This is a genomic window from Pseudomonas sp. VE 267-6A (genome assembly GCF_024126555.1).
GTDB classification, from domain to species: domain Bacteria; phylum Pseudomonadota; class Gammaproteobacteria; order Pseudomonadales; family Pseudomonadaceae; genus Aquipseudomonas; species Aquipseudomonas palmensis.
Genome location: NZ_JAMYBY010000003.1, coordinates 170,529 through 228,199, shown reverse-complemented (window position 1 = coordinate 228,199; position 57,671 = coordinate 170,529). Strand labels below are relative to the sequence as shown.

Here is a 57,671-nt window from a genome sequence, read left to right as displayed (position 1 = left end):
CGTCGGGCTGCCGGCTCAGGGTCAGAACGGCCTGGTTCATCCCGTCACCTGGGCAGCAGGTTGATGACGCAGGTCGAGAACCGCATCGATCGGGTTGTCGGTGAAGTAGCCGAGTTCGACCAGGTAGCCGGCGCCGCGCTTGAGGCCGGCCACGCCTACCGGGCTGATGACCGGGTTGGGCGCCTGGCGTGCCAGGGCCACCTTGAGCACCTCGTTGGATACCCCGTAGATCGGCTGCAATTGCTGGATGGCGTTGTCGAAGTCGGCTTTCATCGCAGTGGCCGATGCCTGCAGCAGTTCCAGGTAGCGTTTGAGCAGCGGCCCCTGTTCCTGGCTGGTACGCACCTGCGTGGTGATCACGCAGTCGGCGGCCTCCGGGCCCCACACCGCGTTGGAGTCGCTCAGGTAGCGTGCGCCGGTGGTGCTGACCACGTTCTGGGCATAGGGCTGTGCCAGGGTGCACACGTCGAGGCGGCCGTTGGCGATGGCTTCGCCCATCCCGGCCATGCTCGGGAAGAAGGTCATCTGATAGTCGTTGTAGGATTTGCCGTGGCGCGCCATCGAGCCGTAGCCCACCAGTTCCAGGGTATCCAGGCGCAGGGTGCCGACGCGCAGCCCGCTGCCTGCGGCGGCGATGAATTCATCCAGGCTGGCCACCGAGCCGTTGCGCGCCACCAGTTCGATGCCGCCTTGCCCCGAGCCACCGATGATGCGCAGCTCCTGGGTGCCCTTGGCGTAGGCGGCTGCGGTCATGGTCCAGGGCCCGTGCATCAGTTCCAGCCGACCTGCCAACAAGGCCTGCAGGGCATCGCTTGGGCTGTTGAATTGCGTCAGCTCCACCTGCAGGCCGGCCGCCGCAAAATCACCGCGTAGCTTTGCCAGCAGCAGGTGCGACACGCAGCCGGCGGGCATGTGCCCCACACGCAGCAGCGGCCCACCGGTGGCGGCTTCGACCTTGCTGGCCGCTGCCAGCAGCGCGGTGCCGGCGGCGCTCAGCGCCAGCATGCCGCAGCCACAGGCGCACATGAACGAGCGGCGGCTCAGGTTGGACTGGAGTGCGGGCGTCGCTTGCGCGCCACTGGTGGAGAACAATCGCTGGAAAAAATCTCTCATCACACGCATCCCAAAACAGGTAGACCGATCGTTCTCGGCAGGCGCGTGAAGTATGTGAGATCTGCGATATAAGCAGAACTAATATTTTAAGCTTAGCTTATGCCTCTTTAGCATATAGGCGCCGAGGCCTGCACCGGCAGCGGTGCAGGGGGCGGGCTAGGCGGCTTTCGCTTCGCGCAGCAGGGTCAGCAGGATCGAGCGCGCAACCTGTGCGCTTCTGGCGTTGCGCGAAACCATCGCGGTGGCGATGGCACCGTCGATCAGCAGCGAGATCTGCTGCGCGACCCAGGCCGGTTCCGGCAGCCCGCAGGCCGCGGCCAGTTGCTCGATGCGGTCATGCACCCGATCGAAGTGTGCCTGGGCCAGGTCACGTACCCAGCTGGAAGACTTGTCGTGTTCGGCGACGGCGTTGGTGAACAGGCAGCCGAAGAAGCGCCCGCTGGCGAACCATTCCTCGAGCAGGTCGAACAGAAAGATCAGGCGTTGCTCCGGGTCGTCGGTACGCTGAGGCAGTGCCTGGTCAAACCAGCCAAACCACATCGCTGCCTCGCGATCGAACACGGCACGCAGCAGGTTCTCCTTGGAGCCATAGGTCTCGTACAGCGTGCGCCGCGCGACCTTGGCATCGCTGAGCAGGCGCGAAACGCCCGTTGCATGAATGCCTTCACGGCAGAACAGCCGTCGCGCGCTTTCCAGCAGGCGCTCGGCGGCAACGGTCGGGGGTGTGCTTTCCATCAAAATCGGTTCCGGCTGAATCAGTTTGGTGCAGAGTGCAACTTAATGGGTGGGGTGTCATCAGGGAAAGTGCTGGAGGTTGGGTTTTCGCGGGCAGGGGGAGGGGGCAGGTGCGTAGTTTGCCCTGGGCATCATCAGGTCAGATGCACACCTGGCGGGCGGATTGCCCCTTGCACGAACTGCGCTCGCCCTAAATAATGCGATCAATTACCATTTGCATATTTAGTGGCCACCTTATGTCCGCACTCGAGCCTTTGGCACTTCACCAGCTTTATTCCGAACACAACGGTTGGCTGAAAGGCTGGTTGCGCATGCGCCTGGGCAATTCGGCCGATGCGGCGGATCTGGCCCAGGACACCTTCGTGCGGGTCATGACGGCACGCAACGCCGCGCCGATCCGAGAGCCGCGGGGCTACCTGACTGCAATTGCGCGCTCGCTGTTGATCGACAAGTCGAGGCGACGGGCGATCGAGCAGGCGTATCTGGTGGCCCTGGCGCAGAAGCCCGAACCGGTCGAGGTATCACCTGAGGTGCGCTTGTCCATTCTCGAGATGCTGGTGGCGGTCGACAGCCTGCTGGACGGGCTGGGCAAGCGTACCCGGGAGATCTTTCTGTCGGTGCAGCTGGAGGGGCAGACCTATGTGGCGGTGGCCGAACGCCTCGGGGTCTCGGTCACCACGGTGAAGAACCATCTGGTGCGAGCCATGACCGAGTGCCTGCTGCTGGCGGACAACTGATGAGCGCGGCGCTCGATCGTCGGACCCTCGAAGCTGCTGCGACCTGGTACGTGCAGCTCAACGATGCAGGGGTGGACGAGGCCTGCACCCGGGCCTGGCAGCAATGGTTGGGGGCAGATCCTTCGCACGCCGAGGCATGGGCGCGGGTCGAGGCGTTCCAGCGGCAATGGGCAACGGTACCCGCACATGCCGCCCGGTCAGGGCTGGATGCGGCCCAGGCGCAACGCCGCGAGGTATTGAAGATCCTCGGCGTGTTGCTGGCCGTCGGGGGCAGCAGCTGGATGATCGGCAAACCGCTGGCGAACCATGGCCTGTTCGCTCAGCAGAGCACGGGCGCGCGCGAGCGTCGCTCGCTGCGGCTGGACGACGGATCGCAGCTGGAACTCAACGCCAACACCGCGCTGGATGCGAGCTTCGACGGGCAACTTCGGCTTATCCGTCTTTACCGCGGGGAGATCCTCGTGCAAACCGCCAAGGATCCTGGGCAGCGGCCGTTTATCGTCGAGACCCAGGACGGGCGCATCCATGCGCTCGGGACGCGCTTCAGCGTGCGCCAGATGACGGACCGGACCCGCGTGGGTGTGCTGCAGTCGGCGGTCGAGCTCCGTCCTCGCCGTCACCCGGAGCGGGCAGTGCGTCTGGAGGCCGGTCAGCAGGCGGCGTTCGATCCTGACCGCGCCGATCCTGCCGGTGTCTTGGCACAGGGTTCGACCGCGTGGGTGCAGGGCATGCTGAGCGTCAACGAGTGGCGCCTCGGGGAGTTCATCGACGAGCTGGGGCGCTATCGCCCGGGCGTGCTGCGCTGCGCCGGGGCGGTTCGCGACCTGAGCATTTCCGGAGCGTTCCGTATCGACGATACAGATGCGGTCCTGGAAAACCTGACCCGGACCTTGCCGGTGAAGCTGCGTTACCTGACCCGCTACTGGGTCAGTGTCGAAGCCGTCTGAACCGTCACTGACAGAAAATACGCGGAGCACCTTGCTGATTATGATTCTCATCCGTCAATGACAGGAGCCGCGATGACAGCGGATTTCTGCCAAGACAACAGAAGGATCATTTCATGCCCCAGCTTTGCTTCTCCCCCTCGATCTCATTGCCCCGCGCAGTGCGCCTGGCGATGTTCAGCCTGACGATGGCGAGTGTGCCGGGGGTGGTGCTGATGCCTGCTGCGGCTCACGCCCAGAGCCGTATCGCCTACCACATCGGCGCAGGCCCGCTGGGTAGCGCGCTGACCCAGTTCGGCGTGCAGGCGGGTGTGACGATTTCCTTCGATCCACGGCAGATCCACGCGCTGACCACCCCGGGCCTTGATGGTGCCTATGGGGTCGATGAGGGGCTGGCGTTGCTGCTGTCCAATAGCGGCTTGCGCGCTCAGCGCCAGGCCAATGGTGGGTATCTGCTGGTCCAGGACGGTTCCTCGGACGCGGTCGTGCTCGGCGCCACCACCGTCAACGGGCAGGGCCTGGGCGCCACGACCGAGGGCACCGGTTCGTACACCACGGGTTCGACCAACACGGCGACCAAGCTCGCCCTGAGCCTGCGGGAAACACCGCAGTCGGTGACGGTGATCACCCGCAAGAGGATGGACGACCAGAACATCCAGAGCCTGGACGACATCGCGCGCACGGCGACCGGTATCACCCTCACCAAGATCGGCACTGATCGCTCCACCTATTACTCGCGCGGCTTCGAGATCAGCGACCTGCAATATGACGGCATTCCGACCAACATCTCGGAAAACTACTCCATGGACGTCATGTCCACCTCGAACATGGCCATCTATGACCGCGTCGAGGTCGTACGCGGTGCCAACGGCCTGATGCAGGGCACGGGCAACCCGTCGGCGGCGATCAACCTGGTACGCAAACGGCCGACCCAGGACTTTCGTCTGGGCGCGGAGCTGGGGGCAGGCTCCTGGGACAACTACCGTGGCCAGGTGGATGTTTCCGGGCCACTGACCCCTACGGGCAATGTTCGCGGCCGTGCAGTGGCCTACTACAACAACGCCAACAGCTACCGCGACGGCTCCGAGCGTGACAACCAGTTGCTGTACCTGGTGGGGGAGGCGGATCTGAACGATTCCACCGTACTGACGGTGGGCGCCACTCTCCAGAAAGACAACCAGAACGGCTATGACTGGGGCGGCTTGAACACTCGTCGTGACGGCTCCTTCTATCCGCTTTCGCGTTCCACCAACCTCAACGGCAAGTGGGCCCATCTGGATCGCAACAACTACACGCTGTTCAGCGACCTCACGCACACCTTCGACAACGAGTGGAAGTTGACCCTGGCCATGAATGCGATCTGGTCGAACGCCGACTTTCTCTCCGCGTACCCGAACCGGGTAGCGGGCGACAACTATCGCATGACCGTCTCCCAGGCCGATTACGAAGACACCCAGTTCGCCCTGGACCTCTATGCTACCGGGCCCTTCGAGCTGTTCGGGCGCAAGCATCAGTTGATGCTCGGGGCCAACACGCGCAAGGACGAGTTCGACGCGGTGATCAAGAGCGCCACCAACAACCCGACGATCGACATCACCGACTTCGACTACAGTGCCCTGCCCAGCCCGATCCTCAATGCTATAGGCGCAGACTACAACTACACCCGCAAGGAGCGCGGCCTGTATGGTGCCTCGCGCTTCAGCCTGACCGATGACCTGAGCCTGATCGTCGGTACGCGGGTGAGCTGGTCGGACTACAAGGTGGCCAGCCCCTATACCAATGACCAATACCGGGAGAATGGCCGGCTGGTGCCCTATGCCGGGCTGGTGCTGGACCTGGACAAGCACCACACCTGGTATGCCAGCTACACCGAGATCTACAAGACACAGAGTTACTACGGTGTCGGCAATACCTTGCTTGACCCGATCGAAGGCGAGAATTACGAAACCGGCATTAAGGGTGAATACTTCGATGGTCGGCTGAACACCTCGCTGGCAATCTTCCAGACCAGCTTGGAGAACATGCCCGAGGCGTTGCCGGTGTCGCCCACCTGTGGTGTGACGGGGACGAGCAAGTGCTATGAAACAGGCGCAAAAGTGCGTAACCGTGGCTTCGAACTGGAGGTGTCCGGCGAGCCGTTGGAGAACTGGAATGTCAGCGCTGGCTATACCTATAGCGATCCCGAATATGTGGCGGGCGCCAGCAAGGGTTCGGACTACTACCGCAAGATCCCGCGCCGCCTGCTCAAGGTGGCAACCGACTACCGCTTGCCCGGTGTCCTCGACCAATGGCGTGTGGGCGGCGATGTCTATGCACAGAGCCGCACTGCCGCCGACGTGACCGGGTACGACATCAAGCAGGGTGGCTACACCTTGCTCAACCTGCATGCGCACTATCAGATCAACCAACAGTTCAGCGTGCAGTACAACCTCAACAACGTTCTGGACAAGGTCTACTACCAGTCCTTGCCCACTTCCAACAACTTCGGCGGCCTGTACTACGGTGATCCGCGCAATTTTGCGGTGACGCTGCGCTACCAATACTGATGCAAGGCCTGGGCGTGGCTTTTCGGGGAAGCCCGGTGGCGTGCCATGCCCAGGCGGCCTTTAACCGTCCCCCATGCAAGGTTTGGGAATGGCTTCAGGGGTTGGGACGGGTTTTTCTGGGCATTAAAAAGCCGGCTTGTGGCCGGTATTCTTATTAAATATGCTTTTGATTTTAAAGTAATTTATTTCTGCTTGCTGTTGAGACCCACACTTTGACCCACACTGATGCGGGTCGCTGCCCTAGTGGGCTCAGATGTTCCTATGGCTTATCATTTTACACTTCGCTTCGACTGCCCTGATTGCCTCTTGGATCTCGCGCATTGGCTTCTCGGCATTCCTGTTAGCTTCAGACTCCTTCTCAGAGAAAAACTCGGGTGCCTGTTCGTTAAATCCGGGTCTTCGCTCAGGTGTCTTATGGTTTTTATAATATGTTATAACGTAGCGTTAATTGTGTTCCAAAAAATCTTTCCCTTGGAATGGGTTGTCTTGGAATTAGTTTTTTAACTAATTTTGATGCGATAGCCCGATGTATGGTGAGGCGAGTTATTTTCTTGAACAAATTCCTGCTCGCAAAATAGCGGTAGCTCCTTGATTGTAATGATTTGGCCATTTTTTAGTTCAGGCTCTCCGGTGCTAAGAAGGATTGATTCTCTGAACCTGAAGTGACTTCTCTCCCTTTTGACGTGCCCCAGCTTGATAAGTAGATCTATTGCTGAATATAGTCGCTCAGAATTAGCGCGACCTCTTAGTACGCTTGGCCCAGACTGTTTAACTTGGGATAGTGTGAAAATAGTTTCCACGCCGATTATCAGATCACCTGGTTGTACTGGTCTAGCTTTGATTCGGTAAGGGTCCGATTTTCGATTGGTTTCAGTTTCGGGGTCTGGTGAGTGAATGTCGAGCTTGTAAGCGGTTTTAAGCAAGAAGTGCGCAAGGAGGTTTGTGTCTGTGACGATTTGCGGTTCGTTGGCTAGGTGCTCAATGAAGTGCTTTGAACAGTTTTGGGTAAAAGACCAGCAAAACTTTAATGTGAAGATATCTATTTCTATATCGCTATTGTTTTTTCGTTCGAAAGTATGCATTGTGGCTGCTAGTCGGCTAGTGTTTTCTAGTAGCTTTGAGGCGTGATCTTTGAGGTAATAATATAATCCGTTTTCCTGCATCTGCTTTTCAAGGTATTGGTTGCACATAAACCAGAAGTCTTTTGCCTGTTCTGAGAATTGTAGTACTTGTCTTTCTGATGATGATTCTGAAGTCAAAAGTTCTTGGATGCGGGTATTGAAGGCTTTCTTACGAGATAGCTTGGATAGTTTTTGGTTTGTTCGGTGCCCAGCCATTGTGCGAGGCTTTACGACTAAGAATCGAGCTAAAAATCCAGTTCCTCTAGCCTCTTCGCCGCGCTTGCTCATGAATCGATTAATTACATTCGGCTGAGCCATTAATGAAAGAGTAAGGCGAGCATTCTGTAGGACAAAACTATCCCTTGATATTCGGTCAACCTTCACGCTGCCGCCGTCCCACAGCGTGTTGAGTTTGTCCAGTTCTCCTAAGGCTTTCCCGCTAAAAATACTGCTTGCTTCGCTCGTTAATAAACAGCCATGTGGAATATTCTCGTAGAGCATCTGTACGAGAGCCTGTGGGGTTGTGTCTTCGTACAAAAACTTTCCAGATCGAACTGGTTGTGGTTCAGCTCTGAGGTGCTCAGCTACTGCCTCTAAAGCTGCATGTGTAGCAGCCTCATCCCCTTGGGTCGCGCATTTGTTAAATGCACGCTCTAGGTGCTTTTTTTGTGTGATCCACAGCTGATGATCAACTTTTTGCTGAAGTAAGGCGGCTTCATTTGTGCGATGTGCGACATCATTTAGATTGGTGATGGCCTCAAAAAAATAGTTCTGTGTAACTGTTTTTCGCTCCCCAGACTCCGCAATGGTTAGGAGCATCAATGAGGTTGGCACTCTATGTCCGGTTGGCATTTCTACGTCAACGAGGCCTTGGCAGGCCGTGGCAATGGCACCTAGGGCGCACATCATCGCCATTTCACGAGAGACTTGATGCTCTCGCGCTGATTCCCCCACTGCGGCCTCAAAGAGGCTGTGCTCGCTAAAGTGGGGCCAACCTTGTTCGTCCATTGATGGGTCAGGGCTAGTCCAGGGTTGGTTTTTTTCAATTTCCTCAATCATCTTAAAACCTGCTATTTCTGCTATTAATCGCAAAAATAGCAGGTTTTTCTAATTACAAGCTGTGGATATTTTCAGAGCCACGAGTCTGTGAGCGGCATGCACCTGGTTCAGGAGAGGCGTATTGCGGTCTTTTTTTACCGTCTCAGCACATCTTCTGAGCCATACAGAGGAGCCTGCTCATGCGAATCATCCGTCTGAAAGAAGTCATCGACTCGACCGGCCTGTCTCGGTCGACCCTGTACAAGTACATCTCGGAAGGCACCTTCCCGAAACCGGTATCGCTGGGCGACCGCTGCGTCGGCTGGGTCGATAGCGAGGTGCACGATTGGATCCTGGCTCGGATCGAGGAGCGTGACCAAGCCGAGGGTGCCGCTACGCGCCCGATTGGCCATCTGAGTATGGCCAGCTAGAACCGCCACCTGCGCCATGAGCGGCTTCGGCTGGTCATGGCGTTTATGCCGACTCGAACATCTTTGGGCTCTCAGCTAACTCTCCCAAAGCTCAATGCGGCAAATCTCTCGACAGGCTTGGCAATGTTGCTCCCCATTGCCCAGCCTGCTCGGGAGGGTCGGCTCTGGTCAGGGCTGCATCTATAGCTATTAACTACCAACTCTTACTAACCATCACTACCCATCACCACTGACTACACCAGAGGGAAAGAAGACCAGTAAAAAGAAACAGACCACGTACCTGGTATGCACCAACAACCAACCAGGTACTCAGCCATGAACAACCGCAAGCACAACACCCACCTCTCACAGTCCGACATAGCCCTGAAGATCGAATCACTCGTCCAGGCTATCGAGCGCAGCGATACACCCGCATTCCGGATTACGCACAAACGGTCAGGCTATGAGCAGGTCGAGCAGACCAGACTCTCCCGGTACTTCACCAACGTCCAGCAGATGTACAACCTGTTCGATGACCGAGTGCCGTACGACTACAGCGAACACCTGTTAGCGTTCCGGGAGGCCTGTGACGACATTGGCCTTCAGCGTTCACCCAATGGCCCTGTCTGCATGAGTGAGACGGGGACGTACTGGCTCAGTCATGAACAGAGCATGAACGTCCTGACCGAACGGATCCGTGAGTTGACCCGTCAGCGGTGGTACCAGCGCAAAGCTGGGGATCGAGCCTATGAGGCACGCAAGCAATCGAAGGAGATCACAGCCTACTCGGATGCAGTGATGAGCCTTTACTCACGCACTACGGTCATCAGACTGGACCTCTACTACCGACCTGAAGCTAAGGCCAGGCAGCGCGTCGAGCAGGTATTCGATCACCTGGATGATCTGATCGACCAACACAGCCGTCATCGGATTTTCGAGCACCTGATTGGTTACACCTATTCAGTCGAGCAGGGGGATTGCAAGGAGGGGCGTGGGTACCACATCCATGCGGCCTACTACTTCAATGGCAACCAGGTGTGCCGTGATGTCTGGAAGGCGATTGAGATCAGTGAGCTATGGGAGGAGGTCACGCGTGGTCAGGGCTATGCCCATAGCTGCAACCACGACAAGGAGGGGTATGGTGACAAGCTAGGCATCGGCCAGATCCATAGGGACGATCAGTCGAAGCGGCCTAATACGCACAAGGCGATGAAGTACCTGGTCAAAGATGATCAGCACCTGCGCGTGAAGCCTGCAGGGGCGCGTTGCCTGCGTAAGGGCACTCTGAACCGTGCTCGTCGCGGATAAGTGAATGGCAAGGCTACTTGGCCTTTGCGACCATTAACTCAGACCAGCGAGTGGTGTAGGCGGGGGAGAGCAAATCTTTGCGCATAGCTCACTCGGCTGGCTTGGCAATGCGTACCGGCTGCAGCGTTCCACGTCCCTAGCGATTGTTGATCGCGTCCAAGGTGCTCATCAGTCGCTCGGCTTTCACGGGCTGTCCAGGGGCGAACAGATCCGGGGTGTACTCATTCTTGCGACACAGATCCAACAGCATCACCTGAGCCTTGGCGTAGCACCATCCTGCGCCAGTTCGCGGGTTTGAGCCTGGAGCGCATCCCCGACGAAACCACCATCCTCAACTTCCGTCGTCTGCTGGAGAAACACGAGCTGGCTGCTGGCATCCTGGCGGTGATCAATGGCTATCTGGGTGATCGAGGCCTGTCGTTGCGCCAAGGCACCATCGTCGATGCCACGCTGATCAATGCGCCGAGTTCGACCAAGAACAAGGACGGCAAACGCGACCCAGAGATGCACCAGGCCAAGAAGGGTAACCAGTACTACTTCGGCATGAAGGCGCACATCGGTGTCGATGATGAGTCAGGTCTGGTGCGTGGCGTGGTGGGCACGGCGGCCAATGTGGCGGATATCACCCAGGTCGAAAAACTGCTGCACGGCGAGGAAAACATGGTCGGCGCCGACGCGGGTTACACCGGCGTCGAGAAACGTCCTGAACATCAAGGCCGTGAGGTCATCTGGCAGATCGCCGCCCGCCGCAGTACATACAAGAAGCTGGGTAAGCGCAGCCCTTTGTATAAAGCCAAGCGCAAGATCGAGAAGGCCAAGGCCCAGGTGCGTGCCAAGGTCGAGCACCCGTTCCGGGTGATCAAACGGCAGTTCGGTTATGTGAAGACGCGCTTCCGTGGCCTAGCGAAGAACACGGCGCAGCTGGTGACACTGTTTGCGCTGTCGAACCTGTGGATGGTGCGCCGACGTTTGCTGACGAATGCGGGAGAGGTGTGCCTGTAATGCAGGAAATGGCCGCCGCGAGGTGGTCTCGGCGGCTAGAAACACCGAAATAAGCGGGTTATCTGATCGTTTTTGCTCGATTTGCCGCTTTCAAAGTCGGCGGAGGCTGAAGTCAGCCAGAAATGCATGGCTACTTCAGACCATCCCTAAATAACGTCCCGCTTAGGGATGAACTGAAACATCCTTTTGCTTATATTAGGGCACATCGCCACTCAGCCGTAACGAGCCAAGCCAATGCGCTTAAACCAACCCAACAGCGGTCGCGAACGTAGCTTCCCGGCTGAGCAGCACCTCATTTCCGCCACCGATACCCGCGGGATCATCACGTACTGCAACGACGAGTTCGCCGAGATCAGCGGATTTACCCGCGAGGAATTGGTCGGCAGCCCGCACAACCTAGTGCGTCACCCGGATATGCCGCCTGCCGTGTTCGCTCATATGTGGGACTACCTAAAATCCGGACGCAGCTGGATGGGCATCGTCAAGAACCGCTGCAAGAACGGCGATCACTATTGGGTCAGCGCCTATGTCACGCCCATCCAGGAAAACGGCCGGGTCGTCGGCTACGAGTCGGTGCGCAGCAAACCCAACAGCGAGCAGGTGCGCCGTGCCGAGGCACTCTACACGCGCCTGAACCAGGGGCGCCCGGCCATCGGCCGTGGCGAGGCATTCGCGCAACTGGCACGCTTCTTCGTGCTGCCGCTGCTCGGTGTAGTGAGCGGCGCGGCGCTCTGGAGCCTGGAATTGCCCGGCACGGCGTTGCTGCTGACCTTGGTCCTGCTTGGGCTGCAGGGTTTTGCCAGCCTGCACAACTCCAGCCAGCTGCTCGGCCGGGCTCGTGCAGTAGCGCCAAAAACATTCGACAGCCCGCTGGTGGCCCGCACCTACAGCGATGCCTCCGGGCCACTGGCGCTGCTGCACCTGGCACTGATCAGCGAGGATGCACGGATTCGCACGGCGCTTTGCCGCCTGGGAGATTTCGCCGACCAGACCGCCGCCCTGGCCAAGGAAAACGGCCGCCTCAACGAGCAGGCAGAACGTGCCCTGCAGGCCCAGCGCAATGAAGCTGACCAGGCCGCCACGGCGATGCACGAGATGGCCGCGTCGATCAATCAGGTCTCCAGCCACGTCCAGCAAACCGCTCAGGAAGCACGTCAGGCCAGTGAACTGGCTATGGCCGGCGCCCAGCAGTCGCAGCAAAGCCGCCAGGTCATCGAGCAACTGGCGCAGACTGTCGATGGCATCGGCCAATCGGTGCAGTCACTGGCCGATGAAACCGCTTCCATCCAGCAAGCCGCCAGCATGATCCACGCGATTGCCGAGCAGACCAACCTGCTGGCCCTGAATGCCGCCATCGAAGCAGCCCGCGCCGGTGAGCAGGGCCGTGGCTTTGCCGTAGTGGCCGACGAAGTGCGCGCCCTGGCCTCCAAGACCCGCCAGTCTACCGACGTCATCCAGGGCATCATCACGGGCCTGCATAAGGAAACCGAACGTGCCTTGAGCGTAGCTCGCGCCGGCAGCGAGGAAGCGCGTAACGGCGTGGCGCGGGTAGCGCAAACCGAACAATCGCTGCAAGGCATCAGCCAGACCGTCGACAATATCCACCAGATGGCCGAGCAAATGGCCGCTGCTGCCGAACAGCAGAGCCTGGTCGCCGAGGATATTGCCCGGCAGATCAACTCGATTTCCCAGGCCACCAACGACAATGCCGAAGTCACCGGCAATAGCGCGCGCCTAGGCAGCCAGCTACAGTCCACTGCAGGCTCCCTGCACGCGCTGGTCGAGCGTTTCAACAGTTAATAATCCTGCACAACGGGCGCTAGCAGCGCCCCCGGATAACGCCTTGCAGCCTCTCTATCTGAACCACCGCAGTCTGGCGCTGAGCACCTGCGCCCTGGCCCTGGTACTGATGGCCCTGGCCCTGAGCCTGCCTCCGATTGCCATCTTCACTGCCCGTCCGGCCGACTACCTGTCGGTGCATATCCTGCTGGAAATGTTCGCCATCAGCGTCTCGCTGATGATCGTCACTATCGCCTGGAACACACCGGATCATGACGCCGAGCCCATAGCCCAGACCTTGGTCTTCGGCTTCGCCAGCGTGGCCGGCCTGGACATGTTGCATACCCTGTATTTCGCCGGCATGCCGGGGCTGGTGGTGGATGGCAGTACCAACACGGCGATCTTTTTCTGGCTCAGCAGCCGTGCGGTCGAGGTAGCCGTTCTCTGCCTGGCAGCCCTGTCCTTGCGCCTACCCGGCAGCCGCAATGCCTGGCTGATAGCAGGCATTGTCCTGGTCGCCGCCCTGTTCCTGATCGCCACTCAGCGCCCACAATGGCTGCCGCTGAGCTATATCCCCGGCAGCGGCCTGACGCCACTGAAGAACACCTGCGAACTCATCCTGTGCGTCGCCAACCTGGGCCTGGCCCTGTGGTTCTTCCTGCGTAGCCGCAAGACTCAGAGCAGCCGCGATCTATGGCTGGGCGCGGCCTGTTTCATTACCGCGATGGGCGGCCTGGCGTTTACCCAATACCGAACGACTTCGGAATTCATCAACCTGTTCGGCCACATCTATAAGATGGCCGCCTACTGCTTCTTCTACCTGGCTGCCTTCCAGATTGCCGTGCGCAAACCCTATCGTTTGCTGGAAGTGCGTGAGCAGCGCATTCGCGAACAGGAAACCGAACTGCACAACCTGCTGAGCAACCTGCCGGTTGGCATCGCCCGCCTGGATGAGCACCTGCACCTGCGCTATGCCAACCCGACGCTAATCCGCAGCCTGGATCGTCGTCCGGAAAACTTGATCGGTGAAACCATCAGCGACCTGCTACTCAGCGACGTCGCTGAGCAGATCAAACCGCATCTGTTTAAAGCCCTGGAAGGCGTGCGCAGTGACCTGGATCTGGAATACGTCCGCCCGGACGGCAACAGCGCCTATGCCTCCTGCCTGGTGGTGCCGGAACGCCAGGTCAGCGGCCGCGAAGCCGGGGTGCTGGCGATTTTCACCGACACCAGCGAACGCGAGCACAATCGCCGACAGTTGATTGACTCACTGCGTGAAATCGCCGAGATCAAGGCCGCCCTGGATGCCCACGCCATCGTCGCCATCACCGATGCCCGCGGGGTAATCACCCAGGTTAACGACAAGTTCTGCGCCATCTCCCAGTACGCCCGCAGCGAGCTGGTCGGCCGCACCCACAAAATGATCAACTCCGGCCATCATCCACGCGAATTCTTCCAGGACCTGTGGCGCACCATCAGCCATGGCGAGGTGTGGAGTGGCGAGGTGTGCAACCGCGCCAAGGACGGCTCGCTGTACTGGGTGCAGAGCACCATCATGCCCTTCATCGGCAAGGATGGCCTGCCCGAGCAGTACATCGCCATCCGCGCCGATATCACCAAGCGCAAGCGCATCGAAGAAGCCGCCCAGCGCATGGCACTGCACGACGCCCTCACCGGCCTGGCCAACCGCCGCCTGATGAACGAGCGACTGATCCGCGCCCTGCACAACAGCCAACGGCATAATCAGCACGGCGCCCTGTTGCTGATGGACCTGGACCACTTCAAGGAAATCAACGACACCCTCGGCCACCCGATCGGCGACCTGTTGCTCAAGGAAGTGGCCGTGCGCCTGCAGGGCACCCTGCGCCAGAGCGACACGGTGGCGCGCCTGGGTGGCGACGAGTTCGTGGTGATCATCGAAGAGCTGGGCAACAGCCAGGAAAGCGCCATGCACCATGCCAGCGATACTGGCGAGAAGATCCGCCAGATGCTGTCCGCACCCTATCAGCTCCACGACCATATGGTGCAGATCACCCCGAGCATTGGCGTGGTGTTGTTCGATGGCACGCTGCAGAACGCCGACGAACTGATCAAGCAGGCCGACATGGCGCTGTACAAAGCCAAGGATGCCGGGCGCGACCAGCTGTGCTTCTTCGATAACGCCCTGCAGAGCGAAATCAACCAGCGCGCCCTGCTGCAGCGCGACCTGCGCCTGGCCCTGGAGCAGGATGAGCTGCGCCTGTTCTACCAATCGGTAGTCGACGCCGACGAGCAGATCCTCGGCTTTGAGGCCCTGCTGCGTTGGCAAAACCCGCAGCGCGGCCTGGTTTCCCCGGCGCAGTTCATTCCCCTGGCCGAGGCAAGCGGCCTGATTATTCCGATCGGCCAATGGGTACTGGCCACCGCCTGCCGCCAGCTGGCCGAGTGGCAGCACGACCCCATGCGCCAGGCTTGGACCCTTGCCGTGAATATCAGCGCCCGCCAGCTCAGCCAGAATGACTTCGTCCAGCAGGTGCTGCAGGTGCTGGCCAGCAGCGGCGCACCGGCCAACCGCCTGCGCCTGGAAATCACCGAATCCATGCTGCAACACGACCTGACGGTCACCATCGGCAAGATGCAGGCGCTGCGCCAGCTCGGCGTGCGTTTCTCGCTGGACGACTTCGGCACCGGCTATTCGTCCATGAGCTATCTCAAGCACATGCCGCTGGATCAGCTGAAGATCGACAAGTCCTTCGTCGACGAAATCCTCACCGACAACACCGACAGCGCCATCGCCCACACCGTGGTGACCCTGGCGCAAAACCTCGGCCTGGAGGTGGTAGCCGAAGGCGTGGAGCAGCGCGAGCAGCTGGATTTGCTAGTATCTATTGGCTGCCGTGCGTTCCAGGGTTACCTGTTCGGAAAACCGGAACCACTTCGCCATACCATCGAGTTTTCCGATGAAGCAGATGACCTTCGCTGACGCCGATGACTGCGAGGATGACGTTGAGCTTGTTGGTGCGCCGTCGGGAGCAGTCGTCAAGGTGAAACCTGAGTTTAAGATCAGGGACGCAGATAGCTGAGTCCCTCTCGGGCTTTGTTGATTAGCAATCGCTCATCGGGCCTTATCAGTGAAAGACAAAAAATAAAGAATGTCCCGCCCTCAGTGGAGCGGGACATCCATTTTCGCTGACGTCAGTTACTTGCTTGATCGTGCTGCCTGCAGTCGACAGAGGATCCAGCACGCCAGTACCACCGCTATCAGCAATGGTGGAAAGCGTACCATCACAATCACCAGTAACAAGACCGCCAGGCAGCCTGCCAGGATCCCGGCAAACATCATCGCAGCACCGAAAGTGCGTAGCAGCCGTTTCATACTTTCGCCTCTTGGCGTGTGGCTTGCGCTTCCAACTTCTCAGCCAGGCTTGGCTTGGTGTAGGTGGCTTGTGGTGTGATTGTTGAGGCGGGCACTTCACCTTCTGGGTAGAACTCTTCCACGATGGCGCTGACATCCTCCTCGCAGTCTTCGAAGGCTCCGTTGCCAAAGCCACGTCGTGCTGCCTCATCCAAAGCCGCCTGATTGAAGCCTGCAGCCTGCCGCCGCGAATCGAGTTCACTTGCAGTCACCAGCGCTTCAGCCATGTCCATGCCGCCGCGTACTGTCAGGTCGGCGTAGAAGATCGGCGTGCCATGACTCTGGCGAGTCGACTTACCACGCAGACGCAACTCCAGCGGCAGACAGGCCAGGCGGTTGCCCGAGATAGCCTGGAAGTAATGCAGGCGAGCCGCCAAGGTACGGATGCTGTTGAAGCCGGTGGTGCGGAACACAAAGCTGCCCAGCGGATCCTCATCCCCAATGACCACGTTCAGTCGGCCGTAGGGCTTGCAGGCACCGCCTTTCGCCAGTGGGCAGGCATCCGGTGACGGGCAGGGCAGCGACTGCATGCCGTCCGAGGTGACCCGCTTGCAGGTCTCGCCATTGCCCACACAAACCGGCCGACCCGATTGCCGGTCGAACAGTGTGTAGTCGGCTCGGAAATTCAGCTCCGGTTCGTTGAACAGCAGGCGTACCGGAATGCTGCGCAGCTTGTCGTCCTTGCCTTGACGCAGCTCATCATTGAGCGGGTGCAGTAGCCAGCCGTCCTTACCCTGCACCTGGGACGTGATGGTGAACTGGTCATCCTTCTCCGGCAGGCGCTTGCCGTTTTTCTCGATGACCTTACCAATGGAAATCCGCCCGAGTACCGGCGGAGTGATAGCCAGACCTTTGAGCATGGTGAGTCTCCTGGAAATGAAAAAAAGGCCAGCCACGCAGCGCGAACTGCATGGACTGGCCAAGGGGAGGGAATGTTTGGGAAAACTGGGTTTCAGCCGACCAGGAAGCGTCGTGCACCCGGTTTCAGCAGTGGGTACTTGGCCTGCAGGTAGGGCTTGTCCTTGAGTAGTTGAGCGACATCGAGGCCGATGCTGTCCTTGGCCTTACGCCAACTAACGTAGCCATTGGAGAACTCCGCTCGACTGGCATCGCCCATGGCCTGCTGCAGCATCTGTTTGAGCTCGGCCTCGCGCTTTTCCTTATCCGTAATCGACTGGCGAACGGCCTTCAGCTCGATGTAAGCCGCTGACAGACCCGCATGCTGGCTGAAGTCGACGACTTGGCCGTTGTCCTCCGGATAGAGGCAGCGCAGCGCTGACTCTGCCGAAGCCGTACCATCGGCCGGTGGGGGTGTATCAGTCTCCACGTACTGCCAGAACTTGCGCTCCAGCTCGATCAGGCGAGCGATCATGTGCTCATCTCGCTCGATGCGGTGGGTCTCCAGCGTCTGGCCACCCAGCAGCACCGCCACATCGGCAGCCTGCTTGCCGGTGACGGCGAGCTGGTGCATTACCTGAAGCTGCACATACTCCGGCACGCCCTCTTTCCAGAGGCGTGCCCCGTTGATGCCGGCTGTCTTGCATTCGAGGATCTGCACATCGTCGGCCCCGATCACCTCGCGGTCGATGTTGGCCAGCATCCAGGGCAGTTTCGGATCCGGGTGCTGCAGCACTGCGTTGATGCGCCGTACCTTGTTTTTCGTGCGCTTGCTGTAATGCCAGGCCACGATGGGCTCCAGCACGTTACCCCAGTACATCGGGCTTTCCTCATCGTGCGGATCAGCCTTGGGCATGCCGGCATCGCGACTGGTCTTTTCCAGCCAGAGTTCCAGCTGCGACTTATAGGGGTTCAGCCCTACTGCCGCAGCAGCGTCCGAACTGCCGATACCTTGCTTGCGGATCTGCAGCCAGTCCTCGCGTGGCAGCTCCTTGGTGCTGACCAGGCGCAGAGCCGGGCGGGATTTGCTGGTGCTGCGATTCAATGAAGTGGCTTTCATAGCGTTCACCTTGCAGAAATAGAAACGCCCGACCTGCAACGAAGCGGGTCGGGCGTTATGGGGTGGGTAAAAGGTCAGGCGACCAATTGCAGGGCGGTATCCAAGGCGCGTTGCTTGATCTGGGCACCCTGGCCGAACCATGCAGAGTCGAGGCGGTACTCCGTGCTGCGTGCCCGGCGCTCGTGATCGACGTACTCGGTCACGGCATTAAGCAAACCCCAGGCGGTGCCGCGTGCTGAGTCCAGTTGGCTGCCACGGCCACGACCTTCGTACAGCTCCTGCACTTTGCGCAGAGCGCGCTCGTTAGGCAGTTGCTCCGGCAGTGCGCCGGTCGGGCTGGTCTCGCACATCACGTTCATGAAGAAGCCCAGCGCCTCATGCCACTGCACCTTGCGTTCAGCCAGGTGGCGCATGCGATACATGAAGTCGTCCCATTGCGAGACGGCGATACCGAGCTGCTTCTTCACCAGATCGCCGTCGAAGCGGGTACTGTGCGGCACCTTGATCGCACGACTGGTGCCATCCAAAGCAATGGTCAAGGTGTTGTTGCAGACCACACGGATAGTCGTGGGGGTTGCGGTGGTGGCTAGGGTGCCGTCGCAGGAAGTGGCCAGCAGCAGGTAGCCATTCACCTGGTCGTTACCCTTGAGTGCAGCGCCCTGTCCGGTGCGTGCCAAAGCCCAGAACTTACGGCCGCCCTTGAGCACGCCAGCGGTTTCCAGCTCGTAGCCGGAGACCTCGGTCAGATCCCGGTAAAACTCCAGCACATCCTTGGGCTGAACGGTGTGGTAACGCTGCGAGACCACCGACAGCGGTGCCTTGGTGTCCGAACGGTAGAGCACCTTCTGTTCGGGGAAAGAATGGATCGCGCCCAGATGGCCGATGGCGTCCGACTTGAAGTGCACCGGGCTTTCCATGATCTGCCAGTCCATGCCGGCTTCGCGTTGCCAGACTTCGATGGGCTGCTTCTGCGGCAGGTTGTTGCCCAAGCCGTGCCACGGAGTAGCGCCAACGTAGGCCATTTGTTCGATTTGATGAGCCATGACGAATTTCCTTTGGGTGCAGGCCGGCATAAAGCGCCGCGCATAGCGCAGCACCGGCAATCAATGAGAGATAAGTAAGAGGAGAGCGGTGGCCGGATCAGGCCGGCAGATTGAAGCGGTGACCGCAGAGCAGGCAGAGGTTGTGGGCCAGGACGTGACGGTCGAGTGACTCGCCGAGCTGAGCGCCAATCGCGCAGCCACCGACGCCTCCGGCAAGGCCGCCGAGAATGGCGCCGGATACCGAGCCGAGGGTTATGCCGACAGGGCCGGCGAATACGCCGAGTGCTGCACCGGCCTTGCCGCCTGCCAGAGCAGCACTGATGCCACGTGCGAGGCCACCGACAGCACCGATGGCCGCGCCGGCTTTCATGGCGTGATGGAATGAAGCGACTTTGGGGGAGTGACAGCGGGGGCACTGCAATGACATGGGATGATCCTCCTTGGTGCTGATGTCATGGCAGTAATGTGTGGTTGAGATTTTTTCGAATCAAATGGCTGCTTTGCAGCAGCGCTAACTGAGTGCGAACAGGCTGGCGTCGGCCAAAAGCAGTCACTTGTTGCGAAGATTCGCCGTCAGCTTGCGCCCGCAATTAAGGCAGGCTCACCTGACGATTTTCTCGCAAGGTTCATCTAATCTAACTGACTGTATCTGCCAACAGTAGGGCTTTGAATGCGCGACACTTCTAACCAGAAGCGAACTGAAGCAGCCTTGTGGGAGCAAGCAGAGCGCCTCAAAAGTATCATCGACGGAACTAACATCGGTACGTGGGAGTGGAACGTTCAGACCGGGGAAACCACCTTCAATGAACGCTGGGCGGAGATCATCGGCTACCGCCTTGAAGAACTGGCCCCCGTCGACATCAACACCTGGTTGAACCACGCCCATCCCGATGACCTCCGTGAGTCAGGCGCCCGCCTGGAGCGCCACTTCAGTGGCGAAACGCCCTTCTATGACTATCAATGCCGCATGCGCCACAAGTCGGGGCGCTGGGTTTGGGTGCATGACCGTGGGCGTGTTGTGAGTTGGACTGATGAAGGTAAGCCGTTGATGATGTATGGCACTCATGCCGATATCACCGAGATGCGCGAGCAGCAGGATGAGGCCCATCGAACCAGCGCCCAACTACAGGCCATTCTCGACTCGGCAACCGGCGTAAGCGTCATCGCCATCAACCCGGATGGGCTGATTACGCTGTTCAACCGGGGCGCTCAACGCCTGCTGGGCTATCAGGCAGAGGAAGTGGTTGGTCTCCAGACCCCGGCGTTAATCCACCTGGGTGATGAGGTTACGCAACGAGGTCGCGAGCTTTCACAGCTCGTAGGTCGCGAGATCAGTGGTTTCGAGGTTTTCGTCCATCTGGCGCGGCAGGGGGAGCCCGAAACGCGGCAATGGACCTATGTGCACAAAGATGGCACTCGGCGCAGAGTGAACCTGACGGTAAGTGCCATATTCGACAGGCAGGGCACGCTATCCGGTTTTCTGGGCATTGCTAGTGACATATCTGAATTGGAGTCCACCACTAGAGCGTTGCAGGAGAGCGAAAATCGTTTCCGGGGACTGGTGGCTAATCTGCCCGGTGTCGTCTATCGCTGTGAGAACGATGCCAATTGGACCATGCGTTACATGAGTGATGAAGTCTCTTCTCTGACCGGTTTTCCGGCCAGTGACTTCATTGATAACCGCGTCCGCAGCTTTTCCAGTGTCGTGCACCCTGATGACCTGCACATCACCTACCAGTCCGTCGCGGCCATTGAGCGACATGAAAAATTTGAGCTCACCTACCGGCTTAAGCATGTAGACGGTCACAGCGTCTGGGTGAGGGAGCAAGGTCGGGGTGAATACGACGCTAACGGTGATCTGCTCTGGGTGTCCGGCTTTATCTGGGATATCAGCGACCGCAAGGCAGCCGAGGACGCACTGCGCATCAGCGAGCGGCGCTTCAGTGGCGCATTCAACACTGCCCCCCAGGGCATTGCCATCGTCGACCTTGACGGGCGCTGGATGGAGGTCAATGACGCCCTCTGTCGCATGCTGGGGTACAGCCGTGAGGAGTTACTGCAGCTCGACTTTCAGCACATTACCCATCCCGATGACCTGGCCAAGGATTTGGCACTTCTGCAACAGCTTCTGGAGGGTGTGATCGCCGACTACCAACTGGAGAAGCGTTACGTCGACAAGCGCGGCAACGTGCTGTGGATTCTGCTCAGTGTTTCATTGGTACGCGACGCTCTGGGGGTACCCCTGCACTTCGTGTCACAGATTCAGGACATTACGGATCGCTTCGAGGCCGAGAAACGCCTGCGGGAACGTGAAGAATACCTCAGCACCCTGCTGGACAACGTCATCGATGCCATCGTGACCATCGATGAGAGCGGGTTGATTGAAACCTTCAACCCGGCGGCTGAGCGGATTTTCGGTTACGGGAAAGCAGACGTGGTAGGGCAGAACGTTAAGTTGTTGATGCCCGAGCGCTACCGTGAGCAGCATGATGAGTTCCTATTGGCCTACCGCGAGAGTGGCGTGCCACGCATGCTGGGTAAGGCCTTGGAATTGCCTGGACTGCGGCGCAATGGCGAGCTGTTCACCATGGAGCTCGCGGTGTCGCAGATCACCCTGCAGGGTCAGCGTCGCTTTATCGCCGTAGTCCGCGACGTCAGCGAGCGCAAGCGAATCGAGCGAATGAAGAATGAGTTCGTCTCCACCGTCAGCCACGAGTTGCGCACACCACTCACCTCAATTGCCGGGGCGCTAGGTCTGATCAATGGCGGGGCGCTGGGCGAGGTCCCTGCACAGATGGGGGAAATGTTGCGTATCGCCCAGAGTAACAGCCAGCGCTTGTCAGGTTTGATCAATGACCTGCTGGACATGGACAAGCTCGTGGCCGGCAAAATGACGCTTGATCTGCACAGGCTAAAACTCTGGCCGCTGCTGGCGACGGCCGTCGAACAGAACCAGCCCTATGCCACGCAGCATTCGGTGACTCTGCATTTGAAGCCGCCGCCGCTGGATGTCGAGGTACGGGTAGACAGGCAGCGCTTTGATCAGATCATGGCGAACCTGCTCTCCAATGCGGCCAAGTTCTCTGCGCCGGGCGCTGATGTTGAGGTTTCTGCAGCCCTGGCCGATGCGCGGGTGCGCATCAGCGTGCGTGACTTTGGCATGGGCATCCCTGAGGCCTTTCGCGCGCGCATCTTCGGCAAGTTCTCACAGGCTGATGCCACGGATACCCGGCAGAAAGGCGGAACAGGCCTGGGGCTGGCGATCACCAAGGAACTGATTGAGCGCATGGCGGGAGCCATCGGCTTTGAGTCCGTCGAGGGCCAGGGGACAGTCTTCTGGGTGGAGCTGCCTGTGGAGCAACACCCTTGATCCGGCCCAGCCACACGCCAAGCGTTACGAGCTGGGTAGGGCTTCTGGCGACGCTGCTGCTCATGGGTGGCCTGGTGGAGCTTGGACTCTGGCGCTACAACCAGTATAGGGATCAGGAGGAGCAGCGTTTTCTGCGTGCCCAGGGCTACGAAATGAGGGCGGTTCTGTTGGCCGAACTCAATGCCACGCTGCACCTCGCCAGCGGCTTGGCCAGTTATATACCGACCAAGCAGGGCCGCCTGGATGCAACCGAGCTGCAACCCTGGCTGCGTGGACTGTTCGCCCAGGGACGCTATATCCGCAATATTGGATTGGCGCCGGATAACCGGATTGCTTACCTCTACCCGCTTGAAGGAAATGAGTCCGCTCTGGGGCTTTACTACCCCGACCTTGCCGAGCAGTGGCCGCGGGTTCAGCACATCATCGCAAACAGGGCGCCGCAACTGGATGGCCCCCTGAATCTGGTGCAGGGCGGCAGAGGTCTTGTCTACAGGGTGCCGGTGTATTTGCAGGACCAACGCTACTGGGGGCTGATCAGCACGGTGATTGATTACGACCGGATCATGGCTTACCTGGATGCCTTGGCGCGCCAGCGTGATCTCGCGATTGACCTCCTACCCTTCGATGCCCCCGCAGCAGCCTCGGCAGGCAACGTTCGCCTGCCGGTATCGCTGGCCGGAGCAAAATGGCAACTGCAGGTTTCGAGTACATCTCAGCCGCTGGTTGCTTTGACCCTGGCCAGGGCTTTGGGCTGGAGCTTGGCCCTGCTCATCACCTGTCTGGCGGCCTGGATGATGCATTTGCACCGTCGTAGAGCAAGCCTGGCCCAGGCGCTGAATAGGAGTCAGCAGGACTTCATGCGAGCCTTCGACCTGGCTCCGCAAGGAATGGCAATGCTGAAAGCCACGGGGCAGCTTTTGGAAGTCAATCAGGCGCTATGCCAAATTCTTGAACGTAGCCGCGAAGAGTTAGTGAGTGCGGTACTGGCTGATTTCTGCCTGCCGAGTGACCGTGAGCTGTTGCGCCAACACCTCGCCCAAGAGTCCGGGCAGGCGCGGCGGGGCTGGTGGATACGGCTACTGGATGCAGAGCAGAACCCTGTCGACGTCGAATGCAGTGCCTCCTGGCTTGGGCAATCGGTGACCGGCGAAGCACTGTGTATACTGCATATTCAGGACATCACCGAGCGTTTACGTCTGCAGCAGATGCAACGCGAGTTCATTGCCAGTGTCAGCCATGAGCTGCGCACGCCACTGACTTCCATTGCAGGCTCCCTCGGCTTGATCAATGGGGGGGTTCTGGGCGAGGTGCCACAAGCGATGCAGGCACTGCTACAAATCGCTCAGTCCAACAGTTCGCGCTTGCATGAGCTGATCAACGATCTGCTGGATATGGAAAAACTGATGGCCGGGAAAATGCGTTACGACATCCGCGAGCAACCCATCTGGCCGCTGCTTGAGGATGCCATCACGCACAACCAGCCTTATGCTGATCAATATCAGGTTGCGCTTGAGCTGGTCGGCCATCCTGTAGAGGTCAACGTCGCCTTCGATAGTCAGCGTCTGGCGCAAGTCCTGGCCAACCTGATTTCCAACGCGGTCAAGTTTTCCCCGCCCGGATCAGTCGTAACTCTCAAAGCAAGTGTCGATCACGACTGGCTGAGGGTTAGTGTCAAGGACCGTGGTATTGGTATTAAGGACGAATTCAAGAGCCGGATATTCAGCCGGTTTTCGCAAGCGGATGCGGGCGATGCCCGGCAGAAGGGTGGTACCGGACTGGGACTGGCCATCTGCAAGGAGCTCATCGAAGCCATGTCGGGAAGCATTGGTTACGAATCACAGGAGCACTTGGGTAGCACCTTCTGGTTTGAGCTGCCGATTGCCAGTCAGGTGGTCAAGGAATGAGGACGCGCAAGTCTCCAGGGCATCCACCTACACCGTCGAATGAAAGTAGTCGCCTCGCCGCCCTGCTCAGATTTGAGCTGCTCGATACGCCTGCCGAGGCCATGTTCGACAACATCACGGCACTGGCGGCGCAGATCTGCGAAACCCCTATTGCGCTGATCTCGTTGGTCGATGCCGAGCGTCAGTGGTTCAAGAGTCGGCAGGGGCTGGACGCCCGTGAAACGCCGCGAGAGCTGGCGTTCTGTGCGCATGCCATCAACGGCGAAACCTTGTTCGAAGTGGAAAATGCCCTACTGGATCCACGCTTCAGGGACAACCCGCTGGTGACCGGCGCTCCGGATATTCGCTTTTATGCCGGCATGCCGCTTGCTGACAGTGAAGGCCATAACCTGGGCACTCTTTGCGTGATTGACCGCCAGCCACGTCAACTCAGCGTGCAACAGAAAGGCGCCCTCAAACTGCTCGCGCAGCAGGCCATCAATCTGTTCGAGCTGCGTTCGCAGACGCGGCAGCAGCAAGAGCAGGCGGCGTTGCATAAGGCGATTTTGAGCAGTGTAGGGACTGCGGTGTTGATCACTGACATGGCGGGCGTGATTCGGCAGGCCAGTCCGGGGGTTCTGCCTCTCCTGGGCTACGAGGTAGATGCCCTGGTCGGTCAAAGTCTCGGACTGGTGCTGCCGGATGAGGAGCGACAGCTGCAACCCGATCCCGCCAGGTCTTCTGTCAACTGCGGCTCTGAGCAGGCCAGCCTGCATGAGTTGAGGGCACGACATCGCAAGGGGCAGCGCATTCCCGTGCTGTTCAGCCTGGCGCCGATTGCCATGGATGGCAGTGCACAAATGGGCTATCTCTGCATCCTCAATGACCTGAGCTACCGCGAGGAAGCCCTGCAGCGCCTGCAGCACATCGCCGAGCAACTTCCCGGTGTGGTCTACCAGTTCCAGCTGTATTCCGACGGTCGCAGTTGCTTCCCCTATGCCAGCGAGGGGCTACGGGATGTTTACGGACTGCAGCCCGAAGAGGTGCGAGAAGACGCGAGCAGCGTTTTCGCGCGTATTCACCCGGATGATCTTCTCGCCGTGACCGCCAGCATTCAGACGTCAGCGGAACACCTGAGCGTCTGGCACCGAGAGTACCGTTTCCTGCATCCCATAAAGGGCCTCATATGGCTGGAAGGTCGGTCTATGCCACAGCCGCGTGCCGACGACAGCATTCTCTGGCATGGCTTTATCACTGACATCACTCAGCGAAAACATCTGGAGCAGATGAAGAACGAGTTTGTCTCGACCGTCAGTCATGAGCTGCGCACGCCCCTTACTTCCATTGCGGGCTCGCTGGGGCTGATCAACGGTGAGGCATTGGGTCCTGTACCGAATGCAATGCGAGAGATGCTGTTGATCGCCCAGAGCAATTCTCAGCGCTTGCGGCAATTAATCGATGATCTGCTGGACATGGACAAGTTGCTTGCAGGCAAGATGAGCTTTATCCCCCAGCAACTGGATATCGACAGCTTCCTGGCCGAGTGTGTCACTAGCCATCAGGGGTTCGCCCGTCAGCATGATGTGCAGCTTAGCTACACGGGAGGGCCGGTAGCCCAAGTCACCGCGGACCCAATGCGCTTACAGCAGGTGCTCAGCAACCTGCTGTCCAATGCCCTGAAGTTCTCGCCAGCAGGCAGTCAGGTGCTTCTATCTGCTCAGGCGCTTGGCGGACAGATCAGAATTTTGGTGGTCGATCAGGGGCCTGGCGTTCCAGCCGAGTTTGTTGATCGTCTTTTCGAGAAGTTCTCCCAGGCCGATGCCAGTGACCGTCGGCAGAAAGGTGGCACCGGGCTGGGGCTTGCCATCAGCAAGGAGCTGATGGAACGCATGGGAGGATGCATCGGCTTCTATCCGCGTCCCGGAGGCGGCTCTGTTTTTTGGGTTGAGCTACCCGCTCTATTTCAGGATGAAACGCTATGACGATGCTTGAACATGCTTTGGCCAAAGGGCCCCGATGGATGCCTCTCGTGGTTCTTTTGTGCGGCTTATTGAGCACTCTGGGAGCTTGGTACGCGCTTAGCGCCATCCAGGAGAAAGCAGCCGATCGTGAGTTTCAGCAACTGGGTAATGAGGTGCTGGAGGCGATCGAGAAGCGGATGAACAATCATCGCCAGGTACTGCTGGGAGGGGCAGCTCTGTTCGACGCTAGCAACGACGTGAGCCGCGATGAGTGGCGGCGCTATGTGCAACGTTTGGATCTGGAGTCCAACTACCCAGGAATTCTTGGGCTTGGCTACAGTCAGGTCGTGCAGCCGGATCAACTGCAGATTTTTGAGGAGAGCCTGCGCAAACAGGGCTTTGCTGAGTTCGCCATTAAACCTGCAGGAAAGCGCGATCTGTATACCTCAGTCATCTATCTGGAGCCATTTACAGGGCGAAACCTGGCGGCTTTCGGCTTTGACATGTTTTCCGAGCCTACGCGGCGTTCAGCCATGAGCAGGGCGGTTGAAACCGGTCTCCCCCAGCTGAGCAGCAAAGTTACGCTCGTTCAGGAGAATAAGGGGCCTGCTCAAGCAGGTTTGCTGATGTACGTGCCGGTCTATCGGCCTGGGGCGCCGTTGAATTCTTCTGCCAAGCGCTGGGAAGCAATACGTGGTTTCGTCCATAGCCCTTACCGTATGACCGATCTGATGCAAGCGGTTCTCGATGGTAGGGATTGGCAGATCGACTTCGCCCTCTACACAGGAGCAATAGCCGCTCCTGAACAGAAGATTTTCATTAGCCATCCGCGACTTGAGCAGGCAGATAAACCTTCACGCACCGAGCAGCTGGAGTTGTTTGGCCAGCCACTTACTGTGAGCTTCTACATGCAGCCCGGGTTCTACGGGCGCTTCCAGCAAGAGCAGGGCCTGTTGCTGATTCTGGGTGGCGTGATCAGCTTGCTGCTGTTTTTTCTAACGCAGGTTCTTGCCAATGGCCAGCAGCGAGCCATCGGCCTGGCTAACGAAATGACATCCCAGCTGCGCAATAGTAAGGCAAGACTTAAACGCGTCTTGCAGGGTGGCCACGATGGCTGGTGGGACCAGGACACTGAGGCGGGCCGTTTCTTTGCCTCGACTCATACCTGGCAGATGCTCGGGTATCCCGACCAGGGGCCTCAACCGCCTCTCAGGGACCTTGTGCAACTGGTTCACGCTGACGATGTTGCGGCGCTTCGTGCCCGGCTTGCGGCTCCTGAAGGGGCAATAGAGCATTACCTCAATCATGAATGCCGATTGATACGCCAGGATGGCCAACCTCTTCCCGTGCTTTTGCGAGCGCTGATTCGATGCTCGCCAGACGGACGTGTGCTCGGCGCCAGCGGCACCGCGATGGACCTTACCGAGCAGAAGCGCATCGAGCAGCTCAAGAGTGATTTTGTCTCCACGGTCAGTCATGAGCTACGTACGCCACTGACCTCGATTTCAGGCTCTTTGGGCTTGGTCACCGGCGGCGCGCTTGGTGCCGTACCGGACAGCATGCGACCCATGCTGGAAATCGCCCAGCAGAATAGTCAGCGGCTAGGCCACCTGATCAATGATCTTCTGGACATGGACAAACTCGCCGCCGGGAAGCTCAGTTTCGAGTTCACCAACCTCGAGTTGGGTCAGCAACTCAATGAAGCCCTTCTCAGCAATGCCTCCTATGCTGAGCAACATCAGGTGCAGCTGGCGCTTGATCCCATGCCTCCTGTCAAGGTGCGTGCCGATGCGCTTCGGCTGCAACAGGTGCTCGCCAATTACTTGTCAAACGCCATCAAGTTCTCTCCTTCCGGCGCTTCGGTGCGGCTGCACAGTACGCTTAGAGATGGGCGCGTCAGAGTAAGCGTCACAGACAGTGGGCGGGGCATCCCGGAGCATTTCCACCCACACATCTTCCAGAAGTTCTCCCAGGCAGACAGCAGTGATCAACGGCAAAAGGGCGGCACCGGACTTGGCCTGGCGATAACCAAAGAGCTTATTGAGCGTATGGGTGGCCAGGTGGGTTTTGATTCTCGTGAGGGCCAAGGCAGCACATTTTGGTTCGAGCTGCCGGTGCTGGTCGAGAACCATCCACTCACTGATATTCAGCGTCCAACCATCCTGGTGGTGGAGGATGAGCCTGACGTAGCCCGGCTGCTCCAGCTAATGCTTGAGGGCGGTGGTTATCAGGCAGTACTGGCTGAAAACCTGGCTGAGGCGAGGCATATCCTGGCAACGCGCGAAGTGGCCGCCGTAACCTTGGACTTACGCCTGCCTGACGGCCACGGTTTTGAGCTCCTGTTGGAAATTCAGCGTGTACTGCGCAAGAAGGATTTACCCGTCATTGTCATCTCCGCGGCAGCCGAGCTAGGGCAACTTAATCTCCAGGGGGGTATGCACATAGTTGACTGGCTGGATAAACCCATCGACCCGCATCGACTAATGAGCGGCCTGCGTCGTGCACTCGGCAGCGCGCGGGGACAGCCTCGCATTCTGCATATCGAGGATGATCCTGATCTGCGCATGGTTGTTGCCGAGCAGGCTAGAAGCCTGGCTGAGTGCGAGGGGGCCGGTAATCTCATGGAGGCCCGGCAGCAGTTGGCATCTGGCTCATGGGATCTGGTGCTGCTTGACCTGCACCTGCCAGATGGTGATGGCTTCACTCTCATTGAGGAGATTCATCAGGCCCATCCAGGACTACCGATAGTGGTACTGTCTTCGACAGAGCTTTCGACGGAACAGCTGAGTTTTGTCGAGGCAGCATTGGCCAAATCCCGAACAGAGCCACAGGCATTCCTGGATGTGCTCGCTCGCCTACTACCGACCAAAGGGGATGATCATGCCTGAGCTGAAGCGCATATTGCATGTGGAGGACGACCCCTCCATTCAGGCTGTGGCCAAAGTCGCCCTGGAGGCTGTCGGCGGATTCGAGGTGCTGAGTTGCAGCAGCGGTCAGGACGCCATCGATAGAGTGGCAAGTTTTGCGCCGGATTTTATTCTGCTGGATGTCATGATGCCCGGAATGGATGGCCCGCAGACGCTTGAGCAATTGGTCAACCTGGTGGACATCAACGTTGTCCCTGTCGCCTTTATGACTGCCAAGGTACAGCCTGCAGAGGTCGAACATTACCTGAGCCTCGGCGCACGTGACGTAATCATAAAACCCTTCGATCCGATGCAGTTGGCAAGTCAGATACGTGCCATTTGGAGCCGCTCGAATGGATAGACAGAAGCCGTTGGCTGACCTGCAAGCTCAGTTACAGCTGTTGGGCGAGCAGTTTGCACAGCGCCTCAAGGAAGAGCTGCCGCAGCTGGCAGATAGGGCGCAGCAGTTGCAGCGTTCCTCTGATCCAACAGAGCAGCTTGAGCACCTACAGGATCTGCGCAACCAGCTGCATAAGCTGGCGGGGAGTGCAGGTACCTTCGGCTTCAAGGAGCTGGGAGATCAAGCTCGATTGCTTGAACAGCACTCGCAGCAATGGCTCAGCAGTCTAGAGTTGCAGCGCAAGGGATTGGACACTTTTGTTGATGATATCCAGGCACTGGCGTGCACTTCATATCTAGCAGTAAAGGTGAATCCTGCTCCCGCCCCTATCGATCTGCCGCGCAGCAGCGCCCCGAACGAAGGCTCCCGTCTCATCTACATCCTCGAGGATGAAGAAAGTGTGGGTGAGAGCATCCGTCGAACGCTCTCGACGTTCGGCTATCAAGCTCGCCACTTTATCTGCACTACCGAACTTGATGAGGCGATAGCGCGGCAGAGTCCTGATGCTTTGATTGTCGACGTCAATCTCGGCACCGCTCAGCAGAGCGGATTGGAGTACGCGTCCTCACTGCTTGCTCGTCTCCCGCAGGTGCCTCCGTTGCTGGTGCTGACGACGCAGGATGACTTCGCTACTCAGCTACAGGCTGCACGCCTTGGTGCCGTCGGTTTTTTCAGCAAACCTGTGGATGTGGCCAAGCTTGAGAGTCGCCTTGAGAGGTGTTTCGCCCAACAAGGGGCGACTCCCTATCGAGTGTTGATCGTTGATGATGACTATGAGTTGGCCAATCACTATCGCTTGGTGCTGAGCGCGGCAAATATGCTGGTTGAGGTAGTCAATGAGCCGAGCCAGCTACTTGAGACCATTGCTCAATTCAGTCCAGAGGTTCTGCTGCTGGATGTGAACATGCCCGGCAGCTCGGGTCCCGAGCTTGCCCAGATGATCCGCTTCAACGATGACTGGATCCGAATACCGATCATCTATCTTTCGGCCGAAACCGATATCGGGTTGCAAATGAGTGCCTTGCTTAAGGCGGGTGATGACTTCGTCACCAAGCCCATATCCGATAAGAGCCTTATCGCTACAGTGTTTGCCAGGGCACAGAGGGCAAGACTACTCAGCAATGCGTTGTCTCGAGACAGCCTGACGGGGCTGCTGAAGCATGCGGATATCAAGGAGCAGGTTGCGGTAGAGCAGGAGCGCGCAATGCGTACAGGCAAGCCTGTAAGCGTGGTGATGCTGGATATTGACCATTTCAAGAAGGTCAACGATTCATACGGCCATGGTGTTGGTGACAACGTGATTCGGGCACTCGCTAATCTGCTCAGGCAAAGACTCCGCAGAGTCGACGTTATTGGTCGCTACGGTGGTGAAGAATTCCTGGTAGTACTGCCCGAGTGCAGTGGAGCTCAAGCAGTACAGATACTGGAAAAAATGCGTCAGCAGTTCTCGCGAATTAGCTTCTCCAGTGAGATGGGAGATTTCAATGCCAGCTTGAGTGCAGGCGTAGCATCATGTGTTGAGCTGGAAGCCAGTGCGCTTATCGACGCTGCCGATAAGGCACTCTACGCTGCAAAAAATACGGGGCGGAATAGGGTGTGTTTGGCTGAGATATAAATTTCAGGCTTCTTAATTGGATGGCTAAACATACCGATTTTAGTGTGGTCGCTTTTGCTGGTTAGCGACAGACTAGCCTATCCATTGCCATCTCCAAGGAGCCGTCTACCTTGAGCCCAATGTATCGAAAAGTGACCTCCAGCTTCGTCTGGCCAAGCACTACTTGAGCAGCCCTTGGGTTCTTCGTCGAAGGGCATGGTGAGTCCTCCAGGCGAGGATGGCGAGCTATTGCGGTGGTCGCTAACTGACCAGAAGCGTGCGCTTGTCTAGCGTAGATTCGTCTCTAACACTGTTGGTTGGAGTGTCTACGGCAGTAGGGACAATTCAGGAAATGTGCCTATCTTTTTTGAAGGTTTCAAGGATTGGGAAGAAACGTCAATGCGTGTGATGGTTGTGGATGACGACCCTTGGTTGGCAGGTTTGCTTAAGCAGCTGGTGTTGAATAAGAGGCCAGGTGCAGAGGTTGATTGTTACGGGGATGTCAAAAGCGCTTATGCCGGATGGCAGAGCAACAAATATCAACTCATACTGGCCGACTGGAACCTTCCCGATGACTCTGGCCTGACGTTGTTTAAGTTGATTCGTAAGCATGACAAGGAAACGCCGCTGGTCATGATTACTGGCCGTGCGGATCGTGAAAGCGTTCTTGCAATCAGACCGTTGGCTATTAGTGCTTACATCACAAAACCCTTCTATGTGCCAAAAGTACTGGAGTGCCTGGAGAGCCTCCTGCCGGCGGATAATCCGACTGTGGCTCATGAACTGGTTCGTGAGGACCTGACGACATTCTTGTCCGGTCGGTCCGCCGCGGATCTGGATTTACCGTTGATGCACCAAGTCAAGGATCGGTTGATGCTGGCTGCCCTCGGTACGCCCTTGGATTTTCGAGAGTTGGCCGAGGAATGGCAACACGACCCCGCTCTCTGTACTTTTCTGATTGCTGCAGCCAACAGCCCAGCCTATCTATTGGGAGAGCAGCGCTGTGCCAGCTTGGTAGACGCACTGAAGCGCTTAGGCGGGCGCACTAGCCTCAATCTGGCAATTGCTCTGGCACTGCGGCAGACCAGCAGTTCTACAAATGTGCTGCTCTCGGTCTTCATTCAAGGGCATCTGGATGCCTCGGAGCGACTGGCTGAAAGGGTCGTGCAATTGGCCCGGCAGGCTGGTGTAGAGCATGGTGCCTTGCAGGCAGCGGCAATACTGCATCGACTGGGGGAATTATGTGTTTTGCAGCAGGTGCAAATATGGGCAGAGCGTGGCAACCATCTGGACGACGGCGCCGTCATCCAGGCATGCGATGACTATGCCAAGCCCTTTGCTATTGCTCTTAAGGCGTATTGGGGGGTGCCAATAACATTGCGTGAACTGATTGGTGCTGTTTATGCGTTACCGCAGTTTCAGGTGCGTCGCGACCAGGTGCTAATGCGTCTAGCAGCTGCTATGAGTAATAGCGAGCCAGCAGATGTGATTGAGAGCCTGAAACGCCTTGCGGGCATAAGTTGAGGTATCCACTCGCATCGAGAGCGTTTCAGTATGAGTGGGGGGCTATAAAGCGGGGATAAGGAACTGCACGAGATGTTGGCAGCATTCTCTATGTGATTGAGGAGTACGTCGGCAATATCCGATGCATTGTACTCAGCAAGACACCTCGGATTCCGGATCGTACCGATGAGTTGGTCGACCACTGGAATCGTTCTGGAGGCGAATAGCACCAATCACCGTAGGCAGCCTTGGTCGGTTTGTGCCTGTTACTACCGGCTCCTTTGCGTCTGGTTGTCGACGATTAGTTTTGGCTCGTGCAGAACTCGGCCCAGTCCGCCATCAGTGCCCTGCGTTTTTCCAGAAGATCGGAGCGTGAATAGGCCGCCTCCGTCTGGTCGCGTTCGTCATGGGCAAGCGCAAGCTCGCATACCTCTCGTGGGTAGTTTGTGCATTCGTTTGCCCAATCCCGGAAGGTCGATCGAAAGCCATGTCTCGTGATGTCTGCATACCCCAGCTTGTGCAGAAGGTTGCGGACTGCGTTGCCATGCATGACACCAGTCTTCCCTTGCCCAGGGAAAAGATAGATTGAATGAGTCTTATTCATGGCATTCAGCATCTCGACTACCTGAGGCGATAGGGGGATGACGAAGGGTTTTCGCATCTTCATGCGCTCAGCCGGCAGTGCCCAAGTGCCAGTTTCGAGGTCAAACTCAGACCATTGAGCATGTTGGATCATGTGGTAACGAGCACCGGTCAGAATCAGTAATCTCGTTGCGATGGCGTCACGTGTATCGATGTTGGCCAGGGTGGATATCAGCTTCGGAGTGTCTTTCCACTGCAGTGCTGGGAAGTGCTGGCGCTGCCTGGCCTTCTTCTTCTCTGCCTTGCTCAGCAAGTTGTCCAAGTGCCCGCGCCAGCGGGCAGGATTGTCTCCCTCGCGTAAACGCCGAGTCTTGGCTGCATCCAGTATTTGCTCGATCTGGCCCCTGATTTCATCAGCAGTCCGTGTCTTGGTTACCCAGATGGGTTGCAATGCAGCAAGCACATGCTCGGTGCTGATGATGTCAGCCGACAACTTGCCCATGGTCGGGAAAGCGTAGAGCTCCAGTTTGCGCAGCCAGCCTTTCCGCCACTTCTCAGACCAGCTGCCGCCATGTGCCTGTTGGTATTCGCGAGCGAGATCTTCGAACGTCGTGCGACGTGCTGCAGCCTGGCGTTCGGCTTCGCGCTTGGCTTCCTTTGCTGCATCGCGGGTTGCCAGTGGGTCGCTTCCGGAAGCTAGAAGCTTGCGTTGATCGGCGGCCAACTGCCGGGCTTGGCTGAGTGTGATGGCGGGGAAGGGGCCTAGCCCCATTTCGCGGCTGCGGCCATCCAGCTTGTAACGGAAGATCCAGCTGGTGCCGCCGCTCTTGGATACCTGGAAGTACAGGCCATCGCCATCATTGGTTTTTCCTGGCGTTGCAGCCTTGGCTATCGACTCCACGGTCTTGCTGGTCAGCTTGCCCATCACTCGCTCCTACTCCAACCCACACCCCTCGACCCACACTTTGACCCACACCTTGGTCGCGGATTTTATGGATGGTTACTGGATGTCTTAGGACGGATGCTAAGCTGTAAGGCGCGTATTTACTAGTGCTGTAGGATCTTGTCGGATTTCTTCGGGCAATAAAAAAGCCGGCTTGTGGCCGGCTTCTCGGGGACAGTCTTGGCTGACTTTTGGTAAGCCGCAACCGCCTTCAAATCGTGATCCGGCGCTGGGGCCGGGGGTGGCGGGGGCAGTGTGTGCCGCGCCACGCCCTCAGGATGCAAGGCTGCAACCGGGGCTTGAGTGCGGCACAGCATACTGGGAATGGATCGCAATGCCCAGCAAAAAAACCGCTGCAACCGCTTTAGCGCGGGCGATCATCCCGCAGGTGAGCCCACCAGAACACCCACCCCAGCACCTCCAGACCCTGGTTGCGGATTTGCGACAGGCTGTAGGTTTCGCTCGGAAATTCGTCACCGTCATGGCTGTGCAGACGCAACGCGCCATTGGCCCGTTCGCTCAAGGTGTGCACGCGCAAGCGCCCGTTGTGCAGCAGCGCGTATATCTCGCCCTCGATCACGCGGGTCAGGCTGCGGTCTATCGCCAAGGTCGCGCCGTACTGCAGCAAGGGGTTCATGTTGTAGTCGGGCATGCTCACGCAAAGCGCCTGCGCAGCATCGACCCCGAGGTTGTCCAGCGCACAGCGCGGCAAACGCAGGTGGCGGCCAGGGATTTCGGCAAACTGCCGGGGCTGCGCATGGTAGAAGGGCAGCAGCACGTCCTGCTCGCCATGCGCGGCGAACAGGCTGTGGTCCGGGGCCTGCTGCTCCTGCTCGCCACGGTTGCGGCTGACCCGCGGCAGCGGGTTGTGGTGCTTGGGGCCCTCGCCGGTGCGTAGCCAGCGAGGGCGTACGCACAGCAGTTCGGCAATCTCGTCCAGACGCGCCATAGGCACGCCGCGCTGGAACCAGTTGTTCACATGCTGCGGCGTCACCCCGCGCTGGGCGGCAAAGTCGGAAGCGGTCAGGTTGCACTCGCGCAGGAGCGCTTTCAAACGATCACCAGATGTATTCATGGTGATTGAGTTTAGTGAGGGAAAAGAAGGGTTTATATAAACATTGGGTTGAAGTGTTTCGCGGGCAAAAGCGGGGGTATTACAGGGGGTTCTGTTGGTGTTGTAGGAATAATCGGACGCTGTTGGTTCAAGCAGCGAGCCGCAGATGCAAAAAAGCCCCGCAATCGCGGGGCTTTTCCTCAAGCGCAGTGCTTAGCCCTTGTAGGCTGCCACCGACTTGGTGATCTCGGCACGGGCCGCTTCTGCGTCACCCCAGCCGTCGATCTTGACCCACTTGCCTTTCTCCAGATCCTTGTAGTTCTCGAAGAAGTGCTTGATCTGCTCCAGCAGCAGTGCCGGCAGGTCGGTGTACTCTTTGACGTCGACGTACAGCTGCGACAGCTTGTCGTGCGGTACGGCGATGACCTTGGCGTCGCCGCCGCCGTCGTCGGTCATGTGCAGGATGCCGACCGGGCGAGCACGGATCACCGAACCTGGGGCTACCGGGTACGGGGTCACCACCAGCACGTCCAGCGGATCACCGTCGTCAGCCAGGGTGTTGGGGATGAAGCCGTAGTTGGCCGGGTAGAACATTGGGGTGGCCATGAAGCGGTCCACGAACAGGCAATCGCTGTCCTTGTCGATCTCGTACTTGATCGGTGCGTGGTTGGCTGGAATCTCGATGGCGACGTAGATGTCGTTCGGCAGGTCTTTGCCAGCCGGAATCTTGCTGTAGCTCATTGGGCATTGCCCCCATGTTTGGCCAAAAATTGGTCGCGATTATAGGCACATTCCGTAACGCTTGCCACGCCCGGCCAGATGCCCGGCCTGGTCAATTAGTCGTGTGCTGGTAGTGCGGATGGCTACGTTGCAGCTGTTGCAGGCGGGCCAGCGGATCCTGGCGGTAGAACGCGCTCAGTTGCGCGTAAACCGCGGGGTAGGCCTGCATCAGCAGGTCCGGGGCACTGAAGAAGTACTCGCTGGTCACGGCGAAGAATTCGGCCGGGTTTTCCGCGGCGTAGGGGTCGATGGCCGTTTCGGCATCGGGGTTGCGGTCAAGCTGGCGGTTGAGATCGTCGTAGGCCTGCTGCATGGCCTGCGCCCAGTCCGCCACGCGCATGCTGTCATGCAGCGGCGGCAGGCCATTGGCATCGCCGTTGAGCATGTCGAGCTTGTGCGCCAGCTCGTGAATCACCAGGTTGTAGCCTTCCCAGCCACCGCTGGCCAGCACCCCGGGCCAGGCCAGGATCACCGGGCCCTGCTGCCAGGCCTCGCCACTGTGTTCGCCGTCCCATTCATGCTCCACACCGCTGGCATCACGGTGGCGCTGGGGGCTGACGAAGTCATCGGGGTAGAGCACGATTTCATGGAAGCCCTGGTACCAGTTCAGATCGCCCAGGTGCAGCAGCGGCAGTTGCGCCTGGGCCGCCAGGTGCAGGCGCTGCTCGGCATCGGCGTCGACGCCGGGCAGGGTGGTGAGGTGCTTTTGCTGCAGGAACAGGATGCAGACTTCACGCAGCCAGTGATCTTCTTCGTCGCTGATGCCGTCGAGCATCGGCAGGCCCTCGCGTACCCGCTGCCACTGCTGCGGCTCGATCGGGTAGCGGGCCAGGGTACGACGGCGCCGCCAGGCGCTCAGGCTCCACATGTGCGCGGGTTACTGGGCCTTGGCCTGGCCACGGCCCATGCGGCTGCGCACCAGGCCGATGATCATCGGCACCAGCGACAGCAGGATGATCGCCACGATCATCAGCGACAGGTTGGACTTGATGAACGGCACGTTGCCGAAGAAGTAGCCCAGCGTCACCAGGCCACACACCCACAGGATGGTGCCGGCGACGCTGAACATCAGAAAACGCGGATAGACCATTTTTGCCAGGCCCGCGACGAAAGGCGCGAAGGTGCGCAGGATCGGCAGGAAGCGCGCCAGGGTGACGGTCTTGCCGCCATGGCGTTCGTAGAAGTCGTGGGTCTGCTGCAGGTAGTCGCGGCGGAAGATCTTCGAGTCGGGGTTGCGGAACAGGCGTTCCCCGGCCGTTCGCCCGATCACGTAGTTGGTGCTGTCGCCCAGGATGGCTGCCGCCATCAGCAGGCCGCACAGCAGTACCGGGTCCATGCCGCCGCCGGCGGCCACGGCACCGGCGATGAACAGCAGCGAATCGCCCGGCAGGAACGGCATGACGACCAGGCCGGTCTCGCAGAAGATCACCAGGAACAGGATGGCGTAGATCCACGGACCGTAATTGTTGACCAGCAAATCGAGGTAGGTATCGAGATGCAGAATGAGGTCCAGCGGGTTGAAATCCATGTACGGCACCTTGTTCAAGACCCGGCTCTACGGGCATGCGAGGACTGGCAGTGCGAAGTGTGTAGCCGTTACCCGGGGTAAGGGTAAAATTTCACACAAATTGAAAGGCCGCATTATACGGGCATGGCGTGATTATGGCGGAGCAGTTTGTAGCGGCGGATTTCTGGGCCCCAGCGCAGCGGGGCTGCTATGCAGCCCATCGCCAGCAAGGCTGGCGCCTACATGGCCAGTGCGCAGACCTGTGGAAGCCGGCTTTGCTGACGAAGGATGCCCGTCAGTCGGAATGGATCGGGAGGATATAGCTCTTGAACTCGGTATCTGCCTTGAACCCCATCGACTCGTAGGTCTTCATTGCCACCTCGTTGTCGCTGCTGGTCGAGGCGCGCAGGCGCACGGCGTTGGTGTCCTTGGCCAGTTTCTTCGCCTCGCGCATCAGGTTGTCGGCCACCAGCATGCGCCGCGAGTCTTCGGCCACATAGATGTCGTTGAGTATCCATACGCGCTTGAGCGACAGCGACGAAAAGCTCGGGTACAGCTGGCAGAAACCCATCAGCTTGTTGTCATCGTCGTCCGGCAGCGCCAGGTAGATGATCGACTCGTCGCGCTCCAGGCGTTTTTCCAGAAACGAGCGCGAAGAGTCCGGATAGGGCAATTGCCCATAGAACTCGCGGTATTTGACGAACAGAGGGGCGAGCAGATCCAGATGCTCAAGAGTTGCTTTGATAATTCGCATAAGCAGGCCTCGGGTCCATGGGGAGTGGCGGCGAACCTCGGGCAGCCGTCACCCCAGATGCTGCCTAAAGCGCGAAAAAAGCGCAATCCGCTAAAAAGTGGTCAGTTCTCAATCATTGCCGAGTAAGAAGTTTCCATTTTTAGGGGTGTCGGCGTCTGATTCCAGGGTCTGGACCTGGGCTTCATCCTTCAGGTTGACCCCCGAGAGCTGCCGACGGCAGGCCTCGCGCATCAGGTACAGCAGGCGGTGGGCGGCCATGCCGTAGCTCAGCCCCTCCAGGCGTACGTTGGAAATGCAGTTGCGGTAGGCGTCGGTGAGGCCGACCCTGGGGCTGTAGGTGAAATACAGGCCCAGGCTGTCGGGGGAGCTCAGGCCCGGACGTTCGCCGATCAGGATCACGGTCATTTTCGCGCCCAGCAGTTCGCCGACTTCATCGGCCACCGCCACCCGGCCCTGCTCCACCAGCACCACCGGGGCGGTGGACCATCCCTCGGCATCGATGTGCTCCTGCAGACGGTTGAGAAACGGCAGCGTGTGCCGGTGCACCGCCAGGGCCGAGAGGCCGTCGGCCACGATGATCGCCAGGTCGACCCCGCCCGGGTTGGCCTGGGCATGCTCGCGCAGTTGCCGGGCCGATTCCTCATGCAGGCGCCGCCCCAGGTCCGGGCGTTGCAGGTAGCTGTGGCGGTCGCTGGCGGCGCTGTGCAAGAGGATGCTGTCGCGCCCGCGTTCGCTCAGCTGTTCGCGCAGGCCCGCATGGTCGAATGCCAGGTGCACGGCATCGCGGGCCTGGGCGTGGGCGCACTGGAAGTCCAGCTGTGCGCGGGTCGGCAGGCTGGTACCGGTGCGCCCCAGGGCGATGCGCGCCGGGGTCAGGCGGCGCAGGTCGAGCCAGGGGTTGTCGCTGTTGTCGTGCTGCGTGGGTTGCTTGTCCATGGCTCGCTTATCCCAGTTGCGCCAGCGCTTGGCGGAAGGCCGGTGGCAGGTTGTCGCCAAACCGCACCCGGCCATCGGCCTGGGTGAAGATGCCCATGCGCGCCAGCCACGCCTCGAACTCCGGGGCCGGTTTCAGGCCCAGGGTCTGGCGTGCGTACAGCGCGTCGTGGAACGAGGTGGTCTGGTAGTTGAGCATGATGTCGTCGGAGCCGGGGATGCCCATGATGAAGTTGATCCCGGCCACCCCCAGCAGCGTCAGCAGCGTGTCCATGTCGTCCTGGTCGGCCTCGGCATGGTTGGTGTAGCAGATATCGCAGCCCATCGGCACGCCCAGCAGCTTGCCGCAGAAGTGGTCTTCCAGGCCGGCGCGGATGATCTGCTTGCCGTTGTACAGGTACTCCGGGCCGATGAAGCCGACCACGGTGTTGACCAGAAACGGCTTGAAATGCCGTGCCACGGCATAGGCCCGGGTTTCGCAGGTCTGCTGGTCGACGCCATGGTGCGCGTTGGCCGACAGCGCGCTGCCCTGGCCGGTCTCGAAGTACATCAGGTTCTGCCCGAGGGTACCGCGGTTCAGGCTCAGGCCGGCGTCGTAGCCTTCCTGCAACAGGTTGAGGTTGATGCCGAAACTGGCATTGGCCGCCTCGGTGCCGGCAATGGACTGGAACACCAGGTCCAGCGGTACGCCGCGGTTGACGGCCTCGATCGAGGTGGTGACGTGGGTCAGCACACAGGCCTGGGTGGGGATGTCGTAGCGCTGGATGATCGCGTCGAGCATCTCCAGCAGAGCACAGATCGAGGCGATACTGTCGGTGGCCGGGTTGATGCCGATCATGGCGTCGCCGTTGCCGTACAGCAGGCCGTCGAGAATGCTCGCGGCGATGCCGGCCGGCTCATCCGTGGGGTGGTTGGGCTGCAGGCGGGTGGACAGGCGCCCGCGCAGGCCCAGGGTGCCGCGAAAGCGCGTGACCACGCGGATCTTCTGCGCCACCAGCACCAGGTCCTGCACGCGCATGATCTTCGAGACCGCAGCGGCCATTTCCGGGGTCAGCCCCGGGGCCAGGACGCGCAGGCTGTCTTCGTCGGCCTGCTCGCTCAGCAGCCAGTCGCGCAGCCCGCCCACGGTCAGGTGGCTGACGGCGGCAAAGGCCTGTTTGTCGTGGGTGTCGATGATCAGGCGGGTGACTTCGTCGTCTTCGTAAGGGATCAGCGCCTCGCTGAGGAAGTGACTGAGCGGGATATCGGCCAGCGCCATCTGCGCGGCCACCCGTTCGGCGTCGTTGCCGGCCGCCACCCCGGCGAGAAAGTCGCCGGAGCGGGCCGGGCTGGCCTTGGCCATGACGTCCTTGAGGCTGTCGAAGCGGTAGGTCTGGTTGCCCACCGTGTGTACAAAACTGCTCATACGCAATCTCCATGGCGCCGCAGGCCAGGCCTGCGGCGCGGGGCGGTCAGTGCAAGGCCTCTTCGGCCTTCTGGATCGCGGCAAACTCTTCCTCCGGCGTGCCGGCCACCAGGTGGTGCCGGCTGTAGAAGGCGAAGTACGCAATCAGCACGCCATAGATGATCGCAGCGCCAATCACCACCCGTGGGTCGACCAGGAAACCTGCGACCACCGCCAGGCAGGCCAGCACCAGCGCCACGCCCGAGGTGAAGATGCCGCCCGGGGTACGGTACGGACGCTCCATTTTGGGGCGTTTTATGCGCAGGGTGATGTGCGCGGCCATCATCAGTACATAGGACAGCGTAGCGCCGAATACCGCCACCAGAATCAGCAGGTCGCCCTGGCCGGTCAGCGACAGCGCAAAGCCGATGATGCCGGGGATGATCAGCGCCAGTACCGGAGCCTTGCTGCGGTTGGTCTGCGACAGCTTGCGCGGCAGGTAGCCGGCGCGCGACAGGGCGAAGATCTGCCGTGAATAGGCGTAGATGATCGAGAAGAAGCTGGCGATCAGGCCAGCCAGGCCCACCAGGTTGACGAAGCCGCCCATCCAGGTCGAGCCGCCGTAGGCCTTGGCCAGCGCCTCCACCAGCGGGTTGCCCGAGCTTTTCAGTGCTTCGGCGCCGGCGCCGCCCGGGCCGATCACCAGGATCAGCAGCGCGAAGCTGAGCAGCACCAGCATCGCACCGATCAGGCCGCGGGGCAGGTCGCGCTTGGGGTTCTTGGTTTCTTCGGCGGCCAGCGGCACGCCTTCGACCGCCAGGAAGAACCAGATGGCATAGGGGATTGCCGCCCACACGCCGACGTAGCCGAACGGCAGGAAGCTGCTGGCGCCGGCTGCGTCGGTCTTGGCGATGTCGAACAGGTTGTTCGAATCGAAGTGCGGCACCATCGCGATCAGGAACACCGCCAGGGCGATCGCGGCCACGGCGGTGATGATGAACATCAGCTTGAGCGCTTCGCCCACGCCGAAAATGTGGATGCCGATGAAGATGATGTAGAACGCCAGGTAGATCACCCAGCCGCCGATGCCGAACAGCGATTCGCAGTACGCGCCGATGAACACTGCGATGGCGGCGGGGGCGATGGCGTATTCGATGAGGATCGCGGTGCCGGTCAGAAACCCGCCCCAGGGCCCGAAGGCGCTGCGGGCGAAGCCGTAGCCACCGCCGGCGGTGGGGATCATCGAGGACAGTTCGGCCAGCGAAAAGCACATGCACAGGTACATCGTGGCCATCAGCAGCGTGGCCAGGAACATGCCGCCCCAGCCACCCTGGGCCAGGCCGAAGTTCCACCCGGCGTAGTCGCCGGAGATCACGTAGGCGACGCCCAGACCCACCAGCAGGACCCAGCCTGCGGCACCTTTTTTCAGTTCACGTTGCTGGAAATACTCGGAACCGACCTTTTCGAAATCGACGGAAGCCGGCGCGTTGCCGGAATGATCGCTTGGCATGGGGATTCACCTGTTCTTTTTTTAGTCACCGGCGGGTGCCGGCCTGTGGTGATGGTCTTGCACGAAAGGGGCCAGAACAGCTGCAAGCTTCAAGCTGCAAGCCGCAAGAGAAGGCAAATCGCATGGGGTCTGCTTTTTCTTGCTGCTTGAAGCTTGCCGCTTGCAGCCGGGCTTCCTAGAAGAAGCCCAGTGGATTGATGTCGTAGCTCACCAGCAGGTTCTTGGTCTGCTGGTAGTGGTCGAGCATCATCTTGTGGGTTTCACGACCCACGCCGGACTTCTTGTACCCGCCGAACGCGGCGTGCGCCGGGTACAGGTGGTAGCAGTTGGTCCATACGCGGCCAGCCTTGATGCCGCGGCCCATGCGATAGGCGCGGTTGATGTCGCGGGTCCATACACCGGCGCCCAGGCCGAATTCGGTGTCGTTGGCAATGGCCAGGGCCTCGGCTTCGTCCTTGAAGGTGGTGATGCTGACCACCGGGCCGAAGATCTCTTCCTGGAACACGCGCATCTTGTTGGTGCCCTTGAGCAGGGTCGGTTGGATGTAGTAACCGGTCGACAGGTTGCCCTCGAGTTTTTCCACCTTGCCACCCGTGAGCAGTTCGGCGCCTTCCTTCTCGGCGATTTCCAGGTACGAGAGAATCTTGTCGAACTGCTGCTCGGAGGCCTGGGCGCCGACCATGGTGTCGGTGTCCAGCGGGTCGCCACGCTTGATCTGCTTGATCTTCTTCATCACCTCCTGCATGAACGCCGGGTAGATCGATTCCTGCACCAGTGCGCGCGACGGGCAGGTGCACACCTCGCCCTGGTTGAAGAACGCCAGCACCAGGCCTTCGGCGGCCTTCTCGATGAAGCTCTGCTCGGCCTGCATGATGTCTTCGAAGAAGATGTTCGGCGACTTGCCGCCCAGTTCCACGGTGCTGGGGATGATGTTCTCGGCAGCGCATTTCATGATGTGCGAACCCACCGGGGTGGAGCCGGTGAAGGCGATCTTGGCGATGCGCTTGCTGGTGGCCAGTGCTTCGCCGGCTTCACGGCCATAGCCCTGCACCACGTTGAGCACGCCCGGTGGCAGCAGGTCGCCGATCACTTCGAGCAGCACGCTGATGCCCAGCGGGGTCTGTTCGGCCGGCTTGAGCACCACGCAGTTGCCGGCGGCCAGGGCCGGGGCTAGCTTCCAGGCGGCCATCAGGATCGGGAAGTTCCACGGGATGATCTGCCCGACCACGCCCAGCGGTTCGTGGATGTGATAGGCCACGGTGTTGCCGTCGATTTCAGCGGCGCTGCCTTCCTGGGCGCGCAGGCAGCCGGCGAAGTAGCGAAAGTGATCGGCGGCCAGCGGGATGTCGGCGTTGAGGGTTTCGCGTACCGCCTTGCCGTTGTCCCAGGTTTCGGTGATGGCCAGCAGTTCGAGGTTCTGCTCGATGCGGTCGGCGATTTTCAGCAGGATCAGCGAGCGCGCCTGCACCGAGGTGGTGCCCCAGGCATCGGCGGCCGCATGGGCGGCGTCCAGCGCCTTGTCGATGTCTTCGGCACTGGAGCGTGGGAACTCGGCAATCGGCTGGCCGTTGACCGGCGAGGTGTTGGTGAAGTACTCGCCTTTGACCGGTGGCACGAATTCGCCGTTGATGTAGTTGCCGTAGCGGCTCTTGAAGGAAACGATCGCGCCGTCGGTACCGGGATGTGCGTAACGCATGGTGTGTCTCCTGGCTATTGTGCTTGTAGGGAGGATGTAAAGCGTAGGGCAAGGCACGGGCCACTGCCCGGTGGCCTAGTGAAATCAAGGGCTTGGCGCGGCGCGGAGGGCGCCCCGCAGGCGCTGTGTGCCAGCCCCGGCACAGCCTGGGTGACACTCTGTACCCGTTGTGGCACACAACGTGACCCGACGGTCCCGCCACCATTGCAATGCACTGGCGGCAGGAGGATGCTGGGTTCATCTCGTGTGCGGAGAACAATAAAAAGTGCAGAGCAATCATCTGAGCCGGCACGCCCGGCAAGTGCTCACCGTCACCCAGGGCAAGGCGCTGTTGCAGGGGCCGGGCAGCGACCCGTCGATCGCCCGTTCCTGGCTGCGCTGCCTGGAGGACTACCACCTCGACCCGGCCCAGAGCGTTGCGCCCACCGTGCTCGAGCACGGGCGGCTGCTGGAGAGCCGTGAGCGCCTGCAGCAGGTGCTGCAGATCGCCGGCAACGAGATGAACAGCCTGCACCAGCAACTCTGCGGCGCCGGGCACGCGGTTCTGCTGACCGATGCGCGCGGGGTGATCCTCAACTGCGTCACCGCACCCACCGAGCGGCGCATCTTCGAGCGCGCCGGGCTCTGGCTGGGCGCCGACTGGAGCGAGGCCTGCGAAGGCACCAACGGTATCGGCACCTGCCTGGTCGAGCGCCAGGCCCTGACCATTCACCAGGATGAACACTTTCGCGGGCGCCATACCGGGCTGACGTGCTCAGCCAGCCCGGTGTTCGATCCGCAGGGCGAGCTGCTGGCAGTGCTCGACGTGTCGTCGGCGCGCCCCGACATGTCGCGCCAGAGCCAGTTCCACACCATGGCGCTGGTCAACCTCTCGGCCAAGATGATCGAGAGCTGCTACTTCCTGCGCCATTTCGAAAACCACTGGCTGTTGCGCTTTCACCTGCAGGCCGAATCGGTCGGGCTGTTCAGCGAGGGGCTGCTGGCGTTCGATGGCGAGGGGCGTATCTGTGCGGTCAACCAGAGTGCGCTGAACCTGCTGGCAACGGCACGCGGCGGGCTGCTCGGCCAGCCAGTGGAGGCGTTTTTCGACTGCGCGCTGGATGAACTGCTCGGGCGTGCCACGGCGGCCGCCAGCACCAGCTGGCCGCTGCGTACCCGCGATGGCCGTGTGCTGTTCGCCAGCCTGCGCGGCCAGGCCCGTGCGGTGGCGCCACCGCTTGCGCCGTCGGCCACCAGCACGCCAATGCCGGCACAACGCATCTGCCTGGTCGACCCGGCACTGCAACAGGATTTTCGGCGTGCGCTACGGGTGTTCGAGCGCGACGTGCCGCTGCTGCTCAACGGCGAAACCGGGTGTGGCAAGGAGGCCTTCGCCAAAGCCGTGCACCAGGCCAGCCAGCGCGCGGGCAAACCGTTCGTCGCGCTCAACTGTGCGTCGATCCCGGAGAGCCTGATCGAGAGCGAGCTGTTCGGCTATCGCGGCGGCAGCTTTACCGGGGCGCGCAAGGAGGGCATGCGCGGCAAGCTGCAACAGGCTGACGGTGGCACCTTGCTGCTGGACGAGATCGGCGACATGCCGCTGGCCCTGCAAACGCGCCTGCTGCGGGTGCTCGAGGAGCGCCAGGTGGTACCGATCGGCGGCGAGCCGCAGGCGGTGGATGTGCGCATCATCAGTGCCACCCACCGTGACCTGCTGGGCCGGGTCGAGGCCGGCAGCTTTCGCGAAGACCTGTATTACCGCCTCAATGGCCTGGAGGTCGCCCTGCCGGCATTGCGTGAGCGCAGCGACAAGGCGCAGTTGCTCGACTTTGTCCTGGCCGAGGAGGCCGCGGGCCAACCTGTGCGGCTAGAGCCGTCGGCACGCCGGGCGCTGCTGGAATTTGCCTGGCCCGGCAACGTGCGCCAGTTGCGCAATGTGCTGCGTACCCTGGTGGCCCTGTGCGAGGATGGCCGCATCGCATTCGACGACCTGCCGCCGGTAGTGCGCCAGCCCCCGGCAGCGCTCGAGCCCACGGTGGCCAGGCCGCAGGCCGAACACCCGCTGGACGACGCCGAGCGGGCCGCGCTGCTGCAGGCGCTGGAGCACAAGCGCTGGCACATGACCCAGGTGGCGGCGCAACTGGGGGTCAGCCGCAATACGCTGTACCGCAAGCTGCGCAAGCACGGGATTGCACGGGGCGCCTAGGCAAACTCAGGATGCGATTTTTCCCACCCTAAGCTACCCTGCCTCCACGTTTCGTGAGGTCGACCATGCACATTCATATTCTCGGTATCTGCGGTACTTTCATGGGCTCGCTGGCGGTGCTGGCCAAGGAGCTTGGCCACCGCGTCACCGGCTCCGACGCCAACGTCTATCCCCCCATGAGCACCCAGCTCCAGGCCCAGGGCATCGAGCTGCATCAAGGCTATGACGCCGCCCAGTTGGAGCCGGCCCCCGACCTGGTGGTGATCGGCAACGCACTGTCGCGGGGCAACCCGGCGGTGGAGTACGTGCTGAACAAGGGCCTGCCCTACGTGTCGGGCCCGCAGTGGCTGGCTGACCACGTGCTGCAGGGCCGCTGGGTACTGGCCGTGGCCGGTACCCACGGCAAGACCACCACCAGCAGCATGCTGGCCTGGGTGCTGGAGCATGCCGGGATGAGCCCCGGCTTTCTGATCGGCGGTGTGCCGCAGAACTTCTCGGTGTCGGCGCGCCTGGGCGCCACGCCGTTCTTCGTGGTCGAGGCCGACGAGTACGACAGCGCGTTCTTCGACAAGCGTTCCAAGTTCGTGCACTACCGTCCGCGCACCGCCATTTTGAACAACCTCGAGTTCGATCACGCAGACATCTTCCCTGATCTGGCTGCCATCGAGCGCCAGTTCCACCATCTGGTGCGCACCATCCCGAGCGAAGGCCTGGTCATTCACCCCACCACCGAGCCGGCCCTGCAGAAGGTGATCGAGATGGGCTGCTGGACCCCGGTGCAGACCACCGGCGCCGGTGGCCAGTGGCAGGTGAAGCTGCTCAGCGCCGACGGATCGCGCTTCGAAGTCAGTTTTGAAGGCCAAGCCCAGGGCGTGGTGGAGTGGGAGCTGACCGGCCAGCACAACGTGGCCAACGCCCTGGCCACCCTGGCCGCTGCCCGCCATGTGGGCGTGGTGCCGGCCATCGGGATTGCCGCCTTGAGCGCGTTCAAGAGCGTCAAGCGGCGCATGGAAAAGGTCGCCGAAGTCCAGGGTGTGACCATCTATGATGACTTTGCCCACCATCCGACCGCCATTGCCACCACCCTCGACGGGCTGCGCAAGCGCATCGGCGACGCCCCGTTGATCGCGGTGATCGAGCCGCGCTCCAACTCCATGAAGCTGGGCGCCCACCGTGATGGCCTGCCCCAGAGCGTGTGCGATGCCGACCAGGTGATCTGGTATGCACCGCCCAATCTGGGCTGGGACCTGGCCGCCACCGCCGCCGAGTGCACGGTGCCGTCGATTGTCGCCGACAGTCTCGAGGCGATCATCGAGCGGGTCAAAAGCCAGGCCGCGCCGGGCACCCAGGTGGTGATCATGAGCAACGGCGGCTTTGGCGGGCTGCACGGCAAGCTGGCCGAGGCACTGCGATGAGCGGCCCGGAGCGCATCACGCTGGCCATGACCGGTGCCTCCGGGGCGCAGTACGGGTTGCGCCTGCTCGATTGCCTGGTGCGTGAAGACCGCGAGGTGCATTTTCTGATCTCCAAGGCTGCGCAACTGGTGATGTCGACCGAGACCGACGTGGTGTTGCCGGCCAAGCCGCAGTCGATCCAGGCGTTTCTGACCGAGTACACCGGCGCTGCGGCCGGTCAGATCCGGGTATACGGGCGCGAGGACTGGATGTCGCCGGTGGCCTCGGGCTCCGGGGCGCCGGCAGCGATGGTGGTGGTGCCCTGTTCCACCGGCACGCTGTCGGCAATCGCCACCGGGGCCTGCAACAACCTGATCGAGCGGGCCGCGGACGTGACCCTGAAGGAGCGTCGGCAGTTGATTCTGGTGCCGCGCGAGGCGCCTTTCTCGACCATCCACCTGGAGAACATGCTCAAGCTGTCGCAGATGGGCGCGGTGATATTGCCGGCCTCGCCGGGCTTCTATCACCAACCGCAGACCATCGACGACCTGGTGGACTTTGTGGTGGCGCGGATTCTCAACCTGCTGGATGTTCCGCAGGACATGCTGCCGCGCTGGGGCGAGCACCATGTTGGCGGCGAGGAGTGAAGGCGCTGCTGGTGGCAGGCCTGGCAGTGCTGGCACTGAGCAGCGGCTGCGCCACGGTGCGCACGCTGGATGCGGCCAAGCCGGGGGCACCGGTGGTGTATTCGGGTACGCGGCTGGATCTGTATGCGCTGCAAGGCGGTTGCTGCCCTGAAGACCGTTTTGGCGCGCCGGCACCGGCGTACCCGGGGCTGGACCTGCCGGGCAGTGCACTGCTCGATACGGTGTTGCTGCCGTTGTCGGTGCTTACGGTGCTGGGGGTGGGGTTTCAGGCTACCGGCGGGTTGTAGCCAGCGGCCTCATCGCGGGTCGAGCCCGCTCCCACAAGGGGCTGAGCTGTCCTTGTGGGAGCGGGTTCGACCCGCGATGAGGCCTTTGAATTACTTACCCAATCTACGCAGTTCATCGGACTCCACGGTCCGGACCCCGTCCTGCTCTTCCAGCGCCAGGCGCCACAGCGCCCGCGCCAGCTGGCAGGCTTCGATGCCGCGGTACTTGCCCGGCAGCAGCCGCGACAACGGCCCGGCAAACTGTTCACCGAGCCGAGGCTCGATACGCTCGCCCAGCAGCACCGACGGCCGCGCGATGGTCAATTGCGGCCAGTCCTGCGCCATGAGTGCCTGTTCCATCTCGCCCTTGACCCGGTTGTAGAACACCGACGACTTGGGGTCGGCGCCAATCGCGCTGACCACCAGCAGGTGCCGTGCACCCATTTCCCGCGCCCGCTTGCTGAACGCCACCACCATGTCCAGGTCGACGGCGCGAAACGCCGTTTCCGAACCTGCCTGTTTGATGGTGGTGCCCAGGCAGCAGAAGGCGATGTCCACCCGGCCGCTCAACTGCGGCAGGAACACCGCCGGGTCGCCGACCGGGTTCTCCAGGTGCGGGTGTTCGGCCAGCGGCCGGCGCGTGGGGGCCAGCACACGGCTCACGGTTGGCTCGTTGAGCAGCCGATCCAGCAAATGCTCACCAGTCAGCCCGGTGGCTCCGGCAATCAGGATGTGCTGAGGCGTCAGGTACATGATGTCTCTCCCTTGATACAGTCAGCTTAGTGGCTGCTTGTATTTTCTGCTTGTACCGCATCGGCACTTTGCAGTGCTTTTCGTGCCTGTTGCTGGCGCAGTTTCTGCCAGTGCTGCAGCACCCGTTGCGGCGCCCACAGCTGAGGTTCGGAAGCCTCGTAGCCATCGGCCTGCTCGCGCTGCTGCACCGTGGTCTTGGCCAGTTCGAAGGCCTGCTGCAGGTCGTCGGTCTGGTTCAGTGCCCGGGCGAACAGTGCTTCGCCGAAATAGGTGAAGTCGGCCTCTTCGGAGCAGCCGAACGACACCCGGTCGGCACGCGATGCGGTCATGATCAAGGTCTTGTCGTCCTTGAGTGAATCGATGTAACCCCCCGAGTAGCACGCAGAGATCACGATTATCTTGTCACGTTCCTTTAGTGGGGCAAGCGCGGCCGAGAGTTCATCGGCGGGCAGGTCGGCCAGTTGCAGGCGCGGCAGATCCAGCACCAGTTCATGTTCGTGGCTGCCGTGGCTGGTCAGGTAGATGAACACCAGGTCTTCGGGGCCGCTGCGCTCGGCCAGGGTGCGTGCGGCCCGCGCCAGGTTCTCGCGGGTGGCCAGGGGGCGGTCGGCCATGTGGTCGCGGTGGTTGACCAGGGCGACCTGGCCAGTGGCACCGAAACGGGTCTTGAGCATGTCGCTGACGTAGTCGGCCTCGCGCATGAACACGCTCTGGTTGCCATCGCCGGCCAGGGCCAGGCTGTACAGTTCGATGGCCGGGGTGGAGGCCGGTACCTGGGCCAGCGCCTTGTCGAGCAGGGTGCCCTGCTTGAGCAGGGCCAGCTCCAGGGGGTCGGGCAACAGGCGCCCGTGTTCGTCGCGCACGCGCAGGCCGTTTACCCAGTGGCCGCTTTCGACGCTGCCGTCGACCTGCGTCAGCCGGCCTTTGCCCTGGTAGGTGTCGTTTTCGAAACCGCCGACGTACAGGCTGCCGTCGGGCAATTGCAGGCGGCCCTGGCCGGCGAAGCGCCAGTCGCGAAACTCGCCCTTGTAGTGGCTGCCGTCGCTGCCGAACAGCTCGCCCTTGCCGGTCAGCGAGCCGTCGCGGAACTGGCCGATCCACACGTCGCCATCGGCGTTTTCGTAACGGCCACGACCTTGCAGGTGGTTGTCCTTGAATTCACCGATGTACTGGTCGCCTTCGGCGCTGTTGAAGGTGCCGCTGCCCTGCAACTGGCCGTCGACGAAGCGCCCGCTGAACTGGTTGCCACTGGCATCGCTGCGGATGCCTTCGCCGTGGGGTTTGCCCTTGGCGAACAGGCCCTGGTACTGGCTGCCGTCGGCCAGGGTCAGTTCGCCGGCGCCGTTGTACTGGTCGTCCTTGAACTGCCCGCGATACTGTACCTGGCCTTCCCTGAGGGTGCCTTCGCCGTCACGCCGGCCAAGCTTGAAGCCGCCGCTGTAGTGGCTGCCCGGGGTGGTCAGCTCGCCCTGGCCGTGAAACAGACCCTGCTGGAACTCGCCGCGGTACACCTCGCCATTGCTGCCGTGCCATTCGCCGCGGCCCTGCCACTGGCCCTGCTGGAAGTTGCCGGCATACCAGCTGCCATTGGGGTAGTCGATGCGCCCCGGGCCCTGCAGCAGGCCATTGACCACGTCGCCACGGTAGCGGCCGCCATCGGGCAGGCGTGCATCGGGCGGTGACAGCGGTTCACCGTCGCCACAGGCGGCGAGCAGCAGGGTCAGGGCAAGGGGTACGAATGGGCGCATGGCGGGGTCCGGGCAAGTCAGGCCCCGAGTATGCCGCAGTTTGTCGCGGGTGAAACAGCCGCTGGCAGCTGTTTCACCTTGGGCGGGTCAGACGAAGCAGAGCGACAGTGGCTCGGCGATATAGGCGGGTTTGTCCTGGCCTTCGATTTCCAGGGTGGTGGTGGCCTTGAGCAACCACTGGCCCGGTTTCTTCTCGATGGCCTCGCTCAGGTCGACCTTGAGACGAACCCGCGAACCGACCTTCACCGGCTGGATGAAGCGCACGCTGTCCAGGCCATAGTTGACGACCATCTTCAGCCCCTCGGGCAGCACGAGGATGTCTTCCATCAGCTTGGGAATCAGCGAAAGGGTGAGAAAACCGTGGGCAATGGTGCTGCCAAATGGCGTTTTTGCCGCCTTCACCGGGTCCACATGAATGAACTGGAAGTCGCCGGTAGCCTCGGCGAACAGGTTGATGCGCTCCTGGTCGATGGTCAGCCACTCGGAACGTCCCAGTTCCTTTCCAACGTACTGCGCCAGCTCTGCAACGGGTACATAGGGCATTGCGACTCTCCTGGTTGTCTTTGATTTTGTTGTGACTGCTACAGGTTCGACTGCTTAAGATCAGCACGCCGACCGGATGCGGTCAAGTCACCGTTGTTTCAGCGAATATCGGGGTATAGACCAGTCGTTAGCGTGCTTATAATGGCCGCCAGGCCTGAGGGAGAAGTGCAATGTTGTTGCGTGGTTTGACGTGGCTCGTGCTGTTCCAGTTGCTGGGGACGGCGATCAATCACCTGTTTCTGTCGATGCTGCCGGGGCCGATCATCGGGCTGGTGCTGTTGCTGGCGTACCTGATGCTGCGCGGCGAGGTCAGTGCGCCGTTGAGCGAGGCGGCCAGCAGCCTGCTGCGCTACCTGCCGTTGCTGCTGGTGCCGCCGGCGGTGGGGGTGATGGTGTACGCCGCCGACATTGCTGCCGACTTCTGGGCCATCGTCGGTTCGCTGGTGCTGTCGGTGCTGATCGCCCTGGCGTTCTGTGGCGTGCTCATGCAGAAGATGATTGCCCGTCAGGCCCGTCGTGAGGAAAAGCCATGAGCCTGGACTGGCACGGCGCCCTCGATGCGGTCATCCACCACCCGCTGTTCGGCATCGGTATCACCCTGGGGGCCTATCAGCTGGTGTTGGCGGCCTATGACAAGACCCGCTGGATCTTCCTGCAGCCGGTACTGGTATCGATGCTGGTGGTGATCGGTGTACTGGTGACGTGCGGCGTGTCCTACGCCGAGTACCGCAAGAGCACCGAAATCATGAACATCCTGCTGGGCCCGGCCACCGTGGCCCTGGCGGTCCCGCTCTACCTGAACCTGCGGCGTATTCGCCAGCTGTTGTGGCCGACCTTGACTACGCTGGTAATCGGCGGCCTGGTCGCGACCTGTGCCTGCCTGTTGCTGGGCTGGTGGTTCGGTGCCGAACACATGATCCTGATGACCATGGCGCCCAAGTCGGTGACTTCGCCGATTGCGATGCTGGTGGCCGAGCAGATCGGCGGGGTGGCGGCGCTGGCGGCAGTGTTCGTGCTGATCACCGGGGTGATCGGGGCGATCTTCGGCCCGGCCCTGCTGTCGGCCTGCGGGGTGAGCAGCCCGGAAGCCCGCGGCATGGCACTGGGCATCAGTGCGCACGCGGTGGGCACGGCGGTGGCGTTGGAGGAAAGCGAGGAAACCGGGGCCTTCGCGGCCCTGGGCATGAGCCTGATGGGAGTGGTCACGGCGGTGTTCCTGCCGTTGGCGGTCAGCCTGGTTGCCTGAGGATATTCGATGACATTGCCCCTGTTTCCACTCAATACCGTGCTGTTCCCCGGCTGCAAGCTCGACCTGCAGATCTTCGAGGCGCGTTACCTGGACATGATCGGCCGCTGCATGAAGCAGGGCGGCGGGTTCGGCGTGGTGTGCATCCTCGAAGGCGAGCAGGTGGGCAATGCCCCGTCGGGGTTCGCGACAATCGGCTGCGAGGCGTTGATACGCGACTTCCAGCAGCAGGACAACGGCCTGCTGGGCATTCGCGTCGAGGGTGTGCGGCGCTTCGATGTCGGCCCCTACGAGGTGCAGAAGGACCAACTGCTGCTGGCCGACGTGAACTGGCGCAGCGAACAGCCCGACGCCCCCCTGGAGGAGGACGATCACGACCTGCTGGCCTTGCTCGGCGCGCTAGGCGAGCACCCGATGGTGGCGGCACTGGACATGCCGGTCGAGGTCATCGGCCAGCAGGCACTGGCCAACCAGCTGGCCTACCTGCTGCCTTTCGAGGATGAAGACAAGCTCGACCTGCTGGCCATCGATTCGCCCCGCCAGCGCCTGGACGCGATCCAGGCGCTGCTCGAGCGGCTGCAGGGCGAGTTGTTCGCCTAGGTCTCAGTACTGGTAGCGCAGCAGGGCATGGGGCAAGGCATGCAGGGCGAAGAACGCCAGGGTGCCGGCGCAGGCCGGCAGGATCAGCCACCACACCTTGAGCGGCATGGCGCCGAGCGGTTCGCGGTGCTGCACCAGGCTCAGGCTGGCGGCGCACACGCAGCAGGCCAGCAGCGAGCCGGCGAGGATGTCGGTGGGCCAGTGTGCACCCAGGTAGACCCTGGACAGGGCAATCGACATCGCCGGCAGGCACCCCAGCAGAATCCAGGTCAGGCGCATGCGTGGCGGCTGGCCACGACCGGCCAGCACCGCCAGCGTCAGAAAGAACGCGAATGACGCCGAACTGTGGCCACTGGGCATGCTGTAGGAGGTCAGCGGGTCGCTGAGCACTTCGGGGCGCGCGCGGGCGAACAGCCACTTGAGTGTGCCGTTGGCCAGCGCCGTGCCCATCAGCGTGCAGGCGGCGAAGATCGCCGGGCGCCACTGCCGGCTCAGCAGCAGCAGGCCGGTGAGCACACCGCCCACCACGAACTGCGTACGGAAGTCGCCCAGGCGGGTGATCAGTACGATGGTGCCGTCCAGCGTGGCGCGGCGGTGTTCCTGCACCAGGGTCATCAGGCCCTGGTCGAAATCGTTCAGGTACGGCCAGCCGATGAACACCGCAGCCAGCATTACCAGGCTCAGGCCGGCGATCAGCCGTGTGCCGTAGCGCTTGCTGCGCAGGCTGGTGCTGATGCTCAGGCCGATCAATAGTGCGAGGCCGGCGGCGATGATGCCTGCTTCGGTCCAGAACCCTTCGGGCAGCGGCAGGCGCATGGCCGCGCCGGTGGCCCAGCCGGGCAGCAGGTAGGCCACCGCCCAGCCGGCACCTGCCAACAGGCTGACGGCGATGAAGCGTGGCAAGGGCATGTCGAACATGCCCGCCACCATCGGCAGCATCGGCCGCAGCGGGCCGATGAAGCGCCCCACCAGCAGGCTGGCGATGCCATAGCGCTGGAAGTAGCTCTCGGCGCTGCCGATCCATTCGGGGTGGTGGCGCAGCAGCGGCAGGCGCCGGATGTTCTGGTGGAAGCGCCGGCCCAGGGTGTAGGAAATCGCGTCGCCCAGCAGCCCGCCCAGAAAGCCCAGCAGCAGGGTTTCGCTCAGGCCCAGTGCGCCGCTGCCGGCGAGAACCGCCACGGCGAACAGCAGGATGGTGCCGGGCACGATGAGCCCGGCGATGGCCAGGCATTCGACGCAGGCCACGATGAAGATTGCCAGGCCGAGCCATTGCGGGTTCGCGGTCAGCCAGCCGGTCAGGCTGTCGAGCCTTGGGCCCATGGTGTCAGTTTCCTTGTGTCAGTAAGAAATAGTCGCGGCCTTCGACTTGCCCACGGCGCAGTGGGTTCCGGGTGCAGTGCGCGGCGAAGTCGGCGTCGACGAAACGGTAGGGCAGATGTTCGTCGCGCCCTTGGGGAATGCCCAGGCGTGTGGTCTGAATAATGTGTTTCACGGTTATGCCGCAGTCTTCGACGAACAGCCGCTCGGGGTCGAAGCGCTGGGCGTCCCAGTGCGGGACTTTCAGCCCCAGGGCCTTGCACAGCAGGGTCTGGCCGGCACACAGGCGCTGGTCGGCGCGCGGCTGGCCGCTGGCATCGGGGTTGTTCAGCTGCATCTGCGCCAGGCTGTTGTGGTCGCTGACGGCATCCACCCAGGGGTAGGCCGACTTGATCAGCACCGCGTTGCCGGGGCCGTGGGCGCTGAAGTTGAGCGAATCGCCGCCACGGGCGTAGTACATGTAGATGTGGCCGCCATCGAGGAACAGGGCCTTGCGTTTTTCGGTGTAGCCCAGCGAGGCGTGGCTGCCCTTGTCGGTGACGTAATAGGCTTCGGTTTCGATGATGCGCGCCGACAGCCACAGCTCGCCCTGACGATGACGGATTACCTTGCCGAGCAGGGCCTTGGCCAGGGTCTGGGCGTCGCGGTCGAAGAAGCTGTCGGGGAGGGCCCGGGGCGGGCAGGGGGCGAATTCGGTCATGGGCGCGATAATAGCAATTTATGGTCCGGGTCGGCGGCGGGGCTTTGCTGGAGCCGGCCTTGCCGGCGAAGGGACGCGCTACGGTACATCTTCATACACTGTTTTCGACCATCCGCCTGACACCGCTGGGCGTATACCTGCATGACAGTTATAATCAGCCGATTTTCCCCTCCGCCAAGACACTGAGCCCATGACTGAGTCCGTTCTTGACTACATGACCCGCCTGGGTCGCGCCGCCCGTGAGGCCGCGCGCGTGATTGCCCGCGCCAGCACCGCGCAGAAGAACCGCGCCCTGCACGCTGCCGCCAATGCCCTGGACGCCGCCCGCGCCGAGCTGGGCGCCGCCAACGAACTGGACCTGGCTGCCGGTCGCGCCAATGGTCTGGAGCCGGCCATGCTCGAGCGCCTGGCGCTGACCCCGGCCCGCATCGACGGCATGATCGTCGGCCTGCGCCAGGTGGCCAGCCTGCCGGACCCGGTCGGTGCCATCCGCGACATGAGCTATCGCCCCTCCGGCATCCAGGTCGGCAAGATGCGCGTACCGCTGGGCGTCATCGGCATCATCTACGAGTCGCGCCCCAACGTGACCATCGACGCTGCCAGCCTGTGCCTGAAGTCGGGCAACGCCACCATCCTGCGTGGCGGCTCCGAAGCCATTCATTCCAACCGTGCCATTGCCGCCTGCATCCAGCGCGGCCTGGCCGAGGCCGACCTGCCCGCGGCGGTGGTGCAGGTGGTCGAGGTCACCGACCGCGAGGCGGTGGGCGCGCTGATCAGCATGCCCGAGTACGTCGACGTGATCGTGCCCCGTGGCGGCAAGGGCCTGATCGAACGGGTCAGCCGCGACGCACGGGTGCCGGTGATCAAGCACCTGGACGGCATCTGCCACGTGTACGTGGCAGAGCACGCCGAGCTGGACAAGGCCCAACGCATCGCCTTCAACGCCAAGACCTATCGCTACGGCATCTGCGGCGCCATGGAAACCCTGCTGGTCGACCAGTCGGTCGCCGCGGCGTTCCTGCCGGCGATGGCCAGCCAGTTTCGCGACAAGGGCGTGGAGCTGCGGGGCTGCGAGCGCACCCGGCAGATCATCGAGGCACTGCCGGCCAGCGAAGACGACTGGAGCACCGAGTACCTGGCGGCGATTCTGTCGATTCGCGTGGTCGATGGCCTGGATGCGGCCATCGAGCACATCAACCACTATGGTTCGCACCATACCGATTCGATCGTCACCGAACACCAGGGTCAGGCCCGGCGCTTTACCGCCGAGGTCGACTCCTCGTCGGTGATGATCAACACCCCGACCTGCTTTGCCGACGGCTTCGAGTACGGCCTGGGGGCCGAGATCGGCATTTCCACCGACAAGCTGCATGCACGCGGCCCGGTCGGCCTGGAAGGGCTGACCTGCGAGAAGTACGTGGTGATCGGTGACGGCCAGCTGCGCGGTCAGGAGTCGTTCTGACCTTGGCCGAGCACAGCCCGCTCGCCGTTGCTGCCACGCCGTCGCCCGCCCGGCGCATCGGCGTGCTCGGCGGCACGTTCGATCCGGTGCACATCGGTCACCTGCGCAGTGCGCTGGAGGTGGCCGAGGTGCTGACGCTGGACGAACTGCGCCTGATGCCCAATGCGCGCCCGCCGCACCGCGACATGCCGCAGGTGTCGGCGCAGGATCGCCTGGCCATGGTCGAGCGCGCGGTCGAGGGCGTGCCCCTGCTGAGCGTCGATGCGCGTGAGCTGGCCCGGGACAAGCCGTCCTACACCATCGATACGCTGGAGCTGATGCGCGCCGAAATGGCCGCTGACGACCAGTTGTTCCTGCTGCTGGGCTGGGACGCATTCTGCGGCCTGCCGAGCTGGCATCGCTGGGAAGAGTTGTTGCAACACTGTCATATCCTGGTGCTTCAGCGCCCGGATGCCGACGTCGAGTCGCCGGATGCCCTGCGCAACCTGCTGGCCGCACGTTCGGTGAGTGACCCGCAAGCCCTGCAGGGGCCGGCCGGGCACATAGCATTCGTCTGGCAGACACCCTTGTCGGTGTCGGCCACGCAGATCCGACAGCTGCTGGCCAGCGGCAAGTCGGTGCGGTTTCTGGTGCCGGACGCAGTACTGGCCTATATCGATGCGCACGGCCTGTACCGTGTGCCGAACTGAGTGCGCCAACGGCGCCTCATACCTACGAGTTGAATGAGTTTTATATGAGCAAGCAAGAAATGATTAAAGGCGAAGAGCTGGTCAAGGTCGCGGTAGCTGCCCTTGAAGACGTCAAGGCCCAGGACGTCCTGGTCATCGACGTTCGCGACAAGCAGAGCATCACCGACTACATGATCATCGCCACCGGTACCTCCAACCGTCAGATCAGCGCGATGCTGGACAAGGTCCGCCAGA

General features: G+C 61.1%; 48 protein-coding genes and 2 pseudogenes (2 of these 50 cut by a window edge). 26 read left to right on the top strand and 24 right to left on the bottom strand.

Annotated features, from left to right (window positions below; genetic code table 11):
- The 3 genes from NJH59_RS04510 to NJH59_RS04500 form a co-directional block, all read right to left on the bottom strand.
- Positions 1-40 carry the 5' end (the start) of an ABC transporter permease gene (locus NJH59_RS04510; RefSeq protein ID WP_078481402.1) on the bottom strand. It extends 794 nt beyond the left edge of the window, so 40 of the gene's 834 nt are visible here — the first part of the coding sequence; it begins with the start codon at positions 38-40; the stop codon falls past the left edge of the window.
- Positions 37-1,113, bottom strand: coding sequence for an ABC transporter substrate-binding protein (locus NJH59_RS04505; RefSeq protein ID WP_052504310.1), 1,077 nt, complete (start codon positions 1,111-1,113; stop codon positions 37-39). Before NJH59_RS04505 ends, NJH59_RS04510 begins: the two co-directional genes overlap by 4 nt.
- Positions 1,114-1,269: 156 nt before the next feature.
- Positions 1,270-1,848, bottom strand: coding sequence for a TetR/AcrR family transcriptional regulator (locus NJH59_RS04500; protein ID WP_043863931.1), 579 nt, complete (start codon positions 1,846-1,848; stop codon positions 1,270-1,272).
- Positions 1,849-2,084: 236 nt separating this feature from the next.
- Between NJH59_RS04500 and NJH59_RS04495 the strand changes: the two genes are divergently transcribed.
- The 3 genes from NJH59_RS04495 (at position 2,085) to NJH59_RS04485 (ending at position 6,075) form a co-directional block, all read left to right on the top strand.
- Positions 2,085-2,585 carry a sigma-70 family RNA polymerase sigma factor gene (locus NJH59_RS04495; protein ID WP_043863930.1) on the top strand — a complete coding sequence of 167 codons (501 nt, stop codon included), beginning with the start codon at positions 2,085-2,087 and terminating at the stop codon, positions 2,583-2,585.
- The gene (locus NJH59_RS04490; RefSeq protein ID WP_043863929.1) at positions 2,585-3,532 is read left to right on the top strand and encodes a FecR domain-containing protein; all 948 of its coding nucleotides are present in this window, start codon (positions 2,585-2,587) and stop codon (positions 3,530-3,532) included. The genes NJH59_RS04495 and NJH59_RS04490 overlap by 1 nt, the downstream gene beginning before the upstream one ends.
- A gap of 113 nt (positions 3,533-3,645) precedes the next feature.
- Positions 3,646-6,075 (top strand): TonB-dependent receptor, encoded by a 2,430-nt coding sequence (locus tag NJH59_RS04485; RefSeq protein WP_253086458.1) that lies wholly within the window; start codon positions 3,646-3,648, stop codon positions 6,073-6,075.
- A gap of 500 nt (positions 6,076-6,575) precedes the next feature.
- Here the strand turns inward: NJH59_RS04485 and NJH59_RS04480 are convergent, their stop codons facing one another.
- Complete coding sequence (locus NJH59_RS04480) at positions 6,576-8,255, bottom strand: YfjI family protein (protein ID WP_253086457.1); 1,680 nt, start codon at positions 8,253-8,255, stop codon at positions 6,576-6,578.
- A gap of 179 nt (positions 8,256-8,434) precedes the next feature.
- On the opposite strand from NJH59_RS04480, the gene NJH59_RS04475 reads away from it, so the two are divergent.
- Both NJH59_RS04475 and NJH59_RS04470 read left to right on the top strand, forming a co-directional pair.
- Positions 8,435-8,665 (top strand): AlpA family transcriptional regulator, encoded by a 231-nt coding sequence (locus tag NJH59_RS04475; RefSeq protein WP_058164140.1) that lies wholly within the window; start codon positions 8,435-8,437, stop codon positions 8,663-8,665.
- A 315-nt stretch (positions 8,666-8,980) separates the two neighbouring features.
- Positions 8,981-9,952, top strand: a complete 972-nt coding sequence (locus NJH59_RS04470; RefSeq protein WP_253086456.1) for a hypothetical protein — start codon at positions 8,981-8,983, stop codon at positions 9,950-9,952.
- Between the two features lie 13 nt (positions 9,953-9,965).
- On the opposite strand, the gene NJH59_RS04465 is transcribed toward NJH59_RS04470, so the two are convergent.
- Positions 9,966-10,037: a DUF4113 domain-containing protein gene (locus tag NJH59_RS04465; RefSeq protein WP_253086481.1), complete on the bottom strand. Its 72-nt coding sequence runs from the start codon at positions 10,035-10,037 to the stop codon at positions 9,966-9,968.
- 182 nt (positions 10,038-10,219) lie between these two features.
- Here NJH59_RS04465 and NJH59_RS04460 point away from each other — a divergent pair.
- The 3 genes and pseudogenes from NJH59_RS04460 to NJH59_RS25485 form a co-directional block, all read left to right on the top strand.
- Positions 10,220-10,954 (top strand): annotated as a pseudogene (locus NJH59_RS04460) (IS5 family transposase); the annotation flags it as partial.
- Between the two features lie 234 nt (positions 10,955-11,188).
- The gene (locus NJH59_RS04455; protein ID WP_253086455.1) at positions 11,189-12,754 is read left to right on the top strand and encodes a PAS domain-containing methyl-accepting chemotaxis protein; all 1,566 of its coding nucleotides are present in this window, start codon (positions 11,189-11,191) and stop codon (positions 12,752-12,754) included.
- Positions 12,755-12,797: 43 nt separating this feature from the next.
- Positions 12,798-15,695 (top strand): EAL domain-containing protein, encoded by a 2,898-nt coding sequence (locus NJH59_RS25485; RefSeq protein ID WP_290445810.1) that lies wholly within the window; start codon positions 12,798-12,800, stop codon positions 15,693-15,695.
- Between the two features lie 389 nt (positions 15,696-16,084).
- Here NJH59_RS25485 and NJH59_RS04435 read toward each other — a convergent pair whose 3' ends face one another.
- The 4 genes from NJH59_RS04435 to NJH59_RS04420 all read right to left on the bottom strand — a co-directional run bounded on the left by NJH59_RS04435 (position 16,085) and on the right by NJH59_RS04420 (position 19,554).
- A complete protein-coding gene (locus NJH59_RS04435) occupies positions 16,085-16,987 on the bottom strand; it encodes a hydrolase or metal-binding protein (RefSeq protein WP_253086454.1) in 903 nt (300 codons plus the stop codon).
- Between the two features lie 92 nt (positions 16,988-17,079).
- Positions 17,080-18,084, bottom strand: a complete 1,005-nt coding sequence (locus NJH59_RS04430) for a lambda-exonuclease family protein (RefSeq protein WP_253086453.1) — start codon at positions 18,082-18,084, stop codon at positions 17,080-17,082.
- Positions 18,085-18,158: 74 nt separating this feature from the next.
- Complete coding sequence (locus NJH59_RS04425) at positions 18,159-19,127, bottom strand: DUF932 domain-containing protein (protein WP_063988280.1); 969 nt, start codon at positions 19,125-19,127, stop codon at positions 18,159-18,161.
- A 97-nt stretch (positions 19,128-19,224) separates the two neighbouring features.
- Positions 19,225-19,554 carry a hypothetical protein gene (locus tag NJH59_RS04420; protein ID WP_203788845.1) on the bottom strand — a complete coding sequence of 110 codons (330 nt, stop codon included), beginning with the start codon at positions 19,552-19,554 and terminating at the stop codon, positions 19,225-19,227.
- Positions 19,555-19,797: 243 nt separating this feature from the next.
- Here NJH59_RS04420 and NJH59_RS04415 point away from each other — a divergent pair, with 243 nt between their 5' ends.
- The 8 genes and pseudogenes from NJH59_RS04415 to NJH59_RS04380 all read left to right on the top strand — a co-directional run.
- Positions 19,798-22,497: a PAS domain S-box protein gene (locus NJH59_RS04415; RefSeq protein WP_253086452.1), complete on the top strand. Its 2,700-nt coding sequence runs from the start codon at positions 19,798-19,800 to the stop codon at positions 22,495-22,497.
- Complete coding sequence (locus tag NJH59_RS04410) at positions 22,494-24,401, top strand: ATP-binding protein (protein WP_253086451.1); 1,908 nt, start codon at positions 22,494-22,496, stop codon at positions 24,399-24,401. The genes NJH59_RS04415 and NJH59_RS04410 overlap by 4 nt, the downstream gene beginning before the upstream one ends.
- On the top strand, positions 24,398-26,362 hold the full coding sequence (locus NJH59_RS04405) for an ATP-binding protein (protein ID WP_253086450.1): 1,965 nt from the start codon (positions 24,398-24,400) through the stop codon (positions 26,360-26,362). Before NJH59_RS04410 ends, NJH59_RS04405 begins: the two co-directional genes overlap by 4 nt.
- Positions 26,359-29,229 (top strand): CHASE domain-containing protein, encoded by a 2,871-nt coding sequence (locus tag NJH59_RS04400; RefSeq protein ID WP_253086449.1) that lies wholly within the window; start codon positions 26,359-26,361, stop codon positions 29,227-29,229. The genes NJH59_RS04405 and NJH59_RS04400 overlap by 4 nt, the downstream gene beginning before the upstream one ends.
- Positions 29,222-29,608, top strand: a complete 387-nt coding sequence (locus tag NJH59_RS04395; RefSeq protein ID WP_253086448.1) for a response regulator — start codon at positions 29,222-29,224, stop codon at positions 29,606-29,608. The genes NJH59_RS04400 and NJH59_RS04395 overlap by 8 nt, the downstream gene beginning before the upstream one ends.
- A complete protein-coding gene (locus tag NJH59_RS04390; RefSeq protein WP_253086447.1) occupies positions 29,601-31,262 on the top strand; it encodes a diguanylate cyclase in 1,662 nt (553 codons plus the stop codon). Before NJH59_RS04395 ends, NJH59_RS04390 begins: the two co-directional genes overlap by 8 nt.
- 333 nt (positions 31,263-31,595) lie before the next feature.
- Positions 31,596-32,765, top strand: a complete 1,170-nt coding sequence (locus NJH59_RS04385; RefSeq protein ID WP_253086446.1) for a response regulator — start codon at positions 31,596-31,598, stop codon at positions 32,763-32,765.
- A gap of 71 nt (positions 32,766-32,836) precedes the next feature.
- Positions 32,837-32,971 (top strand): annotated as a pseudogene (locus NJH59_RS04380) (AbrB/MazE/SpoVT family DNA-binding domain-containing protein); the annotation flags it as partial.
- A 74-nt stretch (positions 32,972-33,045) separates the two neighbouring features.
- On the opposite strand, the gene NJH59_RS04375 reads toward NJH59_RS04380, so the two are convergent.
- The 10 genes from NJH59_RS04375 to NJH59_RS04330 form a co-directional block, all read right to left on the bottom strand.
- Complete coding sequence (locus tag NJH59_RS04375) at positions 33,046-34,251, bottom strand: integrase arm-type DNA-binding domain-containing protein (RefSeq protein ID WP_253086445.1); 1,206 nt, start codon at positions 34,249-34,251, stop codon at positions 33,046-33,048.
- 382 nt (positions 34,252-34,633) lie between these two features.
- Positions 34,634-35,344 (bottom strand): XRE family transcriptional regulator, encoded by a 711-nt coding sequence (locus NJH59_RS04370; RefSeq protein WP_043863927.1) that lies wholly within the window; start codon positions 35,342-35,344, stop codon positions 34,634-34,636.
- A gap of 192 nt (positions 35,345-35,536) precedes the next feature.
- Positions 35,537-36,064: an inorganic diphosphatase gene (ppa, locus tag NJH59_RS04365; RefSeq protein WP_043863926.1), complete on the bottom strand. Its 528-nt coding sequence runs from the start codon at positions 36,062-36,064 to the stop codon at positions 35,537-35,539.
- A 91-nt stretch (positions 36,065-36,155) separates the two neighbouring features.
- Entirely contained in the window at positions 36,156-36,971 is an 816-nt protein-coding gene (locus NJH59_RS04360) for a zinc-dependent peptidase (protein ID WP_253086444.1), read from the bottom strand.
- Between the two features lie 9 nt (positions 36,972-36,980).
- Entirely contained in the window at positions 36,981-37,631 is a 651-nt protein-coding gene (locus NJH59_RS04355) for a DedA family protein (protein ID WP_043863945.1), read from the bottom strand.
- 274 nt (positions 37,632-37,905) lie between these two features.
- Positions 37,906-38,364 (bottom strand): GNAT family N-acetyltransferase, encoded by a 459-nt coding sequence (locus NJH59_RS04350; RefSeq protein WP_043863924.1) that lies wholly within the window; start codon positions 38,362-38,364, stop codon positions 37,906-37,908.
- Positions 38,365-38,472: 108 nt separating this feature from the next.
- On the bottom strand, positions 38,473-39,300 hold the full coding sequence (gene eutC / locus NJH59_RS04345) for an ethanolamine ammonia-lyase subunit EutC (RefSeq protein WP_054916334.1): 828 nt from the start codon (positions 39,298-39,300) through the stop codon (positions 38,473-38,475).
- Between the two features lie 7 nt (positions 39,301-39,307).
- Complete coding sequence (locus NJH59_RS04340) at positions 39,308-40,702, bottom strand: ethanolamine ammonia-lyase subunit EutB (protein WP_253086443.1); 1,395 nt, start codon at positions 40,700-40,702, stop codon at positions 39,308-39,310.
- Positions 40,703-40,748: 46 nt separating this feature from the next.
- Positions 40,749-42,191: an ethanolamine permease gene (gene eat / locus NJH59_RS04335; RefSeq protein WP_043863921.1), complete on the bottom strand. Its 1,443-nt coding sequence runs from the start codon at positions 42,189-42,191 to the stop codon at positions 40,749-40,751.
- Between the two features lie 175 nt (positions 42,192-42,366).
- Complete coding sequence (locus NJH59_RS04330) at positions 42,367-43,887, bottom strand: aldehyde dehydrogenase family protein (RefSeq protein ID WP_043863920.1); 1,521 nt, start codon at positions 43,885-43,887, stop codon at positions 42,367-42,369.
- A gap of 265 nt (positions 43,888-44,152) precedes the next feature.
- Between NJH59_RS04330 and NJH59_RS04325 the strand changes: the two genes are divergently transcribed.
- The 4 genes from NJH59_RS04325 (at position 44,153) to NJH59_RS04310 (ending at position 48,400) form a co-directional block, all read left to right on the top strand.
- Entirely contained in the window at positions 44,153-46,072 is a 1,920-nt protein-coding gene (locus NJH59_RS04325) for a sigma-54-dependent Fis family transcriptional regulator (protein WP_104571892.1), read from the top strand.
- 65 nt (positions 46,073-46,137) lie between these two features.
- Positions 46,138-47,487: a UDP-N-acetylmuramate:L-alanyl-gamma-D-glutamyl-meso-diaminopimelate ligase gene (gene mpl / locus NJH59_RS04320; RefSeq protein ID WP_043863918.1), complete on the top strand. Its 1,350-nt coding sequence runs from the start codon at positions 46,138-46,140 to the stop codon at positions 47,485-47,487.
- Positions 47,484-48,113, top strand: coding sequence for a flavin prenyltransferase UbiX (gene ubiX / locus NJH59_RS04315; RefSeq protein WP_043863917.1), 630 nt, complete (start codon positions 47,484-47,486; stop codon positions 48,111-48,113). The genes mpl and ubiX overlap by 4 nt, the downstream gene beginning before the upstream one ends.
- Positions 48,110-48,400 (top strand): YceK/YidQ family lipoprotein, encoded by a 291-nt coding sequence (locus NJH59_RS04310; protein WP_043863916.1) that lies wholly within the window; start codon positions 48,110-48,112, stop codon positions 48,398-48,400. The genes ubiX and NJH59_RS04310 overlap by 4 nt, the downstream gene beginning before the upstream one ends.
- A 90-nt stretch (positions 48,401-48,490) precedes the next feature.
- Here the strand turns inward: NJH59_RS04310 and NJH59_RS04305 are convergent, their stop codons facing one another.
- The 3 genes from NJH59_RS04305 to NJH59_RS04295 all read right to left on the bottom strand — a co-directional run bounded on the left by NJH59_RS04305 (position 48,491) and on the right by NJH59_RS04295 (position 51,423).
- Positions 48,491-49,132, bottom strand: coding sequence for an oxidoreductase (locus tag NJH59_RS04305; protein WP_043863915.1), 642 nt, complete (start codon positions 49,130-49,132; stop codon positions 48,491-48,493).
- A 26-nt stretch (positions 49,133-49,158) separates the two neighbouring features.
- The gene (locus tag NJH59_RS04300; protein WP_123753495.1) at positions 49,159-50,880 is read right to left on the bottom strand and encodes a C13 family peptidase; all 1,722 of its coding nucleotides are present in this window, start codon (positions 50,878-50,880) and stop codon (positions 49,159-49,161) included.
- 87 nt (positions 50,881-50,967) lie between these two features.
- Positions 50,968-51,423, bottom strand: a complete 456-nt coding sequence (locus NJH59_RS04295; protein ID WP_043863913.1) for a MaoC family dehydratase — start codon at positions 51,421-51,423, stop codon at positions 50,968-50,970.
- Positions 51,424-51,593: 170 nt separating this feature from the next.
- Between NJH59_RS04295 and NJH59_RS04290 the strand changes: the two genes are divergently transcribed.
- From NJH59_RS04290 to NJH59_RS04280, 3 genes are read left to right on the top strand one after another with little or no spacing between them, the layout of a single operon-like run.
- Entirely contained in the window at positions 51,594-51,956 is a 363-nt protein-coding gene (locus tag NJH59_RS04290) for a CidA/LrgA family protein (protein ID WP_043863912.1), read from the top strand.
- 2 nt (positions 51,957-51,958) lie between these two features.
- Positions 51,959-52,669, top strand: a complete 711-nt coding sequence (locus tag NJH59_RS04285; RefSeq protein ID WP_173925073.1) for an LrgB family protein — start codon at positions 51,959-51,961, stop codon at positions 52,667-52,669.
- Positions 52,670-52,678: 9 nt separating this feature from the next.
- Entirely contained in the window at positions 52,679-53,269 is a 591-nt protein-coding gene (locus NJH59_RS04280) for an LON peptidase substrate-binding domain-containing protein (protein ID WP_043863910.1), read from the top strand.
- A 3-nt stretch (positions 53,270-53,272) separates the two neighbouring features.
- Here NJH59_RS04280 and NJH59_RS04275 read toward each other — a convergent pair whose 3' ends face one another.
- The gene (locus NJH59_RS04275; RefSeq protein WP_253086442.1) at positions 53,273-54,589 is read right to left on the bottom strand and encodes a bifunctional DedA family/phosphatase PAP2 family protein; all 1,317 of its coding nucleotides are present in this window, start codon (positions 54,587-54,589) and stop codon (positions 53,273-53,275) included.
- Between the two features lie 4 nt (positions 54,590-54,593).
- Positions 54,594-55,286, bottom strand: a complete 693-nt coding sequence (locus NJH59_RS04270; RefSeq protein ID WP_043863908.1) for a DNA-3-methyladenine glycosylase — start codon at positions 55,284-55,286, stop codon at positions 54,594-54,596.
- 190 nt (positions 55,287-55,476) lie between these two features.
- On the opposite strand from NJH59_RS04270, the gene NJH59_RS04265 reads away from it, so the two are divergent.
- The 3 genes in view from NJH59_RS04265 to rsfS are tightly spaced (at most 44 nt apart) and all read left to right on the top strand, a layout consistent with a single transcriptional unit that may run on beyond the window.
- Positions 55,477-56,748 carry a glutamate-5-semialdehyde dehydrogenase gene (locus NJH59_RS04265; protein WP_043863907.1) on the top strand — a complete coding sequence of 424 codons (1,272 nt, stop codon included), beginning with the start codon at positions 55,477-55,479 and terminating at the stop codon, positions 56,746-56,748.
- A gap of 2 nt (positions 56,749-56,750) precedes the next feature.
- Positions 56,751-57,437, top strand: coding sequence for a nicotinate-nucleotide adenylyltransferase (nadD, locus tag NJH59_RS04260; protein WP_043863906.1), 687 nt, complete (start codon positions 56,751-56,753; stop codon positions 57,435-57,437).
- A gap of 44 nt (positions 57,438-57,481) precedes the next feature.
- Positions 57,482-57,671: the beginning of a ribosome silencing factor gene (rsfS, locus tag NJH59_RS04255; protein ID WP_088514344.1), read on the top strand. The gene runs 236 nt beyond the window's last position; 190 of the gene's 426 nt are visible here — the first part of the coding sequence; its start codon is at positions 57,482-57,484; the stop codon falls past the right edge of the window.

Bases quoted from the DNA above. Each gene is read 5' to 3' on its own strand.
- mpl (WP_043863918.1), top strand. From the start codon at position 46,138: ATGCACATTCATATTCTCGGTATCTGCGGTACTTTCATGGGCTCGCTG.
- NJH59_RS04355 (WP_043863945.1), bottom strand. From the start codon at position 37,631: ATGGATTTCAACCCGCTGGACCTCATTCTGCATCTCGATACCTACCTC.
- NJH59_RS04395 (WP_253086448.1), top strand. From the start codon at position 29,222: ATGCCTGAGCTGAAGCGCATATTGCATGTGGAGGACGACCCCTCCATT.
- ubiX (WP_043863917.1), top strand. From the start codon at position 47,484: ATGAGCGGCCCGGAGCGCATCACGCTGGCCATGACCGGTGCCTCCGGG.
- NJH59_RS04375 (WP_253086445.1), bottom strand. From the start codon at position 34,251: ATGGGCAAGCTGACCAGCAAGACCGTGGAGTCGATAGCCAAGGCTGCA.
- NJH59_RS04330 (WP_043863920.1), bottom strand. From the start codon at position 43,887: ATGCGTTACGCACATCCCGGTACCGACGGCGCGATCGTTTCCTTCAAG.
- NJH59_RS04455 (WP_253086455.1), top strand. From the start codon at position 11,189: ATGCGCTTAAACCAACCCAACAGCGGTCGCGAACGTAGCTTCCCGGCT.
- NJH59_RS04415 (WP_253086452.1), top strand. From the start codon at position 19,798: ATGCGCGACACTTCTAACCAGAAGCGAACTGAAGCAGCCTTGTGGGAG.
- NJH59_RS04280 (WP_043863910.1), top strand. From the start codon at position 52,679: ATGACATTGCCCCTGTTTCCACTCAATACCGTGCTGTTCCCCGGCTGC.
- NJH59_RS04270 (WP_043863908.1), bottom strand. From the start codon at position 55,286: ATGACCGAATTCGCCCCCTGCCCGCCCCGGGCCCTCCCCGACAGCTTC.
- NJH59_RS04500 (WP_043863931.1), bottom strand. From the start codon at position 1,848: ATGGAAAGCACACCCCCGACCGTTGCCGCCGAGCGCCTGCTGGAAAGC.
- NJH59_RS04505 (WP_052504310.1), bottom strand. From the start codon at position 1,113: ATGAGAGATTTTTTCCAGCGATTGTTCTCCACCAGTGGCGCGCAAGCG.
- NJH59_RS04435 (WP_253086454.1), bottom strand. From the start codon at position 16,987: ATGCTCAAAGGTCTGGCTATCACTCCGCCGGTACTCGGGCGGATTTCC.
- NJH59_RS04495 (WP_043863930.1), top strand. From the start codon at position 2,085: ATGTCCGCACTCGAGCCTTTGGCACTTCACCAGCTTTATTCCGAACAC.
- NJH59_RS04295 (WP_043863913.1), bottom strand. From the start codon at position 51,423: ATGCCCTATGTACCCGTTGCAGAGCTGGCGCAGTACGTTGGAAAGGAA.
- NJH59_RS04480 (WP_253086457.1), bottom strand. From the start codon at position 8,255: ATGATTGAGGAAATTGAAAAAAACCAACCCTGGACTAGCCCTGACCCA.
- eat (WP_043863921.1), bottom strand. From the start codon at position 42,191: ATGCCAAGCGATCATTCCGGCAACGCGCCGGCTTCCGTCGATTTCGAA.
- NJH59_RS04350 (WP_043863924.1), bottom strand. From the start codon at position 38,364: ATGCGAATTATCAAAGCAACTCTTGAGCATCTGGATCTGCTCGCCCCT.
- NJH59_RS04370 (WP_043863927.1), bottom strand. From the start codon at position 35,344: ATGAATACATCTGGTGATCGTTTGAAAGCGCTCCTGCGCGAGTGCAAC.
- NJH59_RS04265 (WP_043863907.1), top strand. From the start codon at position 55,477: ATGACTGAGTCCGTTCTTGACTACATGACCCGCCTGGGTCGCGCCGCC.
- NJH59_RS04420 (WP_203788845.1), bottom strand. From the start codon at position 19,554: ATGTCATTGCAGTGCCCCCGCTGTCACTCCCCCAAAGTCGCTTCATTC.
- NJH59_RS04360 (WP_253086444.1), bottom strand. From the start codon at position 36,971: ATGTGGAGCCTGAGCGCCTGGCGGCGCCGTCGTACCCTGGCCCGCTAC.
- NJH59_RS04390 (WP_253086447.1), top strand. From the start codon at position 29,601: ATGGATAGACAGAAGCCGTTGGCTGACCTGCAAGCTCAGTTACAGCTG.
- NJH59_RS04470 (WP_253086456.1), top strand. From the start codon at position 8,981: ATGAACAACCGCAAGCACAACACCCACCTCTCACAGTCCGACATAGCC.
- NJH59_RS04340 (WP_253086443.1), bottom strand. From the start codon at position 40,702: ATGAGCAGTTTTGTACACACGGTGGGCAACCAGACCTACCGCTTCGAC.
- eutC (WP_054916334.1), bottom strand. From the start codon at position 39,300: ATGGACAAGCAACCCACGCAGCACGACAACAGCGACAACCCCTGGCTC.
- NJH59_RS04485 (WP_253086458.1), top strand. From the start codon at position 3,646: ATGCCCCAGCTTTGCTTCTCCCCCTCGATCTCATTGCCCCGCGCAGTG.
- ppa (WP_043863926.1), bottom strand. From the start codon at position 36,064: ATGAGCTACAGCAAGATTCCGGCTGGCAAAGACCTGCCGAACGACATC.
- NJH59_RS04400 (WP_253086449.1), top strand. From the start codon at position 26,359: ATGACGATGCTTGAACATGCTTTGGCCAAAGGGCCCCGATGGATGCCT.
- NJH59_RS04305 (WP_043863915.1), bottom strand. From the start codon at position 49,132: ATGTACCTGACGCCTCAGCACATCCTGATTGCCGGAGCCACCGGGCTG.
- NJH59_RS04275 (WP_253086442.1), bottom strand. From the start codon at position 54,589: ATGGGCCCAAGGCTCGACAGCCTGACCGGCTGGCTGACCGCGAACCCG.
- NJH59_RS04475 (WP_058164140.1), top strand. From the start codon at position 8,435: ATGCGAATCATCCGTCTGAAAGAAGTCATCGACTCGACCGGCCTGTCT.
- NJH59_RS04430 (WP_253086453.1), bottom strand. From the start codon at position 18,084: ATGAAAGCCACTTCATTGAATCGCAGCACCAGCAAATCCCGCCCGGCT.
- NJH59_RS04425 (WP_063988280.1), bottom strand. From the start codon at position 19,127: ATGGCTCATCAAATCGAACAAATGGCCTACGTTGGCGCTACTCCGTGG.
- NJH59_RS04290 (WP_043863912.1), top strand. From the start codon at position 51,594: ATGTTGTTGCGTGGTTTGACGTGGCTCGTGCTGTTCCAGTTGCTGGGG.
- NJH59_RS04405 (WP_253086450.1), top strand. From the start codon at position 24,398: ATGAGGACGCGCAAGTCTCCAGGGCATCCACCTACACCGTCGAATGAA.
- NJH59_RS04300 (WP_123753495.1), bottom strand. From the start codon at position 50,880: ATGCGCCCATTCGTACCCCTTGCCCTGACCCTGCTGCTCGCCGCCTGT.
- NJH59_RS04490 (WP_043863929.1), top strand. From the start codon at position 2,585: ATGAGCGCGGCGCTCGATCGTCGGACCCTCGAAGCTGCTGCGACCTGG.